Genomic DNA, 43738 nt, shown 5'->3' with positions numbered 1-43738 from the left:
GCGCCGGCGCGGCGGGCCGGCGCCCTCCGCCGGGGGGTGAGGCGGCCGTCACCGTGCCGCAGACACAGCGTCGCTCCGTACGACCCGGGTTGGCGGGCCGCGGTCAAACCTCCGCGTCCAACGTGGTCACGGAGTGGGTCCGCGGCGTGTCTGCAGCCGTCGGCGGTCGGTCCGGCCGACGGCGTCCGCGTCGGTCAGCGGGTGCGGAGACTGCTGGTGTACACGTCCGTACGGTTGTGTGGTGCGTCGGAGTTGGTTTCGGTGAGCACCGCCCGCACTCCCTTGCCGTCTGCGACCAGGCCTTGGTAGTCAGTCGTAGACCCGTGAGATCCGTCGTTCGGTCCGGAGCTCCGGGTTTCCGTGCGGCAGTGTGGCCAGCTGGTAGGCGGTGGGCACGGTGGTGGTGTTGCCGGGCTTGAGGAAGCGCAGGTCGTAGTAGGTGAGCGCGACCGTGCCCCGCTCGTCGACCGCGATGGACGGGGAGAAGGCCGGCACGTCCTCAGGGCTGATCAGCTCAGGGGTCCCCCAGGTACGTCCGCCGTCGGTGGAGCGCACGAGCTGGGCGGAGTCGAACCTGCAGCCGGAGAAGTCCGAGCCCTCGTAGGCCATGTACAGCGTGCCTGACTTGGGGTCGACGGCCGGGCTGGGCAGGGTGGCCGCCGCAGCAGTCTGGTGGGGTCGTTCGGGTCGACCTCCGGTACGGAGGTGTCGCGGGCCACGGTGGCCGGGGCGCTCCAGGTTTCTCCGGCGTCGGTGGAGGTGACCACGTCGTGGTGGGTTTCGGTGACGGTGCTCAGGTCGTCGGGGAGGGTGGTCAACTGGACCGCTCAGCGATGGCCTAGGGGTCAGCCGATGCGGACGGTGATCTCGGGAAGGGGTATGTCGGAAAGGTTCAGCTGGATCCCGGTCAGGGTCAGGTAGGTCTGCGAGTCGGTCAAGGCGGAGGTGGTGGACGGCGCCTGGGTCTTCCCGCGCGTGCTCACCAGCAGGTACCAGCCCCCGCGCTTGTAGCTGCGGGAGGCGTCGGGGCGGTCGCCGTTCGGGTTCAGCGTCCAGCCCTGGCGCTCCAGGTCGGCGCAGATCGCGTTCATCTCCGACTGTGCGGCGGTCTTCTCGCGGACGGCCATCCAACCCGTCCTGTTCGAGTGGGCGCCGGCCGCGACGGTCGGGCGGCCCTGCGCCGGGTCGAGGCCCGCCGCGCTGACCGCGGTCCGGATCACCTCGTCCACGGCGTCCCGCGTGAGGGGCGGTGACGTGGACTCCGGTGTGGGCGCCGGCGTGGATGGGGACGGCGTGGGCGCGGGCGCGCCCAGGTGGATGCGCCCGTCGTCGTCTATCTGGACGTGGTTGGGCAGGACCACGGCGGCCAGACTCACGATCAAGGTCGCGGCCAGCCCGATCCAGACCCTCTTCAACAGCGCGTTCAACGCGAAACTCCCCCCGAGTGATCAATCAGAGGGAGTCTCACACATACTGCGCGGGGCCCGGCAGCCATTACCCGTCCTGTGCGGTCAGGAGCAGCACCAGGGCCTTGGAGCGGGTGGTGGTGCCGAGCGCGGTGGCCACCGCTTCGGCGGACATGCCGTCGTCGCGCAGCACGCCGGCGGTCTCCCGGCCGGCCCGGGGGGATCCGCTCCTGCACGCCGGCGGCGCGCAGCGCGGCCCACGGGGCGTCCGCGGTCGTGGTGGTCAGCTGCTCGGTGATCTCGGCCACGAGCGCGGGCAGCCGTTCGGGCAGCGGCAGGGCCGCAGCGCGGACGACGGGCAGGTGCGCGGTCCAGTCCGCGGGTGGTCCCGCGAGGTCGACGTCCGCTTCATACAGGGACTGATCGTGTTTCAGTCCAGGGGGTACTGGGCGGCGCTGCGCCATCCGCATGTGCACACCGCTCGGAGGGCCTCGGCGCGCGGGCGGCCGCGCCGGCCGTCGTAGGCCGACCAGTGGCTGGTCGGCGGCACGTCAGGACCGCTCCCGACAACGAAGTACACCGGGCCCGGTTTGCTGCCGCCGACAAGGACGCCCGGACACGCCCGCATGCGCGTTTCCGAAGTCCACCGTCCACCATTCCCAGTCCCAGTTCCAGTTCCAGTCCCCGAGCACACCGCCCTCTCCCAACGTCAACTGTCCACGGGCCGGCCGGATCCCGCCCCGCCCCTGCCCCGCCCACATCCCGGCGGCGCGAACAGCCAGTGACGTTGGACGTGCCTGCCCGAGCAGGGAACGTGTCACCCGACAGGTGCCTCGACCCCGCCCTCCGCGGCGGCGTGAGCAGGATTGCCGTCAACCGAAGGTGCCTCGTCCTTGTCACCTTGAGATTGTTTGTGGTCGTGACCTCGACACAGACAGCCCAGGGAGACGAGTTGATCACGGAGTACCAGCAGAAGCTGCGCGAGCGCTACGGGGTCTGCTCGGCATCGGCTTCGCCGTCCATCCCGACAGCGGGCACGACCTCGTCATGGTCGTGTCCAGCGACGGCCATGGACTCTTCGACGCGGTCACCGGCGAGAAGGTCGCGCGCGACCGGGACCCGGACCCCGACACCAGCACTCCGGACGCGTCGCCGGAGCTCACCTGCCCCGGGCTCGGCCCGATCGAGGGCACGCCGGTGCGTGTCGCCGGGCTCTTCGGCGGCGGCCTGCACAGCACCACACCAGACGGCTGGACCCTGGACGTCGTCAGCCCCGAGTGGCCCCACGACCGCGTCATCCTCTCCGCCGACGGCGGGTCCCACAAAGGCGCGGCGGGAGGGACGTGGTGGCACGTCTTCCACTCCGAGTACTCACAACTCCGCGCAGCCGGGTTCTCTCCCTCCGGCCTGACCCTGGCGGTCGCCACCACCCTCTGGACCCGACCTGAGCTGCACTTTGACGACTGAGCCGACAGCAGGTTCAGCGGGACAGCGGGAGCCGGAGAGAGCACACCCGTGAGGGTTAAATCCAGCACCCGGGTGGGTTAATTCTGCTAGGGTTCGGCTGGAGGTGGGCCATGCCGAGTCAGGAAGAGCTGTTCGATGCGGTGGACGCGCTGCTGGAGGGCGAGCCGCGGTTGCCGTCTCCGGCGGAGCGGGCGCGGCTGCGTGAGGCGGCCGGTGTCACGCAGGCCCGGCTCGCGGCCGCGTTGAAGTCGACGCCGCAGACGGTGAAGAACTGGGAGAACGGCCGCTCCGAACCGCGCCCGCCGCGCCTGCAGGCCTATGTTCGCCTGCTGGACGGCTGGGCCGAGCGGTACCCCGCGCCGGCCGCCACGGACGCCACCGAGTCCACGCCCGAATCCGCGCCCGCTCCGGCTGCGGTTCCCAAGGCGTCCAGCGGCCCCGTGGAGCAACCCACCCAGCCGGCCACCGCCGCTGCACCCCATCCGGTCGTCAAGGCGCCGGTGGCGGCGGCCGGGCCGCTAGCAACGTCGCGCCGCCCGGCGAGGAAAGCCGCCCCGTCGGCGGCCGTCGACCCGCGGTTCCCGCACGGTCCCCTCGTGGTCCTCGACGGTGAGGGGAGCGCGTACGGCGTGGACGGGATCGTGCTGGACTGCCCGGCCACGACGGTTGCGCAGGTGGTGGAGTGGACGTTGAAGGAGTCCGGGCTCGGTGCGCCGCGCCTGAATCGCAACGGCAAGGACTCCGATCCGCTGGTCGTGCTGACCGCGGCGGCCGCCGTACGGCTGGGTCTGCCCGAGCGGCTGGAGGGCCACGAGCAGCGCCGCTCCCTGCGTCTGCCCGAGGACCACCCGGTCGTCAAGCAGCTCGCGAAGGCGAAGTGGAAGCTCACCAAGCGCGGCTTCGGGCCGTGGGCTCGCATCTACCGGTCGGCGCAGGCCGGGCAGCGTCAGTGCGTGCAGCTCGCGGTCCTGTCGTGGGACGCGCTCGATGCCCGGTCCTGGCCCGGCGTCGCCGGCATGGAGCCGGCCGAGGTCGCCCGCGTGCTGGGGACCTACGCGGCCCGGGTCATCACCCCGCGCGGCTCCACCGCCACCTCCGGGCTGGAGTTGATGACCGCGCTGCGGCCGCCGACCCGCGCCGTGAAGAACGAGACCACCGGCGAGTGGGAGCCCGCCTACAACCCCGGCTCGCTCGGCAGTGAGCCGATGGACCCCGCCCCGCCGGAGGCGCCCGCCGAACACCCGGTCGCGCAGGGATGGACCGGCGGCTTCCTCGACGAGGAGGCCTACCAGTGGGTGCGCGACGTCGACCTGCTCACCGACGAGGAGTGCCTGCTGCCGTACGCGGTCGGTCTGGATCTGAACACCGCGTTCCTCGCTGCGGCCGCGCGTCTGGTCGTCGGGCTGTCCGGGCCCGACCACTTCCACGCGCCGAAGTTCAACAAGAAGATCCCCGGCTCCTGGCTGGTCGACCTGTCCGGGGTCGAGCTGGACCCGCGGCTGCCGTCGCCGTTCACGCCGTCCGGGCAGCGGCCCGAGGGGCCGGCCTGGTATCAGACGCACACCGTCGCCTACGCCCAGGAACTCGGTTACGACGTCGCCCCGCTCGAGGCGTTCCTGCGCAGGGAGACCGGCGCCTATCTGGATCCGTGGCACGACCGGCTCAAGACCGCCTACACCGACACCCTCGCCGACCTCGGCGTGAGCGCCGAGCTGGACGACCGGCGGTTCCTCGCCGCGATGGAGCACCACAAGCAGGTCGACCCGGGGATGGCGGCCGTGCTGGCCGCGATCAAGGCGACGGTCAAGGGCGGCATCGGCAAGCTCCGCGAACGCCCGCAGGGACGCCATTACCGGGACGGGGAGCGGTGGCCGGCGCTGGAACGGCCGACCTGGCGGCCCGACATCCGGGCCGCGGTCATCTCCAAGGCGCGGGTCAACATGCACCGCAAGATGGCCAACACGGCGAGAGCGACCGGCCGGTACCCGCTCGGCGTGCTGTCCGACTGCGTGGTCTACGCCAGCCCCGGCCCGAGCCCGCTCGACTTCCTGCCGTACACCACCTCCGGCAAGCCCCTCCCCGGAGCCTTCCGCCTCGGAACAACGCCGGGCCTCGCAAAGGTCGAAGGTGTCCAGGAGATGGCGTGGGCCGTCGACCTCATGGAGAAGGGCCTGAACCCCGCCCGCCACATCAAGGGCGGCGACGCCGTCCTGGACGAAGGAGAGTAGGCCGTGGGGGACATCGACGACGCTCTGGAGCGCGCGGACCGGGAAGTCTTCACGCGGGAGCCGCCCAAGACACTGAGGGCGCGCATCAACTTCCTGATGGGCAGGCTGAAGACCACCAGGGCCGTGGCCGCCGAGCTCGGTGTCAGCCAGCGGTCCGTCGAGCGCTACCGCACCGGCGACCGCAAAACCCCGCCGAAGGAGATCACCGACCGGATCGACGCGGCCGTGCGGGCCCGCTGGCAGCCCGTGGTCCGCCGGCGCCGACGGCAGCAGGCCGCCGCCCGCACCGGCATCACCGTCGAGACCCGGGCCCGGTTCGGGTACACCGCACCCATCGGCACCACCGACGACGGCCGCATCCGGCGGCTGACCGTGCATCTCCCGCCGGCCTACGCACAGCGCCTCTTCGACGCCCAGCAGCAGGGTGCCCCGGACCGGCAGCTGCGCGGGATCGTCGCCGAAGGGCTGCAGGAGGTGTACTTCAAGGACGGCGGTACTCGCGCCGACCAGCTCGAAGTCGAATTCACGGACATCGACTACATCGACGTGTCGTTCTGAGGGGAGGGGCCGGCCCGGCGGTACTGCCCCCAAGGAATGGGCACCGGGCAGGCCTGACCCGCGTACGCCATATCGGCACGGGCTGCAGCGACTCTCACCGCGCCTCGCCCGGTGTCCCGGCCACCTTGTGGCACCGAGCAGGACGGCACTGGGCGCAACCGCGGATCAGGAGCCGGACCGCATCGTTGTACCGGGCATGATGAAGTGCCCGTCCGAGCTGCCGCCGGGCTCGCTGGTCGTCATCGGCGCCGGGGGCGTCAAGCACCAACTCCAACTCGACGAACCTTGGCCGGCCCTGGAGGACGAGGAGGAGGGGGAGGGAGTCGGCGTCCCGGAGCCGGGTGAGGCGTACGGCGGTTTCGTCTGTCCGTAGATGGCGTAGGTGGCGCAGGTGGCGATCCATTGGGCGTCGCCGAGGGGGTGGCGGCCAGAAGCCGGGGTGGGCGAGGACGGCGTCGTGAAGTAGCCCGGCCGGCTGTTGGCGGGTGTAGGCCGCGGTGCTCGCGCAGACGGCGCTCTCGGCGGTCGCGGAGGCGATGGCCTCGGTGTCGTGGGTGAGAGGGGCCGGCATGAGGCCAGGGCGGCTGTCTCCCCGGCGATCTGCTTCGTTCTGCAGCGGCGACAGCCGGTCGGGCGGGCGCTCACGTCACCAGGTGCAGGGACGTTTCCGCGATGCCCAGCCGTACGCTCTGGCCCCAGGTCAGTTCCAGGGCGTCGCTCTCCATTCCGTCGCCGAAGACCACGAGCCGGTCCGACTCCACGGTCAGCTGCAGCCCCTGCCCCCTCGCCAGCTCACCGGCGACCTTCGTCGTTCCGGTCGTGGGGGAGGGCCAGGCCTCGCGCACGAACCACAGGAGCCGTTGGTCGCAGGGTGCGGGCAGCCTCGCGGGGCTGGCGCGCTCCAGCCACAGGGAATGCAGCCAGCCGGTGGCGCCCGTGCCGGTGCCCACCAGCACCCCGGAGGATGCCTGGGCCTCGCCCTGGTCTTTCTCGCCGTCGGAGCCCAGGCGGTAGCGGGCCGTCTGGTGACCGGGCGAGCCCAGGTAGATCTCGTTCAGCGCGAGAAGGCGCTGGGTGTCGTCGGCGACGGCCTCGACCATGGTCAGCTCCTCTGCCCGGCCACCGGCGGCGGTCGCCGCACGCAGCAGGGCGGCCGCGTCGTCGCAGCGGTGACGGACCAGGACCCCGGGGTTGCGCCCCGGGTCGGTGTCGATGCCCACCACCGGCTGTCCGCGCAGATACTTCGCGGTGTTGGCGACCAGGCCGTCCTGGCCGACGACGACCACCACGTCCTCCGGGGCGAACAGGAAGCGGTCCAGGTCCGCGCGCTCCACCCGGGAGCTGCGCCAGGTGAGCGGCACCGCCGCCGCCACCTCCCGCAGCGCCTTGCGCGTGCGCTCGTGGCGGCGGACCACCTCGTCGATCGACCGGCCCCTGCTGGAAAGGAAGAACGCGGCCTGCCCGTGCGTCCCGTGCCGGGCGAGGAGTTCCTCGTACTCGGTCCTGCGGTGCACGAGCACGGCCCGCGGGGCCAGGCTCACGCGCCCGCGCCTCCTTCCGGACGTCCGAGCCTGGTGAGGAGCCCGGTGAGGACGTCAGGAGAGAGTGTGATGCTCTCGATCCGCGGCAGGTTCTCCGCCAGCCGGGTCGCCGCCAGGGCGTGCAGCGTGCCCGGGCCGGTTTCGTCGTGCACGCGCAGCCAGGCAGCCTGAACCTCGGCGCGCGCCGCGCCCGTCTCGCGCGCCGCCTCGGCGTCCGCGCGGGCCAGGCGGACCTTGCGGGCCGCCTCGGTCTCGGTCCGTATGCCGTCCGCCGCCGCCTTCTCCTCGGCCTCGCGGCGGGAGTTGGTGCCGCGCTGGTCGATCAGCTGCTCCTCGCGTCGCGCCAGTTCGATCTGACTGGCCAGTTCGTTCTCGGCGATGGCACGCTCACGCTCGACGGCGACGGCACGCCGTTCGTAGGTGGCCCGGTCGGCCTCCTGCTGGATCTGCTCGCGGGCCGGGGTGCGCAGGGCGCGCTCCACCTCGGCCTCGGGGCGGATCGCCACGACCCGCACGGTCACCACGTCGATGCCGGTGGCCGGGAGCCTGGGCTCGGCGGCGAGACCGGCGGCGACGCTCCCCCGGACGGAGGCGACGCCGTCCACCAAGGCGACGGCCAGCGGAGTCCGGGCCAGTACGTCCAGCGTGTGCTGCTGCGCGGTCTCGGTGAGGAGAGTGGCGATCTGCTCCAGGGGGGCGCCGCGCCAGCTCCCGGTGTCCGGGTCGACGGAGAAGTCGAGTCGGTCCGCGGCCTGGGCCGGGTCGCTGATCCGGTAGGTGACGGTGGCCTGGACGGCGACGTCCTGGAAGTCGGAGGTGCGGGCGTGGAACGCCATGGCCAGCTCCCGGTCGTCGACCGGCACTTCGGAAAGCGCCGCCGACAGCGACCGGTACCAGAAGCTGAGCCCCCGCCCGTCGTGGGCGAGTCGGCCGCGCTTGTGGTGGCGGATGTGGGCGGTGGGCGCGGAGCGCAGATGACGCCATCCGAAGCGCCGGGTGATGTCGGCCATGGCGAACCCCCTTCATTTCGTCAGTGCGACGATAACGAGACACCTCCATATCGTCAAGGGGACGAAAAGAAGGCTGCCGAGGCGCCGCCCCTGCAGCCCGGTCCCGTCATCGGCAGCCTCGTCGACCGCCTCCGGCCGCCGCATCGACCGCTCCCGGTGCACCTTCGCCGGCGCCGAACGCCCCGCCGGGGCGCGGCACTCGAAGCAGGGAGAACGGCTTGCGGAAGGTGAAGGCCGCCTGACCGCCTGTTTTTTGAACCTGGCTCGGCCCGAGGGGTATGACGGGCCGCGTTCAGTGACGTGTCGGTCGACTGCGTGGACGCCGGGGCGGCGCACCGCTCCACGAGCGGATGGCGGCGTGGCGATCGCACTGACCAGGTGCTTTGGCACGGAAGGTTGCGGCTGATGAGTTACTGCCTGCGTGCTCGGTGCAGCTGCGCGGTACAGGTGATCGAACGTCGATGAAGCGGGGAATGTCATGCTGCTGGAGAACAAGACCGCGATCGTCTACGGCGGCGCTGGAGCGATTGGCTCCGCCGTCGCCCGGGTCTTCGCCGGCGAAGGCGCCACGGTCCACGTGGTCGGGCGCACCCACGCACCTCTGGCGGATCTCGCCCGCACCATCGCCGAATCCGGGGGCCGTGTAGAGGTCGCCACGCTCGACGCGACGGACCGCGCCGCGGTCGAGCAGCACGCCGACGCCGTCGCCCGGCACTCCGTGGGGATCGATGTCGCCTTCAACGCCACCTCCAACGACGACCTGCAAGGCACCCCGCTGGTCGACATGGCCGACGAAGACGTGCTGCGCCCCGTCACCAAGGCGGTCACCACCCACTTGACTGTGGCCACCGCCGTCGCCCGCCATATGATCCCCCGCCGCACCGGAGTGATCCTGGCCATGGGCGGCGGCCGAGAAGCCATCCCCGGCCTCGGCGGCTCCCACGTCGCCTGGTCCGCCCTGTCCGGTCTGTGCCGCCAGCTCGCCGGCGAACTCGGCCCGCACGGCATCCGGGTAGCCTGGCTGCTCTCTCCCGGCTCGCCCGATCCATCCAGCCCGCCCGAGGACGACCCCGAGGCGAACGCAACTCTGCTCCACCGCCGGCCCCGTCTCGAAGACGTCGCCTACGCCGCAGCCTTCCTCGCCTCCGACCGCGCACCGACCATGACCGCCACAGAGGTCAACATCACCGGCGGCGCCGTCGTCGACTGAACGCACTCGCCGAGCCGTCCCCCGCCCCGCGTACACCGGGCGCATGCCGCCGTCCGCGCGGTCATCCGGCATCGCGACCCGCGTACCCGACGAGGACGCCGTCATCGTCGTGGCGCTCCCGTCGACGTAGGCCCGCGACGCGGAGCCGGTCGAGGAAGTCGGCATGGGCCTGAGCGAGTGCGGCGGCCTGGCGAAGGGTGCGCTGCAGCGACTCCGCACCGGCACCGCGCCTCCGCGGACGGCGACAGCCACTCGGGCCGACCGGGCCGCGCGCCCGCCCCCGACGAGCCGCGCGCACGGACGCCGGACCTCGGTCCAGTGGGTGGTGGGGCGGCCCGGCACTACTGCCGCCAGAGCGCTCTGGTCACCGGGCCTCGCCCGCGCACGCCCTATCGGCGCGGACTGCGCCCGACCATAGCCGCGGCCGGCCGTCGCCCCGCATCACAAGCACAGCGTTCGGCATCCTGTGTGACATGCGCGGGCGAGGGTTGACCCCCGGCGCTGACACCGCCACCACCGCAGCCTGCCCGCCCCTCTCGCATCCCCCGCACCGTACGCCGGCAGCCGGCCCGGTTTCGCAGCGGCCGAGGACGAGGAACTGGAACCGGATGTGCGGCTGGTGATGGTCTCGCGGGAGTGGATCGGCGTTCGTGGTTGCCGCAGACGTGAGAACAGGCCTTACAGGGCGCAGTGCAGCTTCGCCATGGCCGGCTCCGGCGCCGATGGGACAAGTACCAGTACGCCAGAACCGCTTACGTACGTACATTCGGAGAAATGGCAGAAGTGGCTGTTACGAGGACTTGAACCCGTTCGGCGCAGGGACTGCGGGTGACAAAGAAGCCGGGCGACCGCGGGGCGGGACGCTGCGGGCCATGGCCCTCCTGGGCATGCATCGGACCAGCCCACCCGAGGGTCAACGCGGCCTTGACGCATGCCCCTTACAAGGGAGGGTTACTGACTTGTCCGGATTGGGCAACACGGGACGTTTTCATTGCTTTCGGGCGTGATTTGGCGCCAGAGTGTGGCTCCTCGGCAGGACGCCGGGAACTGTTCGGAGCCAGCCCGGCGTGCACGAGGCCGGGCCAGGTTGACCGTTGAAGGAGCCATCCGCATGTCTGCTTCTCTCGCCACCCGCCGCACTCTCGCCGGCCTCCTGGCCGTCGGCGCCCTGATCGGCGCCGCGGCGGTGCCGGCCGCCGCCGACGACCACCGGCGCGACCACCGCGGCCCGCATTCCTCCATCGTCATCGGTGACGTCGAGAACGCCAGCCGCGGGCGCGACAACCGCGCCCTGAACAGCGAATGGGTCGAGGTGAAGAACACCGGCCGACACAGCGTCGACCTGCGCGGCTTCACCCTCACCGACAAGCAGGGCAACCGCTACCGCTTCCACGGCTTGCGCCTCGACGGACGCTCCAGCGTCAAGGTCCACACCGGCCAGGGCCGCGACACCCGCCGCGACGTCTACCAGGACCGCCGCCACCAGATCTGGGACGAGCGCGACACCGCCACCCTCCGCGACAACCGCGGCAACGTCATCGACACCGAGTCCTGGGGCCGCCGCGGACGCCACCACGGCCGCTAGCCCACTTCGGCAGCCATACCCATACCCGCAGAGACCGGGAGCTGCCACCAGCTGAACCCAACGGCGTGCCACGGCAACCCAGCCGCGGCACGCCGCACCCATGACAGGCACCGGCACCCGACTCCGTACACGATCCGCCAGCGGAACCGTGCGGCCAATGGCGCAGGCAGAGCCCCGTGGACGTTGGTCAAGCGGCCCGTGAAGCAAGGGGCCCCGACAGCGGGCAGCCGATCCTTCAGGGCTTCACCCGGGGTCGGCGTCGGGTGGGGGTCGGAGCCGGGCTGGATCCTGGCGACCGGGGCGGTGACCGGCGACGTGCGACGTCGGCCGACCCGCCCGCAGTCGGCAGCGCCACGGTGCTGGGAGCAGCCCTTCAGGTGCGGCTCCCGGCAGTCTCCATCCCCGCCTGCTCATCTGGCCGATGACCGCTTCGGTGGTGTCGCCTCCTCTGATCCTGGTCCAGCCGCGGTATCCGGGCAGGCAGGTCCTGGATCATCGCTCCGCGGCGGGTCTGGAGCGTCAGCCGGCCATGCAGTGAGTCAGGAGGATCAGGCGCGCACCGTGTACCAAGCACCGAGACCGCTGCATCCGCGTGCGTCATAGGTGGTGCTGCGGTAGCCCGCCGGGATGGGCGAGTAGGGGCAGGTCCAGATGCCGTTGCGGACGAGCTGGTGGAACCAGGCGCCGATGCCGCTGCAACCGTTGCGGTCGTAGCCGGTGGTCACGTACCCCGCCACGATCGGCGAGCCCGCGCAGGTCCAGATTCCGTCACGCGCGAGTCGGTGGAACCACGCGCCGATGCCGCTGCAGCCGTTGCGGTCGTAGCTGGTGATGACGTACCCGGTCACGATCGGCGAGCCGCTGCAGGTCCAGATTCCGTCGCGGGCCGGGACCTGGAGCCAGGAGCCCGCGCCGTTACAGCCGTTGCGGTCGAAGGCGCTGATGACATAGCCGGCCGGAACGGGTGTTCCGGGGCAGGTCCAGCCGCCTGCTGCGGCCTGCGATTCGCTGGCCGCGGCGCTTGCCGTACCGGCGACGGTTCCGGCGAGGACGACAGTCACGAGGAGCGCGACTGCTCCTGCAATGGCGGTGGCCCTGTTCCGGAATGCCTTCAAGGCCGTCATCGTCGCGGAATTCCACGAACTGTGCACGCGGTGAAATATCCTGTTCAATTCACACCATCCCTATCGGCGCGCCACATTGATGTATCCCGAGGCCAAGAGAAACCGGCGACGGGACGAGGGTCACACTAGTTGTTCGCCGTGTGAAGGAAAGGTGCGAATACGGAAAAGAAAACAACTTGACCTGAAACCCACAGGGCAGCACGTCAGTACGTTGAGAAAACCTCGCGCGCCGCAGACCTGACGAGCTCGGTGTGTGCATGTGAGCTGGGCGAACGCACACGGATGGTGTGGGTCCAGGCGTACGGCTCGACGGCGACTTTCAGACGAGTGCACCGTCATGCCTGACGGTGCACCTGAGCACAGCACCGGCCTTCCGGCCGTCCGTGAATACCGTCGGCTTGCCTCCTCCTCGCCGAGGCCGAAGCCCCGCGCAGCCGCGCGCGGGGCAGCCCGGCCCCGGCGGCGCAGCCCGGCGAGCTCATCCGGCAGTTGGGCCTCATACAGCGCGCTGGGCTCCGACCTGCGCGTGTTCGGGGTGGAGGAGGTTCAGTGCTCGCAGAGGGAGAATTCTCGTTCGTAGAGCTGCTCGTTGTGTTCGTCGACGAAGAACTTGCGTTCCTGCATCAGTTGTTCGCGGTGGTTCTTGGCCTGTTCAAGCGTCATGGTCGAGGTGTCGGACCATGGTTGTTGCGGTGGCACATCGGATGTGGAGACGATGTTTTCCGACGGGTCGACCAGGAAGAAGGCAAGAATTTTGCGATATCCCGGGCGGGTGGGGTCCGCGAGACGGAATGGGCCGACGCGGTGTTGCAGGACGTTCGGGAACGCCAGGCAGCGGCCCGCCGGGGTCGATGCCGATCCCAGCATCTGGTTCAGTGCGTCTTCGTCCTCCAGGCCGTAGACCTCACGCAGGCCGTTGTCGTCGTTCTGTTCGTAGGACGGGTCGTCGAGTGCCGCCCGGAAACTCAGCCGGCTTTCGGTGAGGTTCTCGCTGTCCCAGTAGTAGATGCCGGTCGAAACGATCCGCTCGTTCATCATCCCCTCGACATGCCAGGAACCGCCGGGGTACTCGGGCTTGTCCGGGGTGAGATGAATGGTGGCGAGCTTGACGATGACCTGGAGACGGCGGCCGCGCAGGTCGACTCGGGCGGATTCTTCGGGCACCTCGGGCGGGGTGAAGGCCGGGGCGTCCGGGATGACCGGACAGCGGTTTTCCCACCAGTCGTCCTGGGCCTCTTCCCAGGAACGGAGGGCTTCTGCGTAGGCCCCGTCATCACTGTAGGAGGCTTTGTCAGGACGCTCCGGCTCCGAGTCGTACCACCCGTAAGGATCGGCCTCGATCCGCAGGGGCCGCGGATGGCGCAGATCGGTGAGCACGTTCTCCAGCAGCGGGCGAAAGCGCGCGAACACGTCGGGCAGGACGGAGGCCAGTTCGCGATTCGTCTCGGGGTGGACGTTGTTGACGTACGAGCGGAAGGTGACATCGCCGTCGTCACTGACGTCGACGTCCGTGGGGAGCCACTGGAATCGCTCCGAGAATTCGTACCTCGAATAGCGGTCCGTCGGGTTCTGCCAAGCCCGCTCGGGCGCACCGCTCACCTCTCTCACCAGGCAGAACAGTGAGGGATGAACCAGATCCAGTACCTGGCCGTCGGATCCGGGATGCCAGTCCTGTTCTGCTTCGGGGACCTGTTCCAGCACTCGAACCGCCTCGCGCAGCCGGGATCTGAGCTTGTCGTCGACCAGTGTGTCCGACTGCCATACCCCGTCGACGGCGGACACCTCGGCGCCGGTTCGTCCGTCCCGCAGGGCGGCGTAATGCAGGAGTTCGGCAAGCACGTAGCGTATCTGCGCTTCAGTGAGGCCCTGGGTGACTGCTTCTTGCGTCCACCTGGCGACGATGTCGGCATCGTGCATCTTGTCGAACCACCCCGGCTTCGCCCGAATGTGTGAGCTGCACTGCATCATCTGCAGTTCCCGCAGCGTTCGGGGTGTCGCGAACGCTATGGAACGGGAAGCGTGAAAGGGCAGCGGGAAGGCAGACAGGCCGGTCAATTCTCTTGGTCCTCTTGGTCGGTGTGCGGTGGCGGGAAGGATACTTCAGCAGACTGACACCGCAGCAGGGTCTCGGACCCCGTGCCGCTCGTCATCTTGCGTGCACGCCTCATTGCCCCGGCCTGCACCGACTGGGCCGGAGTGACGGCGGCCGCAGCCGCCTCAGGGCTGCCCGCGGATCCGGGGCCCGGGAGCACACGATGACGTCCCCCCGGGCCCCTTCTCCCGCCGATCTACGGGGTCCAGCCGCCCAGCCAGTGCGAGACCTCGTGGTATGCGGCCTGGGCGTCGGTCAGGTGGGGCCGGTCGGTGCTCTTCGGGCCGGCGCCCGGGCCGGTGTTCATGTACTCGGCGAAGCGGTCGTCCTTCCAGGCGAAGCCGCCCATGTCGCTCCAGGGCGTGCGCTTGATGGCGGCGCTGAGGTGGGAGTTGCGGACGGTGGCCTGGGGGTCGGCCGTCTTGTCGCCCCCGGGATGCCAGTTCCGGCCGAGGTGGAAGGAGGACGCGGCCACATCGCCGTTGACCGTGGAGCGGTTGATGAGGATGCCGTTGCGGCCGGCCGGGGTGCTCGGGGCGGTGATGTAGCCGGCCGAGGTACCGTTCCAGCGCTTCTTGAGGGTGATGACCGACTGGTCGATCACGGCGGTGGCACGGCCGAAGATGAAGTCGACGTTGCCGACGACGTAGGAGTTGGTGACGTAGACACGTCCGGGCTTGTCCGGCGCCGCGGTCTCCATCTCCAGGGTGTCCTGGTCACCGGTGACGATGACGCCGTCCAGCACGATCTTGTCCGCAGCCGTGAGCAGGGCGACCGCCTGATGGCCGTTCAGGGACTGGTTCGCGGCCTCGTCGAAGTCGTTGGAGACGCTGAGGTTGCGGAGCTGGGAGTCGTCCGACCGGACGGCGACCGTGGCGCTGCCCGGTGTGCCGTACGTGCCCGAACCGTCCGGCTTCCGCGTGCCGGCCGCGTTGCCGTACACGATCACCGTGTCCTTGCGGCTCGCGCCCGAGCCCTGGATGGTGATGTGCGGCTTGCTCGCCGGAACGTCCACCGTCTCGCGGTACGTGCCCGGCTTGACCGAGATGACCACGCGGGAGGGATTGCCGACGGGTACGGCATCCACCGCGGCCTGGACCGTCTTGTACGTGCCGGATCCGTCCTTGGCCACGGTGAGGGTGGTCGCGGCCGCGGCGGAGGGGGTCGTCGCCCTGCCGATGGCGGGGCGGGGGCCGGCGCCGGACTTCACCTTCGAGGGGACGTCGGCGGCCGCGTCGAGGGTGTAGCGGTAGTAGGTCGTGGGGTCGAAGGCCGTGCCACCGCTCTCGTTGCGGCCGGTGGTGTCCACGAACACATTGCCGCGCTGCACGAGAGCGGCCGTGCCGTCCTTGATGACCGGGTTGTTCATCCCCTCGAAGTAGCTGTTCTCCAGCACCATTTTCGTCCCGCCGCGCGCGTAGTTGCCGTAGGAGGAGGTGATGGCCGAGTCCGGGTCGTCCTGCAGGAAGTTGTTGTAGAGGTGTGCGTGCGCCACGTTGTCCGTCGAGGGGTTGCGCTGCTCGGTCTCGTGGAACCAGTTGTGGTGGATCGTGATGTCGGCGGTGACGTGGTCGCTCCAGCCGATGCCGAAGGCCTTGTTCTCGTTCTTCAGCTGGTTCCAGGACACCGTCAGGTATGTGGTGTCCTTGCGGCTGTCGATCAGTCCGTCGGCCATGTTCCGCAGGTTGTTGTGGTCGATCCACACGTGGTGGGCGCCGTCCATCTGGATGGCGTCCCAGTCGTGGTCCTTGTCGTTCCACGTGCCGGCGTAGGAGTCACGGATCGTCAGGTTTCTGATGATCACGTTGTGGACGCCCTGGCCGAGGAAGAACCCTCCGCCGACGATGTGTCCCGAGGTGCCTGCGCCCACGATGGTCTTGTCCGAGGCGACCTTGATCTCCTTGCCCTTGGGGTTCATGGTGATCGTGCCCGCCACGACGATGACGTACGGTTTTGGGGCGGTCGCGTACTTCTCCAGGTCGGCCAGGGTCTTCACGGTGACGATCGTGCCGTCCCGCCCGCCGTAGGTGCCGTTCTGTCCCAGCGCGTCGACCGAGGCGAAGCCGTCCGCGGCCTCACGGGCCCAGGCCGGGCCCGTGGTGGCGGCCGCGGCCTTCGGCCGGGCGTCCTCGCCGAACACTCCGAAGGCTCCGCCGTACGACATGCCCACTGCGGTGGCCGTGGCCAACGGGATGCCGGCGGTCAGGCCGAGTCTGCGCCTGCGGTGCCGTGCCCTGGGCTGCGTGGTTTCCATTGTTCACTGTCCTTGGGGGATGGCTGTGGGGTGTACACCGGCCAGTTGCCGCCGCAGGCGGAAAGGTTGCCGTGTGTCCGTGGCACGACGCCCGTTGCCGCCCGCCCGGTGCCCGCACGGAGGGCTCTCACCCCGCCCCGGGTCCGCCGCGGGGCGCCCCGTACTCTCCTTCCGATCCGCCGCCCATTGAAGAGAGTCCCCGTGCGTACCGCTCACCGTCTGACCGCCGCCGTCGCCGTCGCCTTCGCCGGTGTCGCGGCACTGGGGCTCACCGGATGCCTGCCCAAGCCGACCGAGGCGTCCTCCTTCCGTCCGGCCTCCGAGGTGCTGAACGAGTCCGTGACCGCACTGCGCGGCGCGTCCTCGTTCACCGTCAGCGGGAAGACGATGACCGAGGGCCTACCCACCCACGTGAACCTGTCGATCAGCAAGACCGGCGAATGCACGGGCACGATGTCGCTCCAGAGCGGCAACGCCAAAGTGATCCGCACCCGGGACCACGTGTTCTTCCAGAGCGACGAGGCCTTCGCCCGCGCCCACACGCAGGACCTGCCCGAGGAGGAGGCGGACCAGGCGTTCAAGAACGCCACACGCCTCTGGATACGCACGAAGACCTCGGACCCCGCTCTGAAGGGACTCGCCGCCCTGTGCGACAGGGACGGGATGCTCAAGGCGTTCTACGGCCTGGCGGGCGCGGAGAGGGGCGGGCCGGCCGAGGTCGACGGCCGGGAGGCGCTCACGATCACGGCGGGCAGGCACGTCTTCCTCGTGGCCGCCGAGGGCGAGCCGTACCTGCTCAAGGCGACCGCCGGCGGGCCGGAGGGCATCGATCTCGCCTACACCGCCATCAACCAGCCGGTCCAGGTGGACGTTCCGGCCGACAAGGACGTCTACGCCCCGGACGACATCGGCTGACGTGTACCCCGTCGCGCCCGCACCCCCCGGGTCCCGGGCCGTCGTCCGGGGCGTCTGCGGAAGCGTCCTCGCGGCCGCCGGTGGGCGGCTGAACCGGAGAGTCCCCGACCGCCTGCGGGTGCGTGTGCGGGCCTCGCCCAAGCCGCCGGCGGCTGCGGCTGGTACGGGGCCGAGGCCGTACCCCCGGCTGACTGCCACGTCGGTGTCGTCGCCTTCGCCGACGGCAAGGCGATGCGCAGCTGGTAGCGGGAGTGGCGGCGGTGGCCGCCCGTGGAGCGGGAGCGGAGCGGGGTGATCAGGCGGGCTTCGCCGCTGTCATCGCACCCTTGTGGAGCATACGGAGGGGCCCTGGTGCCATGTGGCACCAGGGCCCCGAAGGAACTGCTACACCATCTGCCGGCCCTGGTACTGCGCCGGCCTTCTGTTTCCACAGACCCGACTGATACGCGGTCGGGGGTGCGGGGATCGCGGTTGCTTGACCGGAGACCACCTCACTATCGATGTCCTGCGGTACCCGGACTCAGACTTCCGCCCGGGCGATCCTGATGGCGCCCAATTCCTCCGTTCTTCCCTCGGTGATCAATTACCTACCAGACGGGATTACTTGTACTGCCGGTACTGCTCTTACTGCTGTACTGCGAACCGCTTGTACTGCTCGTGACCTGGCCAAGCGCCACGCTTCCGGCAGCCAGCCCCGTCGCCCATCGTGCGTCTGCTCTGGCTTGGAACCCCACTGCCGAACTTCCCGGTGCGCGCGCCCGCAGCCGACGCCTTCACCGAGGTGCTGCTCACTGACTTCACTGCTGGGTACTGCGACTGCAGTTACCACGGGTACTGCCACTGCGTTACTGCGTACTGCGGTACTGCTTGCGGCGGCCCCTGATCACTGCGGGCCACCCGGTCCGGTCGCCAGTCCCGTCGCCGTCCTGCAAACGCTCTGGCTTCGAAACTCCGCCACCGCACCGTCCTGCGTACTGCAACTGCGGGTACTGCGTACTGCGGGTACTGCGCCCGGCAGTTCGTCTCTGCCGGGCCCTGCGGTCTCTCTGGGCTACGAGAGAAACCATAACCACGCCACCGCCCAATGTCTACTTCAGCCAGCATAGATTTCCGCGTGTTCGACAGTGAGGTAATCGACCTCGAACAGTGAGGCGGGCAGGCGCAAGCCGGTCATAGCCGGGTTGACCGCCGCAGGCCCGGGCACAAGCACCGGCAGGCCAGAACCGGGCCACGACGATCCAGAGACCAGGGTGACCTGATGGACACGATGAGCGTCGACGTCGCGCCCGCCGGCTCCGCGACATCCGTCGCCGGGGCACGCGAGAGCGCCCGGAACTTCCTCGACAGCCTCGTACGCCCGGTCGGGACCGCAGTCGCCGAGACCGTGTTCCTGGTCGTCTCGGAACTCGTGACCAACGCCCTGCGCCACGGCGGCGGCACCTGCACCCTGAACCTGACCGCGCACCGGGACGACATCGAGGTGGCCGTGCACGACCACAGCCGCGAGGCGCCGCGGATGCGCACCCCCGACCTGAACGGCGGCACCGGCGGCTTCGGCTGGCCCATGGTCAACCGTCTGGCCCGCGCCACCGCAGTCACCCGCCCGACACCCGTGGGCAAGACCGTCAGCGTTCTCCTCGCCCGGTAGCGCCAAGGCGGCCGACCGGCGACCGGCGACCTTCCCCAGGCCGGTCTCACCGGGCCGGCTCCGCTCTCCTGCGAAAGGGGGTCTGGCCGGCTGACCACAGCCACCCATAGGGTGACGGGGACGAGAGACCGTCATCGCGGTGACCGGTCCCCTCACCGGCCGCGTCCTCATCGGCAACGGCGACGGGTTTTGGGGGCCCAACGTCTCCTCCGCCACCGACTTTCTCGACTGGTACGAACGCTGGCTCAACCACATGGGCGCCGGACGCGACAACCGGGCTCTGGAACTCACTTCACCCCGGCTTCGCGCCCATCCGGACTGTCATCGCATGGCCCGGCTGATCTGACTCCCCGTAACGGCCACACGGAATGTGAGCCACAGCCACCACATCGGTGTGGGGTCGCGGCGCGGTGCCGGTGAGGTGCTCGGTGGGTGGGAGGTGTCTGCCGACGGGCTGGCGGAGGGTCCGGTCGGGAAGCCGTGCGGGGCACGGCAAGACCCCGGGGCAGGGGGCGTCCCGGGGTCAGGAGCCGCGGTCTCCGCAAGGGGGGAGCGGTGGTGCATCTGACGCGACGATATGGATAAACGATTCGCCGGGTCTTCGGTCACGGCCGTGCGGGGCCGCCCTGCACACGGCAGCGCTCCGGTGCGTTCGGCGGGTGCTTAAACCACTTACGCAGCACCGCCCGCGCCGTGCGCGAAGGGTGGGGCCGCGTTCGCTCTTGGACCGGGACCGGTCCGAGGGCGCCCGTGCCCCCTCTTCGCCGTGCCTTCTTCCAGCGCACCTCAGGCGTCTGCCGGACGGGGGTCAGCCTGTGAATCGTGCGCGGGAGCGAGCGGCCCGCCGCTTGGCGGCACGGCGTTCCTCCTCGCTCATGCCGCCGCACACACCGAGGTCCTGGCCTCCTTCGAGGGCCCACTGCAGGCAGTTGTCCCTGACCGGGCAACGGCGGCACACCGCCTTGGCCTCCTCGATCTGGAGGAGGGCCGGACCGCTGGAGCCCACGGGGAAGAAGAGATCGGGGTCTTCCCACCGACAGGCGGCCTCGTGGCGCCAGTTCATCGTCATTCCTCCATCCGGTTCGTCCGTATCCCTCTCCACCCTCCTGACCGCTGCCGGTGGCTCTATTCAGTGCCGGGGCTACCGCTTGCCTGTTCGTGCCGCTCCGGTGAGTGGCCTCGGCTGCGGTTTTCGCAGGCGCGCCCGGGAGGAGGTCGCGGTGAGCGGGCAGCGGTCGCAGCACCTGATCTGGCGCAGCAGCGCGGACACGCCGGGGCGGGGCTGAGGGGGCTGCGGGGTGGCATCCGGCAGGCTGAGCTGTCGAGCTTGAGGGGTTTGAAGCGCGGCACGGGGGCATCCCACAACGAGGCTCAGCCCTTTGCCGGACGACAGGAGGCAGCAGTGACCACCTACGTCATCACCGTGCCCGGGACGTTCCTGAAGGACGCCGACGATGCAGCACGCTCCCAGCTGGCGAGGAGGCTGGCTGCGCACCACACCGACTTGAGCGAGACCGAAGACGTGGAACTGCTCACGGTCCACGAGGGCGGAACCTTCTCCGTGCGGCTCGAAGTCGAGGCCTCGGACCGGGCCATGGCCGAGGACGACGCCGTCCGCCTGCTGGCCGGCGCCCTCGAGGAGCTGGGGTTCTCGGAGAAGGAGGCGCCCCTGGGACCGCCGGCGGTCACAGGTGTCGACGGTGAGTTCTGAGGCTCTTACAGCTCACGGCACGTGAGCGCCTGGCTCGGGCCGGATGGACCGGCCGGGTGGGGGCAGCAGCGGGACATGGCTGCTCTGCGAAAACTCGCCCGCCCCCTGCTCGCCGCTCCGTTCGTCACCGGCGGACTACACACCCTGCGCCGCCCCGAGGCCGTCGCGGAAGTCGCCCAACCCGTCGTGCGGGCCCTCGGGAAGCGGGTCCCGGACCTTGCCCGGGATCCGCTGCAGCTGGTGCGCGTCACCGGCACGATCCAGGCCGCGGCGGGTCTGCTGTTCGCGACGGGGCGTGTCCCGCGCCTGGCCGCGCTCACGCTCGCCGCCGCGCTGGTGCCGACCTCCCTTGCCGCACACGCCTTCTGGACGGTGGAGGACCCGGAGGAACGCGCGCGGCAGCGCGCTCACTTCCTGACCGACCTCTCCGCACTGGGCGGGCTTCTCATCGCCGCCGCGGACACCCACGGCAAGCCCTCGCTCGCCTACCGCTCCCGCCACGCACTCGACCGCCGGCACCCGGTGAAGGCCGTCCGCCGCCCCGTCGAAGCGGCCGCGGCGAGTACGGCCGGCCGCGCCAAGGCGGTCGCGGCTTCCCTCACCGGCTCCCGCTGATGAGGGGCCCAGCTGCCGGCGCAGCCCGGTCCCCCGGCCGGCAGCCGTACGGATCGCACGACCGCGGGTCCTGACCGCAAGCCGGTCCAGGACCCGACCGAACGACGAGGAGCACGACATGGCACACGCCCGTCGCACCGCCCGGCCGGTCTTCGCCGGCCCGCCGCGCCGGCCGGCCGCGCTCGGCCGGCGTCTGTGGACGCAGACACTGGCCGTCGTCGCCCGCAGCGCCCGCAACGCCTGCGGCGCCCGGCGGCGCCATGGCGCAGGTATCGCCGCCGTCTGCGTGAGCGCCGCCGAGCACCGCTCGTGCTCCGGCGGGGAGGGCGGGTCCGGGCCGGGTGTCACGGGCGGGCCGCGGTGCCGGGACACCTCCGCGGGCGCCGCCGGCCCTCGCGAGCGCGCCCACGAGGCGGTCGCGTCCCGTACCACCGGCCCCGACGACCTGGCCTCGCTCCTCGCCATGCTGGACCTGCGGGCCGGGCCGCAGGGGAACAAGGCCCGGCCCGAGGACGGGGGAGGCCGCCCGGGGCGCGACCGCACGTGACCACCGGCGTATCGTCCGGGACGCCGCCGACGCCGCGTTCGAGGCGACCCCGCCCCGGCGCGGGCTCCTGCGAGCAGCACCGGACGCTGCGCTGCCCCGCACGGCGACCGCCCGCGCCGGCCCGGCCGCTCGCGCAGGGAGTCTCGAATCGGCGACGGCCGGGCGCGCCGGCCCTGGCGCCGCGAGCGGGAGGCGGTGCTCGCCGCGATCGTCCGGCCGGGCGGACGCGGGCGGCGCCCGGTTCCCGGCCGACATGCCGCGCCTCTCTTCGCCCCCCGAATTCGCCGCCCGGGCAAGGGGAGAGATCCCGGGCAGGCCGTGACAGCCGGCAGCCGGACCGCCGCCGGGTACCCCTTCGGCCGGCGTGGCCGGGGAGCGGTCCCGTCGCAGCCTCTGGTGGCCGGCCCCCGCATCTGGTGTTCGGTGTCTTCTCGTACCGGCATCGCGTACGGCGTGGGGTCAGGCTGCGGGGCGGGGCGTCAACTCCGTGCCGCAGCCGGTGCAGTAGCGGGCGTCCGCCTCGATCGCGTGGCGGTGACACCGGCCGCACACCAGGTGCACCGGGCACGGCCGAGGCGCAGCGAGCGGGGTGGTCCGTCCGATGCTCATCCCCCGGCGCCTGCGGTGGACCGTCAGGACGATCAGTCCGTCGGGGCCGGCCAGCAGCGCCCGGGATGTGCCGCGCGGCAGCAGGCCGAGGAATCCGGGGGTCAGCTGAGACCGGCTGCCGTCAAGGGTGAGGGTGCCGCCGCCCGCGACGACGACCAGCATCACATCGACCTCGTCCTCGGTGTACGCCGCGCCGCCGGTCCCGGGCAGGTGGCGCACCAGGTTCGCGTCCAGCTGCCGGTCGATGCCCTCCAGCCGCCACAGCGCCCCGCTCTGCCCCTGCGCCACCGCCGCGACCAGACCCGCGACCGTCACGAACTCCGCCCCCCGTACAGCCTCCACTGCCGAACCCTCCGTGCCCGAGCCGAACCCTCACCACACCAGCATGATCGCCCACCCGGGCCTCTGCCGCGGAACGGGAAGCCCCGCAACCGGCGCGCCGAGGGGGTGAAGGCGGCCGCCCGCGGCTGCCGGGCCCGGCAGAGGGCGTTGGCCCTGGCCGCTGCCCCGGGGTGGGTGTTCAGCTGTCCGGGGGCCGCTTCCGGGGGTTGCGGACCGGCCGATGTAGCGCTTGCACTGCACCACGAGCTTTCGGCCGTCCGGCAGCCGGCCCGTCACGTCGGCGCCCGGGTCGTGCGCATCGCCCACGGGCCCCGGCGGACTCGGTGCTGCCGTCCCGGCGGCACCGAGTCCGCGACGTACTCCTCGAACGCGCGGTCATCCCCCAGACGGTCGCCTATCCCCCAGACCGCCTCCAGCGACCGTACGGCCTGGACTCGCGCCTGCTCCGCCAGCCGGACCCGCTCGGCCTCGGCCTCACGACGTGCGGCCCGCACCAGGGTTGGGGCCAGTCCCCCAGCCGCCAGGACGGCTGACACCACCCGCACCACCGTGCCCATGCCCATGCCCATGCCCATGCCCCGGGCCCTCCCCTGCGTCGCCTCGACCGGCTACGGCTCCCCCTCCGCGCCGCGCTCCATCCCTCCCTGCTCCGCCCGTCCGGGCCGCAAGCCCGCTCGCCTGAGGGCGATCTCGGACAGAGCGGCGACGACGTGCCGGTCGCCGCGGCGCCAGGCGTCTGCGAGGCCGCCCGGCGGGGTGGGGAGCGTGGAGAGGTCGCCCGGCGGGCCGGTGAGGGCGCGCAGGGCGAGCAGGTCGGCGCCTCCGGGTGCGTGGAGAAGACGTCGGAGGGTGGCGGTGCGGCGGATCCAGCGCAGGCGCGGGGGGAGCCACAGCAGGAGTACGAGGGCCACGGGCAGGACGATCAGGGCGAGGGTGGCCAGGGTGGCCACCTGGCTGATGATGTCCTGGAGCGACTGTCCTGCGTCGGCGAGCCCGGTGCCGGCGTCGGCCGCGGACTGGAACGGTTTCTTCAGGAGGTCGCCGGCGAGAGGCACCTTCGAGGCCGTCTCACTCGCGTCGTCGAGGGCGGTGGCGAGGCTTTCGCCGGAGCTCTCCATCTCACGTCCCGGCTCGGCCAGCAGCATGATCGCGCCGTGGACGGCCAGGGCGAACTTCACTGCGGCGGCGACCAGGACCACGGCGATCAGGTCCGCGACGACCTGGCGGTTGCGCCGTGCCGGGGTCTGGGCGTAGAGAAGCATCGGCTGTTCCTGTTCCGGTCAGGGCGTCGAGGAGGGGCCGACCCCGGCCACAGGTGGGCGGCGCCAACTGCGCGGGCCGGCCGGTTGCTCGACCGTACGTGGGACCCGGCCCTTCCACCGGTGTCCACGGGCACACGTCTGCGACACGTTGCCGGGTTGGCGCAGCGCCGGTGCCGCCGGCGGCCTCAACCTTCCCCGTGCGCTCAGGAAACAGTGACCGCGGCCGCCCCCCGTTCACCCGGGCCGGCGCGGACGGATGCGGGCGTGTCGGCGGTGTCCGGTGACACGTTCCGGGGCGACGCCGAGCACCCGGCCGGCGGTACCGCGGCGAGCAGTGCGCCCGTCCACGGCTCCGCCCAGGCCCAGCGCAGGTCGTGCCAGAACCCGTCGTCGCCGAGGAGGGCCCGGGCCTGCCGGTGGCGGCCGGCGGTGTTCCGGGGTGGGATCGGCCGGGGTGGAAGCGGTTGCGGCGGGCTGATGACGGTGCTCGTCCAGCCGGTGGCCCAGTCGCGTTAGCGGTCGGACATGCGGCGCAGGACCGCTGCGGCGGGAGGGAGCAGGAGGAAGCCGATGCCGGCGGGCAGGAGCAGCAGCGCCCCGACCACGAGAGCGCCGGCCCCGGACACGGCGAGCGCGGCGAGCGAGAGGAGCTGGCAGCGGCCGATGTCGGCGAGCGTGTCCCCGATGCCGGTTCGTCCGTCTGCCTGCGCCATGCCCACCTGTGGTTCCGTCATGTCAGCGCGCCCGGTGTTGCGCTGTTGCGCCGAGGATCATCATCGGCGCGGCCGCCGGGGACGTCTCGTCCGTCACGAACAGCATGCCGAGGTTGACCAGGGTGTGGAAGCCGCCGGCGAGCAGCAGCCGGTTGCTCCGCACGCGTTCCAGGGCCAGGCCGAGGATCACGGACATCGCGACGGTGGCCGTCAGGAAGCCGGCCGCGTACGCCGGCTCCTGTGCGAGGACCGGCACGTGCCACAGGCCCCATACCATCCCGACCAGGACGCAGGAGGTGAGCGGGCCGAAGCGGGTGCAGCAGGGGCTGGAGATGGCAGCGCCATCCGATCTCCTCGGCGCAGGCACCGAGGAGTTGGGCGGGCACGAGCAGGGCGAGGGAGTGTGCCAGGGCCGGCGGGCTGGTGACGGGGAGCGAGCCGGAGGTGAGCAGGCCGCCGCCCGCACACAGGGCGATGATCAGGGCGGGTGAGCAGGAGGGCCGCCCGGGGTCCGGCAGGCATCCGCCCCTGGCGGCCTGCCGGTCCACTGCCGCGGGCGGGCAGGGTTGCGCCGACGCGGGCGGGCAGGGTTCCCGCGAGCCGGTCCCTGATGCGGCCAGGGCCACAAAAGTGCCACGGCCACCACGGCGAGGGCGGGGCCGGACTGGGTCAGTTGCACCACCTCGGGCGGTATCCCGGTCGCGGGCTGGAGGGCCCCGCATGTTCCCGCCGCCCCGAAGGCGACGGCGAGGAACACCCCTGCCTGCACCGCCCATCCGCTCTGCGGCGCTCGCCGCTGCCCCTGCTTGTCGTCCGGCATCCTGCCCGGCCTCCCCGTGGATCGCCGGGGACGCGGCTGTCACGCCCCGCGGTCGACTCTGCCGGTGGGGGTCCGGTGCGTCCTTGCACGTGGATGCCGAAGTGGGGTGTATCCAGGTACACCTTTCAGCGGCCCGCTTGGGGAAGGTGCTGCGCGGGGGTGCTGTTGAGGCCGGAGCAGGCAGGGCGTTTCGTGTGCGCCGGCAGCCGGGGGTGTTCCGGGTGCGGTGTTCTCCGGTGGTGCCGGCGCTGATCTCGGCGACGAAGTCGGGCCAGGCGGGGGCACTCTGGCCGTGGCGCGGTGTGTCTGCGCGGCCCGTGCGGCCGGGGTCCCCTTCAATGGGCAGCCTCCTACGGAAACGGGCACCGTATGACCTCCGCACTGGACCAGCCGCCGGCGCACGCAGCGGCCCAGTCCCAGTACACCCGCCGGGCAGTCCTCACGGGCGGGTTCGCCCTGGCCGTCGGAGCGGCGCTGCCGCTGGCCGCGGCCGGACGCGCGCACTCCGCCGCCGGCCCGAACGTCATCGGCTGCGCCACCTGGGGCGCGCGGGCCGCGTCCGAGCCGGTCGTCATTCTGGCCGACCGCCCCGAGCGCATCATCGTCCACCACACGGCGACGGCGAACGTGACGGACTATTCGCAGCGGCGTGCTTTCGCCCTGGCCCGTGCGATCCAGACGTACCACATGGACGCGCAGGGCTGGATCGACACCGGTCAGCATTTCACCGTCAGCCGCGGGGCGTTCGTGATGGAGGGCCGCCACAACAGCCTCGCCGAGCTGCGCGCCGGCACCCGTCAGGTGCGCGCAGCGCATTGCATCGGGCAGAACTCGGTGGCGATCGGCATCGAGAACGAGGGCACGTACACGTCACAGGCCCCGCCGGCGGCGCAGTACGCGGCGCTGGCCGATCTGTGCGCCCACATCTGCAGCCAGTACGGGCTGCCCGCGTCGGAGATCTACGGCCACCGCGATTTCAACGCCACGGCCTGTCCGGGCGACCGCCTGTACGCCCTGCTCCCGGCACTGCGCAGGAATGTCGCCGCCCGCCTCAGCACGCCCGTGCAGGATGCGGGTGCGGATGCGGAGCCGGAGCCGGATGCGGATGCGGAGCCGGACCAGGTGTCAGACCCGCTGTGGGACTTGGTCCACCGGGTCCCCACCGAGCCGGGCTCGGCCTTGCCGGCAAACCTCCCGGAGTACCTTCCTGCGGGCCGTCTCCTGCCCTGAGCGGGCCGCAGCCCGAAGCCTTCGCAAGACGCGGGCTGCGGGTCACCCCCGGCATGCGGTGCTCCTGATGCCTCCGGTCGGGCGTGCATGCCTGCGCGGCAGGCGCAGGGGCGGTCGGTATCGCCGTGGTGAACACGGCCCGGCGCCGGGCGGCTCGCCTGCGGGGGCGAACACCGCACCGGGAATCCGGACCGGCCACCAGAAGGCCCGACGCGGCCGGTCCCCGCACGATGTCCGCAGCGACTGCGGCTCCTACAACGACTCGGCTTGCAGCGCGGCCAGCCGCTGTTCGAACGGCACCCTCCCGAAGCCGTCCACCGGAGCCACCGAGGTGATCGCCCCTGTCAGCGAACGGGGTGCGATCGCGACGGCGGTGTCGACGTCGGGGGCGGTGCCGGCATCCGGGGCGGCGTGCCGGGCGGCGGGCGCCATGAAGCGCGCCAGCTCCGCGCCCGCACGGGCGATCCGCTGCGCCAGCCCCGCCTCGCCCCAGTCCTGCGAGGCCGCGTACACGGCGGTGGGCAGGACGAGCGCGCGCAGGTAGGTGAACAGGGGGCGCATGGCGTGTTCGGTGACCAGGCTGTGGCGGGCGGTGCCGCCGGTCGCGCCGAGGAGCACCGGTTTCCCGGTGAGTGCGTCCTTGTCGATGACGTCGAAGAAGGACTTGAACAGGCCGCTGTAGGAGGCCGCGAACACCGGTGTCACGGCGATCAGGCCGTCCGCGGCTGCCACTGCGTCGAGCGCGGCGGCCAGTCGGGCGGGCGGGAACCCGGTGACGAAGTGCTGGGCGGTCTCCGTCGCCAGGTCTCGCAGTTCGATCACCTCGGGCTCGGCCTTCACGTGGCCCAGCGTCGCGGCCGCGAGCCGGTCGGCGAGCAGCCGCGTCGAGGAGGGCGAGCTCAGTCCCGCCGATACGACGATGAGCTTCATGCCTGCGTCTCCTGCTTCGCGCTCTGCCGGGCCGCCGTCACGCGGGCGGAGTGTGTCGGCGCGTCCGGCACGCCGGCCGGGCGCAGGTGGGCGAACTCCTTGCGCAGCACCGGTACGACCTCCTCGCCGAGCAGGTCGAGCTGCTCCAGGACGGTCTTCAGGGGCAGGCCGGCGTGGTCCATCAGGAAGAGCTGGCGCTGGTAGTCGCCGGCGTAGTCGCGGAAGGACAGGGTTCGCTCGATGACCTGCTGCGGCGAGCCGACGGTCAGCGGTGTCTGGGAGGTGAACTCCTCCAGGGACGGGCCGTGGCCGTACACCGGCGCGTTGTCGAAGTACGGACGGAACTCGCGCACCGCGTCCTGCGAGCTCTTGCGCATGAACACCTGGCCGCCGAGCCCGACGACGGCCTGCTCGGGAGTGCCGTGGCCGTAGTGGGCGTAGCGCTGCCGGTAGAGGTTCACCATCTGCCGGGTGTGGGAGGCCGGCCAGAAGATGTTGTTGTGGAAGAAGCCGTCGCCGTAGTAGGCGGCCTGCTCGGCTATCTCCGGAGAGCGGATGGAGCCGTGCCACACGAAGGGCGCGACGCCGTCCAGGGGGCGGGGGGTGGAGGTGAAGGACTGCAGTGGTGTGCGGAACTTGCCCTTCCAGGTGACGGCGTCCTCATCCCACAGGCGGCGCAGCAGCGCGTAGTTCTCGATGGCGAGGTCGATGCCGTCGCGGATGTCCTTGCCGAACCAGGGGTAGACCGGTCCGGTGTTGCCGCGGCCCATCATCACGTCGACGCGGCCGTCCGCGACGTGCTGGAGCATCGCGAAGTCCTCGGCGATCTTCACCGGGTCGTTCGTGGTGATCAGCGTCGTCGACGTGGACAGGATCAGGTTCTCGGTGCGTGCGGCGATGTAGCCGAGCATCGTGGTCGGCGAGGAGGGGACGAACGGCGGGTTGTGGTGCTCGCCGGTGGCGAAGACGTCGAGGCCGACCTCCTCGGCCTTCAGCGCGATGGCGAGCATCGCCTTGATGCGCTCGTGCTCGCTGGGCACGCGTCCGGTCGTCGGATCGGCCGTGACGTCACCGACGGTGAAGATCCCGAACTGCATGGCTCCCCTTCCCAGAACTTGTTTATGTTTCAACCATACCGGGAACGGGAGGTGCGGCCGGGGTATTCCCGACGCCGCACGCGGGCCGCCCGCGCGGGCGGACCAGGGCCGGGGCCCCCGGGGCCCGTCCGGGCGGCGTGGCGTGGCGTGGCGTGCGGCGCAGATGGTGACGCCTGCGGTTGCGGGTGCGGGTGCGGCCTTGTCGCCGACGGTGCGCCGGCAGGCCGGGGGTGGGGGCTTCGGCGGACCGGCAGGTGATGAGCCGCTCCCGGCCGGAAACGCCGGTTGGCGTCCTGGGCGGCGCAGGCCGCGGAGGCGGTGGCGCAAGGGGCTGCCGCACGGTCAGCACGGTGAGGGTGCGGAGCGGGCGGGCGCGCATCGTCCACGCCGGTCCACTGCCGAGCGGGACCTGCCGCGGCGCGCGTCCCGTTCGGCAGGGGGCAGGTTCCCCGGACGCCCATGGCCCGGGTGGCATCCGGAAGCCCGAAGCCCGAAGCCCGAAGCCCGAAGCCGGAAGCCCGAAGCCGGAAGCCGGAAGCCGGGTGCATCGTCGTGGTCGTCCACGCCCGATTGCCGTGCTGCAGCGCCTTTTGACTGAAAGCCGGCTCAATGCGCCGCTGCACGGCTGCCGGGAGGACCTGCCGTGCAGCCCCGGGGCCGCTCGGGTGGCGGCTCCCCCATTCGGGCGCCGTCCGGACCCGTCCGGCATGGCGCCCGGCTCTGCGGCGGCGGGCGGCGGATGCTGGTGCCGATGCCTCCGACCCGGCAGGAGAGGCCCGTGAGCGATCCCCGTCCCCGAGGAACCCGTAGGCCTCGATCGACCGGATCGCCCGGATCGCCCGGAGCGGGCGGAGCGGGCGATGACGCCGGCGGTCAGGCCGGGGTCATCGGCATCGGACTCGCCGCCGTGCTGACGTTCGCGCTCGCGCAGGGTTCCTGGCAGTGGTTCGCCACGTACATCGGGGTGACGCTGTTCGCGGTGGTCTTCGCCTTCCGGGGGCGGCCGGCGTGGACGCCCGGCATCGGATCGGCGTACATGCGCGGGCTGGTCGCTTACTCGCTGGTGGTCGGCCTGTGTGCGGCGATCGCGCTGGCCCCCATGATGCAGCGCTGGGCTTGGCTGTTTCCGATGCCCGGCACGCGCAGCGGGTGCGACGGGCTCGGCAGGTACGAGGTCATCCGCACGAGGGCCGCGGTGGCGGGCCTGGCTGATGGTGACGGCGCTGCTGCGGCGTACGCGCAGGAGGCGCAGCGCCGTAAGGCCGTCGCCGAGTGCCTGGCGGCCACGACGACCCTGTGGCTGCCCCTGTACGGAGCGGGGGCGGCCGTGCTGGTGGGTGCGGGGGTGTGGGCAGGCGACCGGAGTCGGTCGAGGAAGGGTTCTCAGCCGGACTCTCGGCCGGACTCCTCCTCGCCGGGGCCGGTCGATGCGGGAGCGCGGGGGAACGGGACGCAGTAGGCCGGCGGAAGAGCGTCCTGACGGCGGGATGCCCCGGTGCCCCCGAGGCGCGGGGCGGGCCGGCGGGGCGGGCCGGCGGCGCGGGGCGGGCCGGCGGGGCGGGGCGGGGCGAGCGCGACCCGGCCCGGGGGCCGGGAGCGAGGCTCTGCACCGAGCGCTTGTGGCCGGCGTTCGACCACGCCCCGACGTACCCGCCCTGCAGCAGGGCCGGCCGGCCGTAGGCGGAGGGCTCCCGGCCGCCGCGCACAGGCGCCGGTGCCACCGCGCGTGCCAGGAGTGGCAGTCCCGGGCCTGCGGCCCCGTCCCCGTCCCCCGTCCCCCGCCCTACGCCCCACGCCGCATGCCGCATGCCGCATGCCGCATGCCGCACGCATGGACCGCCCTTGCCAGAGTGCCGCCCTACACCCGGTGTTGGCTGCCGGTCGGCACACCCACACCTGGGCCCGTCCGGCGCGGTGCCGGCACCGGTCCGCACGCCCCGGTCACCGAGCGGTCGCGAGGAGCCGGCTCAGAAGGGAACGTCCGGCCCGGCCTCCCCGCAACCGGGACGGGGCCCTGCCCATGCACTGTGCGACGCAGTCCCGGTCAGCCCGCAACGCCTGGGGCGACGGTCCACCGCAGGCGGTGAGAGTCCATGCCGGCCGGCCTTCCCGCACACGCTCCGCGTCCACACGGATCACGGCCCCACGCCCGCTCGCCTCAAGGCGGTTGAACGGTCTGATGCCGTAGTGCGGGAACACGGCGGCGGACGGACCATGAAGGGGGGAGATGAAGGGGGTCTTCAGAGAGCAGTGTGCGCGTGGTGCGGGCCACTGCGCGGGACGACGGTCGCGGGGCTTGCTCACACCGGCGCCGTCCCCTGTGTGCCGTTCAACTGTGCGCCGTTCAACCATCGGAGGGCGCCGAGATGACCACGCTCTTCTTCGACATCGGGGCGACGCTGGCGGATGCCCGTTTCGAGGCCGACGGATCGCTGCGGTTGCGTCCTCGCCCTCGTGTCCTGCGGGTCCTCGATGCCTTCGCCGGGGAACGCAAGGGCATCATCTCCAATCCGGGCACCGGGCAGGATGCGGCCGCGCGGGCCGCCGAAGCACTCCACGCGGTATTTCCCGGCAGGTTCACGGACGACCGCCTCCTGCACTTCGGACCCAAGACCAGCCGTGCGATCTTCGACGGCGCGGTCGCGAGCACGGGCGGCGCGGCCGACGACTGCGTCTTCGTGGGTGAGGACCACGACGAGCGCGCGTTCGCCCGCACGGCGGGCCTGCGCGTCGCCGCCCACCCCGTGTTCACCCGGGCCGCCGTCGAGGACCGCCCCGTCTTCTGGACGAGGATCGACCTGCCGCAGGGCCGGAGCCTGGCCGCGCTGGAGGCGGTGGCGAACGGCGCCGAGGTCGTTCCCGTGCATGTCGCCTCCCCCGGGCTCGTGCTCGCCATGGCGAGCGCACTCGGCGTCGAGGCGCTGCGACAGGGCGGGTTCACGGCCGACGTGCGGGGACAGGTGGAGGACACGGCGGCGTTCCTGGTCAGGGACGACCGCCCGGTCCCGGTACCGGAGGCCGTCGCGGGCGTCTCGGAGGAATCCAGGACGGGGGCCGAAGGGGCCGTACGCGCCGCGTCCGCGTTCTGCTTCGCCTCCGGCGAGCTGACCGGGTACCCGCGGCCGATCGTGTCGCTCGGGCCGGCGCCGGGCGGTGTGTACGTCGCGGCGCCCGCCGGTGTCCCGATCGAGGACGTGCACCGGCAGGGAGCCAAGCCCGGACACACCGAGCGCCTGCTCCCCGACCCGGCGCTCCTGTCGCGCCCTGGAGAGAGGCAGGCGCAGGGATTCGCCGAGGCCCTGCCCGACGGGTTCGAAGGGGTGGGTGATGGTCTCCCCTCCCCCGAGACGATCGCGGCCGTACGCGCGGCCGTGACACCCGAGGCGCTGCACGCTCACGTGGCGCGTATCTCCGGCGTCGAACCGCTGGTCCCGGGCGAGGCGCTGAAGGTCCGCAGCCGGGATGCGGCGAGTGCGGACAACGGACTCGTCGTGGACGCGCTGGTCCGGCACTTCCAGGACCTGGGGCTGGTGGTCCGGCGGCATGCGTTCAGGTGGCGGGGACGCCAGTTGTTCAATGTCGAGGCGGAGCATCGCGTCGAGGGGGCCGACTGCGCCGTGCTCATCACCGGACATCTGGATTCGACGGCGGAGAGCGGTGAGTTCACCGATGCCGACGGCGAGCGGCGCCCCTACGACCCCGCGGTGGACCCGGCGCCCGGTGCGGACGACGACGGGAGCGGCACCGCGGCGGTCATGGCCGCGGCGGAGTGTCTGCACGCGCTCGTCGCGGACGGCAGAGCACCCACCCGTCATGTGCGTTTCGTTCTCTTCAACGCCGAGGAGCAGGCGCTCGTCGGCAGCAAACGCTACGCGCGCGCCGCCGCGGCGGCGGGCGACCGCATCGCGGGCGTCTTCCAGATGGACATGATCGCCGGTTTGCAGGACGGCAGCACGCCCACGGTGGAGATCCACGCCGGCTCCTCGGTACCCGGGCCGGTCGTGGCCGCCTCCGACGCGCTCGGCGGCCTGGTCGCGCGGACCGTCCCGGCCCTCGCGTCCGGCTTCGCGATCCAGCAGCTCACCGGGCCCGGGGACCCGGCCCTGGGGCGCAGCGACCACGCGAGTTTCCACGAGCGGGGATGGGCGGCCATCGCCGTTTCCGAGGACATCTTCGGTCCTGGCGGCGGACCGGGGACCGGCACCCGGCAGTACCACACGCCTGGCGACACCCTCCTCGATGAGGACCACGACACCCGGTACGCGGCCGCGATCGCGCGCTCCGTCACCGCGACCGCCCTGACCTTCGCGGGCCTGTAGGCCTGCCTGTAGGGCCTGTAGGCCTGCCTGTAGGGCCTGTGGGGCCGCAGCAGGCGCACAACGGCGTCGAAGTGCGTTGCACGGCGCCGGAGGTGTGGTGGTGTGAGGACGGCGCGGCGGCGCGGGTCGTCGGTGACACGGCGGGCGCTGCGGCGGACGGTCCCGTCCACGCCGGCTGTGCCCGTCGAGGTGGCGCCGGCGGTGGCTTGCGGAGGCCGTGAAGGCGAGGATGCGTCAGACCGCACCAGCCACAAGGAACCCGGCCGGGGGCCAAGTCCTGGGGAGAGCGGTGTCGATACGCCGGGGGTGGTACGTCTGCCGGTGCGTCTGCCCGTGGCCGGATAGCGAGTGGGTGCAGGGGGTGGCAGCCTGGAGGAGAAGCCGTAGCGGCGGGCCGTGCCACGTGCCGCCCCTTGCGCGACGTGGCGCCTGCACCGCCGGAAACCACTGTTCGTGTTCGCAGGAGGTGGACCTCCTTGAGCAGGCATGCTTCGATCACCGCAATCGCACGGAGTCTCGCTGTGGCCGGCGTTCTGTCGGCCGCGCTGGTACCGGTCTCGGCAGCACCGGCGACGGCCGTCGCGTGCGACGCTGCGGCCGCTGCCCGAGCGCCGAGCGGCAGCAACGACAGCGCCGTTCGCAACGCGCTGGTCTGTCTCATCAACGCCCAGCGCACGCAGAGGGGGCTCTCCGCCCTCACCACGAACCAGGCCCTGACCACTGCGGCGCAGCAGCACTCCGCCGCCGCCGTGCAGTTGAAGTGGTGGGGACCGGGCAAGGATTCGCACCGCAACCCGCAGACCGGTTCGACACCGCAGAGCCGGATCAAGGCCGCGGGCTACTGTCCGAACCCCAGGTCATGGGCCGTCGCCGAGATCACGTACACCGGCTGGGGCGGCTCGGGGACCCCGAACGCCGCGGTCAACTGGTGGATGAACGTCAGCACGTGGGGCCACCGCCAGATCATCCTCGACCCGTCGATGCGGGAGATCGGCGCCTGGGCCCAGCCGGGTGCGGCGGATCCGGCCGGGGCCGGGGCGAGCCAGGGCGGAACCTACGTCGTGACCTTCGGGCGCTGCCAGCAGTGAACCGGGGCCGCACGCGTTCGTCCGCGGCGCAACCGGCGTCGCAGGCTGACGGGCGGCCAGGACAGGGTGCGCGCGGGGCGTGATGAAGCGGCACTTCGCGTTCGCGGTGGATGCCGCGCTCGCCGGATCTTCGGCCACGGACGGGGCTTCGCGGGCTCGGCCGCCGCCTCGGCGACCTGTCAGGCCGCCCGCGCAGCGCCGTGTCGTGAGGGCGGCCCTGCGGGCGGGGCGGGCCGCGCCGGATGCCGGCTGCTTCGTTTTCCGGCTCGTCGCCCGCGGATCTCTTCGTGCAGCGGCTTTCGCCGGCGCCGCCGGGTCGCTGAAGTAGGGCACATGCCACCCACACCGACCGCACCGGCCGCCGAGTCCCCCGAGGACGGAACCCGCGACAGCTGCGAGCGGGTGCAGCGCATCTTGACCCGGGCCGGTTTCGACACGACGCCGCAGGGGGGCGACGGCCTGCGCGTGTGGACGGTTGCGGAGGGGGTCATGGTGGGGTGGGTCGCCCGTGAGGTGCTGCGGCCGACCGTTCAAGTCCATGGGCACGAGGGGGACCTCTCCCGGTTCACCTCCCTGAACGGCCTGCACAGGGCGCTGCGCACGGCCCTGGCGGTGATCCTGCGCGAGGCGGGCCTCGATGTCGCCACCCGCGGCAACCATCTGCTGGTCGTCCGGCCCGGGACGGCGCCGGCGGGCGGCGGGGCGGCGGACGCGCAGGACTGCTGACCTGTGGTGACCTGTGGTCCGCTCAGGGCCCGGCCAGCGTGTGCCGGGGAGGGGCACCGTAGGCGGCACGGTAGGCGGCCGAGAAGCGTCCCTGGTGATGGAAGCCCCACCGGTTGGCGATGGCCGTGACGGTGTCGCGGGCGGGGTGTGCGGCGACCAGATCGGCATGGGCCAGAGCCAGCCGTACGCGGCGCAGGTAGGCCGTCGGTGTCGTCCCGAGGTGGCGTCGGAAGGCGTACTGCAGGGCCCTGGGGGTGACGCCGGCGGCCGCGGCCATCTCGCCCAGGCCGATTTCGGCATCCGGCTGCGACTCGATGAAGGCGACCGCCCGGCGGACGGTCTGCGGTGTCGCGTCACGGGTGTCCGCGAGCACGGGCTCGGGGCGGGCGTTGCTGGGGAAGGTGGCCAGGACGGTCACGGCGAGCATCCTGGCGGCGGCGTCGATCATGAGGGGCTCGCCGGCCGCCGGCAGGGCCAGGACGCTCTCCTCGACGTAGGCGACGGTCCTCTTCCAGTGGGCGGCCAGGGTTTGGGAGGCCGGAGTGAAGCGGGTGAAGCGCAGCGGGCGGGCGGTCCCTGCGGGCGTGCGGCCCGCGAGCTGTTCCAGCAGGGCGAGCGGTACCGTCACGGCGCGCAGCTCGGCCGCGTACACGCGGCCCGCGTAGGGCAGGTGGGGCTGTGAGATCGCCAGGACGTCGCCCGGCCCGGCTTGGGTGACGTCGTCCGCGCACTCGCGTGCCATGCGGCCGCCGACCACGTGTGTGATGGCCACCGCGCCCAGGGGGCCGGTGGCATACGCGTAGTCCGTCGGCGAGGACAGGGTGCTGAGCGAGACCGGGCCGGCGGTGGTGCGGCTGTACCGGAAGGAGCTGTGCGGGGCGGGTGTCTTCATGCGCAGGCTCGTCCCGTACGCCGCCTTCAGCCAGTCGCGGGCGACGTCCACGTCGGTGGTCCGGAAGCTGTCGGCGCCGGGCGGGTCCGCGTGCGGCTGATCGGGCATGGCGATGGGCGTCCTCTACGGCGGCGGGCGCGGCACGGCGAGCGGCGCGGTCCCCAGCGTACGCCGGGAAGCGGATGCGGCGCGTATGAGGGACTGACGGTTCATCACTGACGGCCTGTGGGGGCGGGGTTGACGCGGCGTCGGTGCACGGCATCTCGGTCGCCGGCGAGTGCGGGCCCTGCCCGTAGGGAAAGCCGGTTTGTTCGGGGCGGGGCCGTGGGCCGTATGGGAACTCCCGTGCGGGCGTGTGATCGCCGTTGTTATGCTCCGACACGATCGGAGGGGGGCCGATCACGGGGAGCCAGGCCGACCGGCCCGCGAAAGCGGCTGCGCGGGGCCGGCTCCATGAGGTCCCCTTCCTCCTGTGCTCGCCCACGAGAGGGTGGTTGTGGAACCGACCGTAAGACGACTGTCGCGACTGCGCCGGGGGCTGGGGGCCGCCACGCTGGCCCTGGTCACGGGCGTCGCGTCGCTGACCGCGGCCCTGCCCGAGGCGGTCGCCGCCCCGGCCGCCGGCGCTCCCGCCGAGCTGGTGCTGCCCGCGGCCCCGCGGGGCCTGCCCGCCAGGGACCAGCTGTTCGTGGCCGGCGACACCGGCCTGCTGCACGCCCGCGAGGGCAGCGACCGGTTGCTGTGGACCCGCTACGACACCGGCGCCACCACCGACACCGGGCTGCGGCTGCCCGCTCCGGTCGACGGGGGCCTGGTCGACGGCGAGCCCTCCCGCGGCTACCGGGGAACTCCCGACCACCGTTACGGAACCTCCTCCGACACCGCGGCGATCCACACGGCGGCCACGGCGCAGGCGCCCGCCAGGGTCGACCTGTACGACCTGGCGACCGGCCGGCCGGCCGCGCTGGGCACCGTCACGATCCCCGCCGGGCAGAGCTACTCCGGGACGTACGGGCGCACCGTGCTGACCTTCGAGGGCAGCGCCTCGGCCGTCACGGGCTGGTTCCTGAACCGGCTGGACGGCGCCTCCACGGTCCGCACCCAGGTGGCGCTGCCGGCCGGTGCGGTCCTCGCGCCCTCGGTGCACGACGGTGACCAGAACGCGCTGATCCTGCGTCACCGCCTGGACGGCCTCACCCACTCCGTCCTGGTGGACGTCGTGACGGGGCAGAGCACCGCGCTGCCCGACGAGGGGGAGTTCGAGTTCACGCACACCTTCCGGCTGGCCAAGGGCAGGGTGCTGCGCACCGGTGGCCAGAACATGGTGGATGTGCTGGACCGGGCGCAGCCGCAGACGGTGCTGAGTTCCACCTACTTCAACCCGGTGGCGGGCGAGCTGCGGCTGCTGGGCGACTGGCTGGTCAGCTCGGAGTCCGGGGCGGGGACCTCCGGCGACAACCGGGGCCGTCCGGTGCGCTTCGCGCCCGTCGGCTCGACCTCCGGAATCGTCGAGTTCCTGCTGGAGCTCGCCGACGACCAGTTGCTGCCCGCTCCGGACGGCTCGCTGATCGCGGTCGGCAGCCTGAAGGCCCCCGCGTACGGGAGCCAGCCGCAGACCGCCGTGCACCGGATCACCTCGGACGCCGCGGCCAGGCCGCAGGCCGGCAAGCTGGCCGACGTGCCGCCGGCGCCCGCGACCGTTTTCGGCCTGTCGATCGGCGGCGGCGTGCTCACCGCCGCCTCGGACACCGTCCACTTCCAGCCGGGCGACATCACCGGCTCGTTTCGCAGCTACCGGGTCTCGAACGACGCGACCCCGGTCAACACCTTCGAGAACCTCGACGGCACGCACACCGTCGGCGACTGCTTCAGCCACAAGGCCGGCTGCGTCGGCCTGCGGTCCACCGGGGACGGCCGCTACCTGGAGCACGAGCCGGTGATCAGGAAGGCGGCCGTCTTCCGCAAGACCGGCTCCCGCGACTGGGCCGGCACCATACCCACCGGTGACGTCGACGGCCTGCAGACCGCGGACGCCGCGGGACGCTACGTGGTGCTCGCGCGGACCGCGTACGGCAACTGGACGACCAACCACCAGGTGATCGTCGGCGATCTCGACACCCGTACCCAGGTGTTCCAGACGCAGGCGACCGGCGTCGCCGTGCAGGGCGACACCCTGTGGACCTCGAGGCAGGGCGACACCACCGTCTACGCCACCGATATGCGGGGCGAGACGGACCGCGGCACCTTCACCACGCCGTGCCCGGCCACCGTGCTGGAGGCCGTCGGACGGTTCGTCAGCTGGGGCTGCCAGGACGACCAGGGCACGGTGCGCACCAGCGGGGTGTACGACACGGTGACCCGCCAGACCCTTTCAGTGCCGGTGCAGAGCGCCGGCTGGTCGCATGCGACCTGGGGGCGGGAGTCGCTGCTGGGCGACGGCTACCTGGTGCGCCAGGACCTGGCCACCGGCCGGCTGCTGCTGCTCGACTTCCACGACGGGATCAAGACCTCCGGCGGGGAGAACACCGTGCAGGTGCGCACGCTCGCCCAGGGCGAGGAGTGGAAGTCCTTCCGCCAGCCGCAGCGGTCCTGGGCCGTCGACCGTACCGGTGCGAACATCGTCTGGACCGACGCCGACGGGCAGCGCATCCACGTCGCCAACAACGGCATTGCGGCCCCGCAGGCGGGTGAGCGTTTCACCGCGCTCTCCCCGGCGCGGCTGCTGGACACCCGTGAGGGCCTCGGCCGTCTGGGGACCGAGCCGGTGGCGGCCGGCGGCGAGGTGTCGCTGCAGGTCGCGGGCCGGGCGGGGGTGCCGCAGTCGGGGGTGAAGGCGGTCGTGCTGAACGTGACGGTGACCGACCCGAAGTCCGACGGCCACCTGACCGCCTGGCCGTCGGGCACCACCCGCCCCGACTCCTCCAACCTCAACTGGACGACCGGGCGGACCGTGGCGAACCAGGTCGTGGTCCCGGTCGGCGCGGACGGCAAGGTCAGCCTGCGCAACGCGGGCTGGGGCACCGCCCACCTGATCGCCGACGTGTCCGGCTACTACTCCGCGGACGCCGGCGCCGCCACCTACACCGCGGCGGGCCCGGCGCGGCTGCTGGATACGCGCGCGGCGGTGGGCCGGCCGGGCACCACCCCCGTACCGGCACGCGGTGAGATGACGCTGCAGGTCGCGGGGCGTGGCGGGGTCCCGCAGAGCGGTGTCAGGGCCGTGGTGCTGAACGTGACGGTGACGGACGCGGCGGACGGCGGGCATCTGACGGTGTGGCCGTCGGGCGGTGAGCGGCCCACCTCCTCCAGCCTCAACTGGACGGCGGGCCAGACCGTGCCCAACCACGTGGTGATTCCGGTCGGCGCGGACGGCACGGTGAAGCTGTTCAACGCGAGCTGGGGCACCGTGCACCTGATCGCCGACGTGTTCGGCTACTACTCCGGCGACCAGGCCGGTGCCACCTTCCACACCGCCGGCCCCCAGCGCATGCTCGACACCCGGACCACCGGTGCGGTGCCCGCGCGCGGGAGCACCGTGCTCGACCTCTCCGGCAGCCGTGAACTCGGCCATGCCAAGGCGGTCGTGCTGAACGTGACGGTGACCGACCCGAAGTCCGACGGCCACCTGACCGTCTGGCCGTCGGGCACCACCCGCCCCGACTCCTCCAACCTCAACTGGACCACCGGGCGGACCGTGGCCAACCTGGTGACGGTGCCGGTGGGCGCCGACGGCAAGGTGGAGATCGCCAACCTCGGCTGGGGCTCCGCCCACGTGATCGTCGACCTCTTCGGCTACCTCGCCTGACCGGGGGAACCCGGCCCGTATCCCGGCGGGCCGGCGGGCCGTATCCCGGCGGGCCGGCGATGCGTCGGCGGCTCCCGGTGCTCTCTCTCCCCGCCGAGTAACGGCTCGGCGGGGAGGCGGCGGTGGAGCGGGAGCGGGCGGCCCGGGGTGATCCGGGGCGCCGGCGTGCCGAAGTCCGCCGGGCAGCCGGGCAGCCGGGCAGCCGGGCGGCCGGGCGGCCGGGCATGGCTGAGCCGTCCGGTCCGCCGCCCGCCCCGGACAGGAACTCCCCGAGGACGCCCTCGCCGAGCCCGCCGCGCTGCTGCTCGGCCGGACCGGCGCCCCCGCTGACGTCTTCTCAGAACTTCTGGAGGGCAGGGTGTTTGGGGACGGGCTGCCGGGTTAGACGCGTGATACCGGAAGCCGCCACCTGCGGGTGGGAAGCTTCCGGAGCGGGCCTCGCCGCATGGCGCCCTTCCCCCCGGCGTCGTGCGGCCGGTCCGCCCGCACGACGGGCTGCCGCCCGGATCCGTACGGCACCCGGACGCCCCGCAGTCCGGCCCCCTCCCCGGCCGGACATCCGGGGCCGCCCGGTGAACCCCCGGCGCCGGCGCTCATACCGCCGCCCCCCGGGCAACGGACCCCGACGGCAGCAGCCCGGCGTATCCACCGCCCGCGACGCCCCTGCCCCGTCTCCGGCCGGCCGTGCCCCGCCGGCAGCCGCCGCGGCCGTGCCGCGCACCATGCCCGCCGGCCGTACCCCGCCGTGTTGCCGGGGCCTTCGAGGACGCCTGTACGAGGGGAGTTCCTCGGCCGTGCGGTGCACGGCACCGGCGGGGCGGGCTCGGCCGGCCGGCCGCACGATCCGAAAGACAGGCGTCAGCCCCGCGGGCCCCGGGTCGCCTCGGCGCGGCGGAAGGCCTCGTCGCAGGTCCGGCCGGAGCGGGTGGCCACCAGCGAGAGGGTGTCGAGGAGGCCGCCGTTGGTGAACCGCAGCCGCCAGGAGCCGCTGGTCAGCTTCACCTGCGGGACGGGCTCGCCGTGGCGGGCCGTGACCTGCCAGCCGCGTTCCTCCAGGGCGGTTTCGAGGGCCGCCAGCCGGCCGGCGTCGGCGGGGCCGTCGCCCGTCCAGTCCGCGATGCAGTCGGCGAGCTCCCCCTCCTCGGCGGGCCACGCAGCGCCCGGGGTGAGCCCGGCAGCGGTGGCGGCGGCGGCGAGTTCCGCCGCGACCGTGGCGCGCGAGGGGTCTTTCCCGGCGCGGGCCGGGGCCTTCGCGCCCGCGGGCTCCCTCACCCAGCCGACTCCGCTGTCGTCCTCGGCCGAAGCCAGGACGATCCCGCCGGCGACGAGGGTGCCCGCGAGCGCCGCGACCCCTGCGGCAGCCGTCCACACGGCGCCTCTCCTGCTCCTGCTCACGTCCGTCCGTCCCCCGCACCCGTGTGGCCCGCCGCCGGGGCGTCGTGCTCCGGCGGCAGGCCACAGGCTAGAGGGTCGGCCGGCCGGTCACCTCGGCGCGGTGGCCCGAGGCCCGCAGGGGGCGACGACGGCCTGGACGCCGCCGCCCGCTGTGCCCGCGGGCCCGTGCGCCCCACGGCACGCGGCACACGGCACACGGCACACGCGCGCGGCGGCGGCCCGCCACGTCTTGTCGGCCCGCCCTTCCGCGACGCGGGCCGGCTGTGCAGGTTCCCCGGCCGGCGGTCAGGCCGGGGCGTCCCAGGCGGTCGTGAGCCCGTCCAGCCATGCGGGCGGCAGCGCTGCGGCGTCCCACTCCTCGCGCAGCTCCTGCGGCGCGGCGAGGAGCCGCTCCAGCACGGCGATGCTCGTGGCGGAGTGCAGGAGCGAATAGCGGCCGTGCACCGTGATGGCGCTGCCCGGTCCGTACGCGGCGAACAGCCGCTGCAGCCGGGCCCGGTGGGCCGCGGCGAATCCCGTCAGCCGCCCGGTGTACGAAGCCCGTGAGCGGGGGCTCATCGTGCCGAGGACGGCGGCGAGCACCTCGTCGGTCACCTCCGGATCCAGCTCCGAGACGGTGGTGAACGACAGGTACAGAGGTGTGACTGCCACCCGTGCCCGCTCCACCTCCATACGCCCGGCCCGGGGACGCTCCCCCGCCGAGCCCTGTCCCTGTACCCCCACGACCCCTGTCAGGGTCCGCTCGACGACGGCGCCGAGCTCCTCCAGGAGAGCGCCGGCGCCGTCGAGCCAGCCCGACGCGTACGCCTCGCCCTTGTCCCCCGGCGCGCTCCGGCCGCCGCTCAGCTCCTCGTGTGCGAGAGCCAGGGCACCCGCCTCCAGGAGCCCGATCAGTTGCCGCGCGTCACCGGAGGGGACCCCCGCCCGCGCGAGGAGCTGCAGCAGCGTCGTCCTCGCGTTGTCGACACTGACCTCGTCCGGCCACTGCCGTCCCTCGTCGGCCGCGCTCATCAGACCCTCCTCATCGCTCGGGTGGTGCGGTGTGTGCAACGAATCGCTCCCTTCGACGGTCCAACGCCCGACAGTCTGACGGTGCTCCCCGGCGCGGCCCGGGCGGCCGGCGCTGATCTGCCCGGCCGGGCTGCCTCGCCCGCCGGCCCCGGCAGCCGGGCGGCCGGGCGGCCGGGGCGGTGGAGCCGCGGCCGGCCGTCGTGACCGGGCTCGGACGTCAGGCCGACTCCGGTGCACCGAGTATCGGGGGCGTCACCCACGGAGGCCGGGCCGGAACCGGAACGCGTGAACATCTTCCCAGCCGCTGATCGCCGGCCGCTGCCGGCGCTGATCGGCGGGCGCCGCCGCTTGAAGTGAACAGGGCCTGTCACCGGGCCGGCGAAGGGGTGCATACGCAAGGGCCAGGGGGCCGTTCAATCCGGCCGGCCAGGGCGCCGCTTCGGTCCGGCCGGCCGCCGGGAAAGGGTGTGGCCGCGCTGTTCTGACGCGGTGTCCGATCGGCGGTAGGGTGCGGCCCGTGTCCGAGCATCAGCGCGACCTCGTCGGCTATGGCGCCGAGCCGCCCCATGCCGCGTGGCCCGGTGGTGCCCGCGTCGCCGTCAGCCTTGTCCTCAACTACGAGGAAGGCGGGGAGCAGAACGTCCTGGAAGGCGACCGCGCGTCGGAGGGCTTCCTTCACGAGGTCGTCGGTGCGCCGCCCGTGGTGGGCGGGCGCGATCTGAACGTCGAGTCGATGTTCGCCTACGGCTCGCGCGCCGGCTTCTGGCGCATCCATCGCACACTCGCGGCGCACGGTGCACCGCTCACCGTCTACGCCGTGGGGCAGGCCCTCGAACGCAACCCGGACGCGGCGCGCGCGATGGGCGCCGCCAGCTGGGAGGTGGCAGGCCACGGCTGGCGCTGGATCGACTATCGCCACGTGCCCGAGGACGTCGAGCGCGCCGACATCGCCCGCTCGGTCGCCACGATCGAGCGGCTCGTCGGACGCCGGCCCGTCGGCTGGTACACCGGCCGGACGAGCCCGAACACGCGGCGCCTGGTCGTCGAGGAGGGCGGCTTCCTCTACGACTGCGACGACTACTCGGACGACCTGCCGTTCTACGCCGGGTCGGGCGGCCGCTCGCACCTCGTGGTGCCGTACAGCCTGGACGTCAACGATTTCAAGTTCCTGATCGTGCACGGCTTCACGACCGCGTCGGACATGCTCGCGTACCTCGTCGACACGTTCGACGTGCTCCACGCCGAAGGCGCCGAGCGGCCGCGCATGATGAGCGTCGGCATGCACTGCCGGATCATCGGCAGGCCCGGCCGCATCCGCGCGCTCGACGGCTTCTTGAAGCACGTCGCGCAGCGCGGCGGGGCGTGGGTCGCCACGCGCGAGCAGATCGCGCGTCACTGGCTGGCCACGCACCCGCCGCTGCGCTGATGGCCCGCCGGGGCCGGAGACGCGCAAACGCCCGGCCGGGAGATCCCGGCCGGGCGTTTGCGTGCGTCTGCTGCCGTGCTGCTGGTGGCTTAGTACCAGTGGTTGGCGGACCAGAAGTTCCAGGCGCCGACGGGGCTGCCGTAGCGCTCGTTCATGTAGTCC

The 43738-nt window shown here is 72.4% G+C and carries 36 protein-coding genes and 1 pseudogene; 19 read left to right on the top strand and 18 right to left on the bottom strand.

Translation table 11 applies throughout. The features are described 5' to 3' along the window. Nucleotides 1-309 precede the first annotated feature (309 nt). Complete coding sequence (locus tag ACWGIF_RS25720; protein WP_453500869.1) at nt 310-609, bottom strand: hypothetical protein; 300 nt, start codon at nt 607-609, stop codon at nt 310-312. Nucleotides 610-845: 236 nt separating this feature from the next. Then, a complete protein-coding gene (locus ACWGIF_RS25715) occupies nt 846-1427 on the bottom strand; it encodes a hypothetical protein (RefSeq protein WP_453500868.1) in 582 nt (193 codons plus the stop codon). Between the two features lie 1026 nt (nt 1428-2453). On the opposite strand from ACWGIF_RS25715, the gene ACWGIF_RS25710 reads away from it, so the two are divergent. From ACWGIF_RS25710 to ACWGIF_RS25695, 4 genes are all read left to right on the top strand, one after another. Beyond that, entirely contained in the window at nt 2454-2873 is a 420-nt protein-coding gene (locus ACWGIF_RS25710; protein ID WP_453500867.1) for a hypothetical protein, read from the top strand. A 110-nt stretch (nt 2874-2983) separates the two neighbouring features. After that, nucleotides 2984-5101 (top strand): telomere-associated protein Tap, encoded by a 2118-nt coding sequence (gene tap, locus ACWGIF_RS25705; RefSeq protein WP_453500866.1) that lies wholly within the window; start codon nt 2984-2986, stop codon nt 5099-5101. A 3-nt stretch (nt 5102-5104) separates the two neighbouring features. Then, entirely contained in the window at nt 5105-5659 is a 555-nt protein-coding gene (tpg, locus tag ACWGIF_RS25700; protein ID WP_453500865.1) for a telomere-protecting terminal protein Tpg, read from the top strand. Nucleotides 5660-5855: 196 nt separating this feature from the next. Further along, nucleotides 5856-6032: a hypothetical protein gene (locus tag ACWGIF_RS25695; RefSeq protein ID WP_453500864.1), complete on the top strand. Its 177-nt coding sequence runs from the start codon at nt 5856-5858 to the stop codon at nt 6030-6032. Between the two features lie 268 nt (nt 6033-6300). Here ACWGIF_RS25695 and ACWGIF_RS25690 read toward each other — a convergent pair whose 3' ends face one another. Beyond that, complete coding sequence (locus ACWGIF_RS25690; RefSeq protein WP_453500863.1) at nt 6301-7200, bottom strand: hypothetical protein; 900 nt, start codon at nt 7198-7200, stop codon at nt 6301-6303. Then, nucleotides 7197-8210, bottom strand: a complete 1014-nt coding sequence (locus tag ACWGIF_RS25685; protein ID WP_453500862.1) for an SPFH domain-containing protein — start codon at nt 8208-8210, stop codon at nt 7197-7199. The genes ACWGIF_RS25690 and ACWGIF_RS25685 overlap by 4 nt, the downstream gene beginning before the upstream one ends. 478 nt (nt 8211-8688) lie before the next feature. On the opposite strand from ACWGIF_RS25685, the gene ACWGIF_RS25680 reads away from it, so the two are divergent. Then, entirely contained in the window at nt 8689-9420 is a 732-nt protein-coding gene (locus tag ACWGIF_RS25680; RefSeq protein ID WP_453500861.1) for an SDR family NAD(P)-dependent oxidoreductase, read from the top strand. A 1111-nt stretch (nt 9421-10531) separates the two neighbouring features. Further along, nucleotides 10532-11005, top strand: a complete 474-nt coding sequence (locus ACWGIF_RS25675; protein WP_453500860.1) for a lamin tail domain-containing protein — start codon at nt 10532-10534, stop codon at nt 11003-11005. A 548-nt stretch (nt 11006-11553) separates the two neighbouring features. Here the strand turns inward: ACWGIF_RS25675 and ACWGIF_RS25670 are convergent. From ACWGIF_RS25670 to ACWGIF_RS25660, 3 genes are all read right to left on the bottom strand, one after another. Continuing rightward, on the bottom strand, nt 11554-12066 hold the full coding sequence (locus tag ACWGIF_RS25670; protein ID WP_453500859.1) for a hypothetical protein: 513 nt from the start codon (nt 12064-12066) through the stop codon (nt 11554-11556). 609 nt (nt 12067-12675) lie between these two features. Then, a complete protein-coding gene (locus tag ACWGIF_RS25665; RefSeq protein WP_453500858.1) occupies nt 12676-14184 on the bottom strand; it encodes a DUF4246 domain-containing protein in 1509 nt (502 codons plus the stop codon). A gap of 233 nt (nt 14185-14417) precedes the next feature. Beyond that, complete coding sequence (locus ACWGIF_RS25660; RefSeq protein WP_453500857.1) at nt 14418-16475, bottom strand: pectinesterase family protein; 2058 nt, start codon at nt 16473-16475, stop codon at nt 14418-14420. 201 nt (nt 16476-16676) lie between these two features. Here ACWGIF_RS25660 and ACWGIF_RS25655 point away from each other — a divergent pair, with 201 nt between their 5' ends. The 3 genes and pseudogenes from ACWGIF_RS25655 to ACWGIF_RS25645 form a co-directional block, all read left to right on the top strand. After that, nucleotides 16677-17390: a hypothetical protein gene (locus ACWGIF_RS25655; protein ID WP_453500856.1), complete on the top strand. Its 714-nt coding sequence runs from the start codon at nt 16677-16679 to the stop codon at nt 17388-17390. A 1258-nt stretch (nt 17391-18648) separates the two neighbouring features. Beyond that, a complete protein-coding gene (locus ACWGIF_RS25650) occupies nt 18649-19038 on the top strand; it encodes an ATP-binding protein (RefSeq protein WP_453500855.1) in 390 nt (129 codons plus the stop codon). Between the two features lie 130 nt (nt 19039-19168). Next, nucleotides 19169-19384 (top strand): annotated as a pseudogene (locus ACWGIF_RS25645) (SMI1/KNR4 family protein); the annotation flags it as partial. A gap of 462 nt (nt 19385-19846) precedes the next feature. Here ACWGIF_RS25645 and ACWGIF_RS25640 read toward each other — a convergent pair. Further along, entirely contained in the window at nt 19847-20101 is a 255-nt protein-coding gene (locus ACWGIF_RS25640) for a WhiB family transcriptional regulator (RefSeq protein ID WP_453500854.1), read from the bottom strand. A 339-nt stretch (nt 20102-20440) separates the two neighbouring features. Here ACWGIF_RS25640 and ACWGIF_RS25635 point away from each other — a divergent pair, with 339 nt between their 5' ends. The 3 genes from ACWGIF_RS25635 (at nt 20441) to ACWGIF_RS25625 (ending at nt 21911) form a co-directional block, all read left to right on the top strand. Then, complete coding sequence (locus tag ACWGIF_RS25635) at nt 20441-20749, top strand: hypothetical protein (RefSeq protein ID WP_453500853.1); 309 nt, start codon at nt 20441-20443, stop codon at nt 20747-20749. Nucleotides 20750-20824: 75 nt separating this feature from the next. Continuing rightward, nucleotides 20825-21364 carry a DoxX family membrane protein gene (locus ACWGIF_RS25630; RefSeq protein WP_453500852.1) on the top strand — a complete coding sequence of 180 codons (540 nt, stop codon included), beginning with the start codon at nt 20825-20827 and terminating at the stop codon, nt 21362-21364. A 118-nt stretch (nt 21365-21482) separates the two neighbouring features. Beyond that, the gene (locus tag ACWGIF_RS25625; RefSeq protein ID WP_453500851.1) at nt 21483-21911 is read left to right on the top strand and encodes a hypothetical protein; all 429 of its coding nucleotides are present in this window, start codon (nt 21483-21485) and stop codon (nt 21909-21911) included. 459 nt (nt 21912-22370) lie between these two features. Here ACWGIF_RS25625 and ACWGIF_RS25620 read toward each other — a convergent pair whose 3' ends face one another. The 5 genes from ACWGIF_RS25620 to ACWGIF_RS25600 all read right to left on the bottom strand — a co-directional run bounded on the left by ACWGIF_RS25620 (nt 22371) and on the right by ACWGIF_RS25600 (nt 25204). Then, a complete protein-coding gene (locus ACWGIF_RS25620; protein WP_453500850.1) occupies nt 22371-22862 on the bottom strand; it encodes a hypothetical protein in 492 nt (163 codons plus the stop codon). A gap of 272 nt (nt 22863-23134) precedes the next feature. Next, nucleotides 23135-23437, bottom strand: a complete 303-nt coding sequence (locus tag ACWGIF_RS25615) for a hypothetical protein (protein ID WP_453500849.1) — start codon at nt 23435-23437, stop codon at nt 23135-23137. A 33-nt stretch (nt 23438-23470) separates the two neighbouring features. Next, the gene (locus ACWGIF_RS25610; protein ID WP_453500848.1) at nt 23471-24124 is read right to left on the bottom strand and encodes a hypothetical protein; all 654 of its coding nucleotides are present in this window, start codon (nt 24122-24124) and stop codon (nt 23471-23473) included. Between the two features lie 512 nt (nt 24125-24636). Further along, the gene (locus tag ACWGIF_RS25605; protein ID WP_453500847.1) at nt 24637-24858 is read right to left on the bottom strand and encodes a hypothetical protein; all 222 of its coding nucleotides are present in this window, start codon (nt 24856-24858) and stop codon (nt 24637-24639) included. A 1-nt stretch (nt 24859) separates the two neighbouring features. Beyond that, nucleotides 24860-25204: a CPBP family glutamic-type intramembrane protease gene (locus ACWGIF_RS25600; RefSeq protein ID WP_453500846.1), complete on the bottom strand. Its 345-nt coding sequence runs from the start codon at nt 25202-25204 to the stop codon at nt 24860-24862. A gap of 822 nt (nt 25205-26026) precedes the next feature. On the opposite strand from ACWGIF_RS25600, the gene ACWGIF_RS25595 reads away from it, so the two are divergent. Continuing rightward, nucleotides 26027-26887, top strand: a complete 861-nt coding sequence (locus ACWGIF_RS25595) for a peptidoglycan recognition protein family protein (RefSeq protein ID WP_453500845.1) — start codon at nt 26027-26029, stop codon at nt 26885-26887. A 252-nt stretch (nt 26888-27139) separates the two neighbouring features. Here ACWGIF_RS25595 and ACWGIF_RS25590 read toward each other — a convergent pair whose 3' ends face one another. Then, the gene (locus tag ACWGIF_RS25590; protein WP_453500844.1) at nt 27140-27817 is read right to left on the bottom strand and encodes a CE1759 family FMN reductase; all 678 of its coding nucleotides are present in this window, start codon (nt 27815-27817) and stop codon (nt 27140-27142) included. Then, complete coding sequence (locus ACWGIF_RS25585) at nt 27814-28914, bottom strand: LLM class flavin-dependent oxidoreductase (protein WP_453500843.1); 1101 nt, start codon at nt 28912-28914, stop codon at nt 27814-27816. The genes ACWGIF_RS25590 and ACWGIF_RS25585 overlap by 4 nt, the downstream gene beginning before the upstream one ends. A 778-nt stretch (nt 28915-29692) precedes the next feature. Here ACWGIF_RS25585 and ACWGIF_RS25580 point away from each other — a divergent pair. The 4 genes from ACWGIF_RS25580 (at nt 29693) to ACWGIF_RS25565 (ending at nt 35047) form a co-directional block, all read left to right on the top strand. Then, nucleotides 29693-30373: a hypothetical protein gene (locus ACWGIF_RS25580; RefSeq protein ID WP_453500842.1), complete on the top strand. Its 681-nt coding sequence runs from the start codon at nt 29693-29695 to the stop codon at nt 30371-30373. A gap of 907 nt (nt 30374-31280) precedes the next feature. Next, a complete protein-coding gene (locus tag ACWGIF_RS25575) occupies nt 31281-33233 on the top strand; it encodes a M28 family metallopeptidase (RefSeq protein ID WP_453500841.1) in 1953 nt (650 codons plus the stop codon). Between the two features lie 521 nt (nt 33234-33754). After that, complete coding sequence (locus ACWGIF_RS25570) at nt 33755-34321, top strand: CAP domain-containing protein (RefSeq protein WP_453500840.1); 567 nt, start codon at nt 33755-33757, stop codon at nt 34319-34321. A 333-nt stretch (nt 34322-34654) separates the two neighbouring features. Beyond that, the gene (locus ACWGIF_RS25565; protein WP_453500839.1) at nt 34655-35047 is read left to right on the top strand and encodes a hypothetical protein; all 393 of its coding nucleotides are present in this window, start codon (nt 34655-34657) and stop codon (nt 35045-35047) included. A gap of 22 nt (nt 35048-35069) precedes the next feature. Here the strand turns inward: ACWGIF_RS25565 and ACWGIF_RS25560 are convergent, their stop codons facing one another. Further along, on the bottom strand, nt 35070-36047 hold the full coding sequence (locus ACWGIF_RS25560) for a helix-turn-helix domain-containing protein (RefSeq protein ID WP_453500838.1): 978 nt from the start codon (nt 36045-36047) through the stop codon (nt 35070-35072). Between the two features lie 388 nt (nt 36048-36435). Between ACWGIF_RS25560 and ACWGIF_RS25555 the strand changes: the two genes are divergently transcribed. Further along, nucleotides 36436-39744 carry a hypothetical protein gene (locus ACWGIF_RS25555; protein WP_453500837.1) on the top strand — a complete coding sequence of 1103 codons (3309 nt, stop codon included), beginning with the start codon at nt 36436-36438 and terminating at the stop codon, nt 39742-39744. Nucleotides 39745-40602: 858 nt separating this feature from the next. Here ACWGIF_RS25555 and ACWGIF_RS25550 read toward each other — a convergent pair. Further along, nucleotides 40603-41115 (bottom strand): hypothetical protein, encoded by a 513-nt coding sequence (locus ACWGIF_RS25550; protein WP_453500836.1) that lies wholly within the window; start codon nt 41113-41115, stop codon nt 40603-40605. A gap of 309 nt (nt 41116-41424) precedes the next feature. Beyond that, nucleotides 41425-42150 (bottom strand): hypothetical protein, encoded by a 726-nt coding sequence (locus ACWGIF_RS25545; RefSeq protein WP_453500835.1) that lies wholly within the window; start codon nt 42148-42150, stop codon nt 41425-41427. A 517-nt stretch (nt 42151-42667) separates the two neighbouring features. Between ACWGIF_RS25545 and puuE the strand changes: the two genes are divergently transcribed. Continuing rightward, nucleotides 42668-43576: an allantoinase PuuE gene (puuE, locus tag ACWGIF_RS25540; protein WP_453500834.1), complete on the top strand. Its 909-nt coding sequence runs from the start codon at nt 42668-42670 to the stop codon at nt 43574-43576. Nucleotides 43577-43738 lie beyond the last annotated feature (162 nt).

The organism is Streptomyces sp. NPDC054849, assembly GCF_053610945.1.
This window is presented reverse-complemented; position numbering and strand designations above follow the sequence as displayed.

What these genes read in the sequence shown, in the direction of transcription:
- ACWGIF_RS25720 (WP_453500869.1), bottom strand. Translation starts at nt 609, where the DNA reads ATGGCCTACGAGGGCTCGGACTTCTCCGGCTGCAGGTTCGACTCCGCC.
- ACWGIF_RS25710 (WP_453500867.1), top strand. Translation starts at nt 2,454, where the DNA reads ATGGTCGTGTCCAGCGACGGCCATGGACTCTTCGACGCGGTCACCGGC.
- tap (WP_453500866.1), top strand. Translation starts at nt 2,984, where the DNA reads ATGCCGAGTCAGGAAGAGCTGTTCGATGCGGTGGACGCGCTGCTGGAG.
- ACWGIF_RS25695 (WP_453500864.1), top strand. Translation starts at nt 5,856, where the DNA reads ATGATGAAGTGCCCGTCCGAGCTGCCGCCGGGCTCGCTGGTCGTCATC.
- ACWGIF_RS25685 (WP_453500862.1), bottom strand. Translation starts at nt 8,210, where the DNA reads ATGGCCGACATCACCCGGCGCTTCGGATGGCGTCATCTGCGCTCCGCG.
- ACWGIF_RS25680 (WP_453500861.1), top strand. Translation starts at nt 8,689, where the DNA reads ATGCTGCTGGAGAACAAGACCGCGATCGTCTACGGCGGCGCTGGAGCG.
- ACWGIF_RS25675 (WP_453500860.1), top strand. Translation starts at nt 10,532, where the DNA reads ATGTCTGCTTCTCTCGCCACCCGCCGCACTCTCGCCGGCCTCCTGGCC.
- ACWGIF_RS25660 (WP_453500857.1), bottom strand. Translation starts at nt 16,475, where the DNA reads ATGGAAACCACGCAGCCCAGGGCACGGCACCGCAGGCGCAGACTCGGC.
- ACWGIF_RS25650 (WP_453500855.1), top strand. Translation starts at nt 18,649, where the DNA reads ATGGACACGATGAGCGTCGACGTCGCGCCCGCCGGCTCCGCGACATCC.
- ACWGIF_RS25640 (WP_453500854.1), bottom strand. Translation starts at nt 20,101, where the DNA reads ATGAACTGGCGCCACGAGGCCGCCTGTCGGTGGGAAGACCCCGATCTC.
- ACWGIF_RS25630 (WP_453500852.1), top strand. Translation starts at nt 20,825, where the DNA reads ATGGCTGCTCTGCGAAAACTCGCCCGCCCCCTGCTCGCCGCTCCGTTC.
- ACWGIF_RS25625 (WP_453500851.1), top strand. Translation starts at nt 21,483, where the DNA reads ATGGCACACGCCCGTCGCACCGCCCGGCCGGTCTTCGCCGGCCCGCCG.
- ACWGIF_RS25615 (WP_453500849.1), bottom strand. Translation starts at nt 23,437, where the DNA reads ATGGGCATGGGCATGGGCATGGGCACGGTGGTGCGGGTGGTGTCAGCC.
- ACWGIF_RS25610 (WP_453500848.1), bottom strand. Translation starts at nt 24,124, where the DNA reads ATGCTTCTCTACGCCCAGACCCCGGCACGGCGCAACCGCCAGGTCGTC.
- ACWGIF_RS25605 (WP_453500847.1), bottom strand. Translation starts at nt 24,858, where the DNA reads ATGACGGAACCACAGGTGGGCATGGCGCAGGCAGACGGACGAACCGGC.
- ACWGIF_RS25595 (WP_453500845.1), top strand. Translation starts at nt 26,027, where the DNA reads ATGACCTCCGCACTGGACCAGCCGCCGGCGCACGCAGCGGCCCAGTCC.
- ACWGIF_RS25590 (WP_453500844.1), bottom strand. Translation starts at nt 27,817, where the DNA reads ATGAAGCTCATCGTCGTATCGGCGGGACTGAGCTCGCCCTCCTCGACG.
- ACWGIF_RS25585 (WP_453500843.1), bottom strand. Translation starts at nt 28,914, where the DNA reads ATGCAGTTCGGGATCTTCACCGTCGGTGACGTCACGGCCGATCCGACG.
- ACWGIF_RS25575 (WP_453500841.1), top strand. Translation starts at nt 31,281, where the DNA reads ATGACCACGCTCTTCTTCGACATCGGGGCGACGCTGGCGGATGCCCGT.
- ACWGIF_RS25565 (WP_453500839.1), top strand. Translation starts at nt 34,655, where the DNA reads ATGCCACCCACACCGACCGCACCGGCCGCCGAGTCCCCCGAGGACGGA.
- ACWGIF_RS25560 (WP_453500838.1), bottom strand. Translation starts at nt 36,047, where the DNA reads ATGCCCGATCAGCCGCACGCGGACCCGCCCGGCGCCGACAGCTTCCGG.
- ACWGIF_RS25545 (WP_453500835.1), bottom strand. Translation starts at nt 42,150, where the DNA reads ATGAGCGCGGCCGACGAGGGACGGCAGTGGCCGGACGAGGTCAGTGTC.